The sequence below is a fragment of the Bradyrhizobium sp. F1.13.3 genome (genome assembly GCF_040548265.1).
Taxonomy (GTDB): domain Bacteria; phylum Pseudomonadota; class Alphaproteobacteria; order Rhizobiales; family Xanthobacteraceae; genus Bradyrhizobium.
Genome location: NZ_JBEPRI010000029.1, coordinates 1 through 54,849 on the forward strand (window position 1 = coordinate 1; position 54,849 = coordinate 54,849).

Here is a 54,849-nt window from a genome sequence, read left to right on the forward strand (position 1 = left end):
ACCGGCGTGCGCTCCAACCTGTCGCTGCTCGATCGCCAGCAGGCGTTCGGCTACAGCCAGGAAGACATCACCATCCTGATGACGCCGATGGCCTCCACCGGCGAGGAAGCCGCAGGCTCGATGGGCAACGACACGCCGATCTCGGCGCTGTCGGCCAAGGCCAAGCCGCTGTTCACCTACTTCAAGCAGAACTTCGCACAGGTCACCAACCCGCCGATCGACCCGATCCGCGAGGAGCTGGTGATGAGCCTCGTCTCCATCATCGGACCGCGGCCGAACCTGTTCGACCTGCAAGGCCTTGCCACCACAAAGCGCCTCGAAGCGCGCCAGCCGATCCTGACCGACGCGGACCTCGAAAAAATCCGCTCGATCTCAGACGTCGCTGAGTCGCACTTCAAGTCGCGCACGCTGGACACCACCTTCCACGCCGGCCTCGGCGCGGCCGGCATGGACCAGGTGCTGGACGAGCTCTGCGCGCGCGCCGAGAGCGCGGTGCGCGAGGGCGTCAATATCATCATCCTGTCCGATCGCATGGTCGGCACCGACCGGGTTCCGATCCCGTCGCTGCTGGCGTGCGCCGCCGTGCATCATCATTTGATCCGTACGGGATTGCGCACCTCGGTCGGCCTCGTCGTCGAGTCCGGCGAGCCGCGCGAAGTGCATCACTTCGCCTGCCTGGCCGGCTACGGCGCGGAAGCGATCAATCCCTATCTCGCGTTCGAGACCATCATCGCGATGAAGGACCGCCTGCCCGGCTCGCTCGACGACTACGAGATCGTCAAGCGCTACATCAAGTCGATCGGAAAGGGCCTGCTCAAGGTGATGTCCAAGATGGGCATCTCGACCTACCAGTCCTATTGCGGCGCGCAGATCTTTGACGCCATCGGTCTCAAGGCGGAATTCGTCGGAAAATTCTTCGCCGGCACGCATACCCGCGTCGAGGGCGTCGGTCTTGGCGAGATTGCCGAAGAGGCGGTGCGCCGTCATGCCGACGCGTTCGGCGAGGCTCTCGTTTACAAGACCTCGCTCGATGTCGGCGGCGAATACGCCTATCGCAGCCGCGGCGAGGACCATGCATGGACCGCCGAGTCGGTGGGGCTGCTCCAGCACGCCGCGCGCGGCAATTCGCTGGAACGCTACCGTGCTTTCGCCAAGATCCTCAACGAGCAGTCGGAGCGTCTCCTGACGCTGCGCGGCCTGTTCCGGATCAAGAACGCGGACGAGGAGAAGCGCAAGCCGTTGCCGCTCGACCAGGTCGAGCCGGCCAAGGACATCGTCAAGCGTTTCGCCACCGGCGCGATGAGCTTCGGCTCGATCTCGCGCGAGGCGCACACCACGCTCGCGATTGCCATGAACCGGATCGGCGGCAAGTCGAACACCGGCGAAGGCGGCGAGGAAGCCGACCGCTTCAAGCCGATGCCGAACGGCGACAGCATGCGCTCGGCGATCAAGCAGGTCGCCTCCGGCCGCTTCGGCGTCACCACGGAGTATCTCGTCAACTCCGACATGATGCAGATCAAGATGGCGCAGGGCGCCAAGCCCGGCGAAGGCGGCCAGTTGCCCGGCCACAAGGTGGACGCGACCATCGCAAAGGTCCGGCACTCGACGCCGGGCGTCGGCCTGATCTCGCCGCCGCCGCACCACGACATCTACTCGATCGAGGATCTGGCGCAGCTCATCTACGACCTCAAGAACGTCAACCCGGACGGCGCGGTTTCGGTCAAGCTGGTCTCCGAGATCGGGGTCGGCACGGTTGCCGCGGGCGTCGCCAAGGCGCGCGCCGACCATGTCACCATCGCGGGCTTCGAGGGCGGCACCGGCGCTTCGCCGCTGACCTCGATCAAGCACGCCGGGTCACCGTGGGAGATCGGCCTCGCCGAAACCCACCAGACGCTGGTGCGGGAGCGGCTGCGCAGCCGCATCGTGGTCCAGGTCGACGGCGGCTTCCGCACCGGGCGTGACGTCGTGATCGGAGCGCTGCTCGGCGCCGACGAGTTCGGCTTCGCCACCGCGCCCTTGATCGCGGCCGGCTGCATCATGATGCGCAAGTGCCATCTCAACACCTGCCCGGTCGGCGTCGCGACCCAGGACCCCGTCCTGCGCAAGCGCTTCACCGGCCAGCCCGAGCATGTGATCAACTACTTCTTCTTCGTCGCCGAGGAGGTCCGCGAGATCATGGCCTCGCTCGGCTTCCGCAGCTTCAACGAGATGATCGGCCAGGTGCAGCTGCTCGACCAGACCAAGCTGGTCGCGCACTGGAAGGCCAAGGGGCTCGATTTCTCCAAGCTCTTCGTCAAGCAGAAGGAAGAGAAGGGCCAGAAGATCTATCACTCCGAGCGCCAGAACCATCATCTGGAAGCGGTGCTCGATCGCACGCTGATCGAGCAGGCAACGCCTGCGCTCGACCGCGGTGCGCCGGTGAAGATCGAGGCCAAGATCAACAGCACCAACCGCTCCGCGGGCGCGATGCTGTCGGGTGCGGTCGCCAAGATCTACGGCCATGCCGGCCTGCCGCATGAGACCATCCATGTCAGCCTCAAGGGCACCGCCGGCCAGGCCTTCGGCGCGTGGCTGGCGCAAGGCGTCACCTTCGAGCTCGAAGGCGAAGCCAACGACTATGTCGGCAAGGGTCTCTCGGGCGGCAAGATCATCGTCAAGCCGCCGGCCAACAGCGGCATCGTGCCGGAAGAGAGCATCATCGTCGGCAACACCGTGATGTACGGCGCCATTCAAGGCGAGTGCTACTTCCGCGGCATCGCCGGCGAGCGATTTGCCGTGCGCAATTCCGGCGCGGTGGCGGTGGTCGAGGGCGCGGGCGATCATTGCTGCGAATACATGACCGGCGGCATCGTGGTCGTGCTCGGCAAGACCGGGCGCAACTTCGCGGCCGGCATGTCCGGCGGCATCGCCTATGTGCTGGACGAGACCGGCGACTTCGACAGGCTGTGCAACATGGCGATGGTCGAGCTCGAGCCGGTGCTGTCGGAAGAGCTGATCAACGCCGGCACCTACCACCACTCCGGTGACCTCGAGGCGCACGGCCGGGTTGACGTGTTCAAGGACCTGCTCGCCTCCGACGTCGAGCGGCTCCACGTTCTGATCACGCGCCATGCCAAGGCGACCGGCTCCAGGCGTGCCGCCGACATCCTGGCCAACTGGAAGGACTGGCTGCCCAAATTCCGCAAGGTGATGCCGGTCGAATACCGGCGCGCGCTGCGCGAAATGGCCGCCAACGCGGACGCCGAGCCGAAAATCGCGATCGGGGCGTAAGAAATATCAGCGCCCGTCATTGCGAGCGTAGCGAAGCAATCCAGACTTTCTCCTCGGATGCAGACTGGATTGCTTCGTCGCTTCGCTCCTCGCAATGACGGTGAGAAGGCAACAAACGAATTTAAGCGGCAGGGACTTCGGGTTTAATGGGCAAGATCACGGGTTTTCTCGAAATCGAACGGCATGACCGCAAGTACACCCCGGTCGCCGAGCGCGTGAAGCATTTCCACGAGTTCGTCGTTCCTCTCTCCGAGAAGGAAACGCGCGACCAGGCCGCGCGCTGCATGAACTGCGGCATTCCCTATTGCCACGGCACCGGCTCGGTCTCGCCCGGCACGCCCGGCTGCCCGGTCAACAACCAGATCCCGGACTGGAACGATCTCGTCTATCAGGGCAACTGGGAAGAAGCCTCGCGCAATCTGCACTCGACCAACAATTTCCCGGAGTTCACGGGGCGCATCTGTCCGGCGCCGTGTGAAGCCTCCTGCACGCTCAACATCGACGACAACCCCGTCACCATCAAGACCATCGAATGCGCGATCGTCGACCGCGCCTGGGACAATGGCTGGCTGAAGCCGGAAGTGGCGGCCGTGAAGACCGGCAAGAAGGTCGCGGTGATCGGCTCGGGTCCGGCCGGCATGGCCTGCGCGCAGCAGCTCGCGCGCGCCGGCCACGACGTGCATCTGTTCGAGAAGTTCGCCAAGGCCGGCGGCCTGCTGCGCTACGGCATCCCCGACTTCAAGATGGAAAAGAACGTCATCGACCGCCGCGTCGCGCAGATGGAAGGCGAAGGCGTCACCTTCCACTACAACAGCCATGTCGGCGTCGACGGCAATATCGACCCGCGCGAGATGCTCAACGAGTACGACGCCGTGGCGCTGACCGGCGGCGCCGAAGCCCCGCGCGACCTGCCGATCCCCGGCCGCGACCTTGCCGGCATCCACTACGCCATGGACTTCCTGCCGCAGCAGAACCGCCGCGTGTCCAATGAACCGTTGAACGGCGTCCAGGAGATTTTGGCCGGCGGCAAGCATGTCGTCGTCATCGGCGGCGGCGACACCGGATCCGACTGCATCGGCACCTCGCTGCGCCAGGGCGCGCTCTCGGTGACCCAGCTCGAGATCATGCCCGCACCGCCGGAGCACGAGAACAAGGGACTGACCTGGCCGAACTGGCCGCTGAAGATGCGGACGTCCTCGAGCCAGGCCGAAGGCGCGATCCGCGAATTCGCCGTGTTGACGCAGAAGTTCACGGGCGAGAACGGCAAGGTCAAGAAGCTGCACTGCGTGCGCGTCGACGACAAGTTCAAGGCGATCGCCGGCACCGAGTTCGAGCTCGACGCCGATCTCGTCCTGCTCGCGATGGGCTTCGTCCATCCCGTGCACGAAGGCCTGCTCAAGATGCTCTCGGTCGAGCTCGACCCGCGCGGCAACGTCAAGGCCAACACGCTCGACTACCAGACCTCGCGCCCGAACGTGTTCACGGCAGGCGACATGCGCCGCGGCCAATCACTGGTGGTCTGGGCCATCCGCGAGGGCCGGCTGTGCGCCCGGTCGATCGATACGTTCCTGATGGGAAAGACGGATCTGCCGCGCTGAGTCGGCGCGAGCCGCCCAAGCTCGAAGGCAGACAATAAATCCGCTGTCGTCCTGGCGAAAGCCAGGACCCATACCGCGTGATCCCTCGATCGTTGGCCGGTCGCAATACCAAACGACGAGTCTTCGCCAAACTACTCCCTGGGGTAATGGGTCCTGGCTTTCGCCAGGACGACACCTCGGGCTTGGCTTCGCCAATCGCAACGACCATGCGCGCTAATTCTGCAGCCTCACCCCCAGCATCACCACCGTGCCCTGCGAGCTTGACCCCGGCTGGTTCGAATCCAGGATGTCGTGGCGGAGCGTGCCCTTGATCCAGATGTTGCGGTTGAGCTTGTAGATCAGATTGCTTTCGAACGAGTAGGTCTTGTCGTTGCGATTCTGGCCCTGGTAGTCGTAGGTGCCGTAGGTGAATTTGCCCACTGCCGTTAGCCAGCGACGGAAATCGTGATCGACTTCGGCGGCGTAGGTGTGCACCAGCACGCCGGAGGAGCCGGGGACGGTGGTCTCGGCGATCTGCGTGTCGGTGGCGAATTTCACGGTGGTCAGGCCGCTTGCATTCCAGATCAGTGAGCCCGAGGTCAGGAAGCCCGCGAGCTGGCTGAGGCGCGGATCGACATAGTTGCGCGCGGAGTAGCCGACCGAGACCTCGCCGATGAGAATGCGCGAGAACTCGAAGGACGTGCCGACCTTGGCGTAGCCGCCGTTCGAATCGCGGAAATAGCCGTTGCGGTCGGCGGCCCGGTCGTGCACGCGGGTGTCGCCCTGGATCTCGACGAACGGCTTCAGGCCCGGCTTGAGATCGTAGGAGAACCGTCCGACGCCGCCATACTGGTTGAAGTCGCGATCGTCGTTGCTGAAGGTCGATCCGTCGGTCAGCTTTGAGTTGGTATAGGCAGTGCGGTCCACGGTGGCGCCGGCCGCGACCTGGAAGCGGTTGAAGCTCTGGTCGAAGCCGACGGTCGTGCCATAGGCGGCGTAAACAGGATATTTTTGCAGGCCGGCCTGCACGTTCGGGCTGCCGGGATTGTCCGTGGCGAGCCGCAGGCGCAGCTGCGTGGTCAGCTTGAGATCGCGATTGACGTCGATGCGGCCGTCGACATGGCCGGTGAAGTCGGGGCGGTCAACCTCGACCGGCGAAGGCGAGGCAAAGCCGTCGATCGTCGCCGGCATGTTGTTGGTGTAGCCGGAGAACGAGCCGCGCAGATCCGCGACCAGTGCGTGGCGCTCCCAGTCGGACGCCACGAGCAGATCGGGCGCGACGACATAGGCCGGCGAGCCGACTGGCTTGTTTAGGCGCGCCGGGTTGGTGTCGTAGCCGGTGGAGAGCTCGAGCCCGCCCTTGATCAGGAAGCTGCCGGCATAGTCGCCGACCGCGCCGAACGCATCCTCGTCGAGCTTGAGGCGGCGGCGCAGCGGCTGGCCGGGCACGTTGCCGGCCAGCGCCGGCGGCACCGGCGCTTTGTTTGCGGAGGCGGACGGCGGCGGCGCGATCTTCGGCGGGCCGAGCGTGGATGGCGGCGGCGTTGTAGTCGGTGCCCGCGAGCCGGGACCGGCAGGGCGCTTCGGCTTGGGCTGACCCGGATAGAGCTTCGGCTGCAGCCGCTTTCGGTTCAGCGAGTCGTAGCCGGAGCTGCTCGCACCACTGGCGGCAGGCAGGCCATAGGTCGGGACCTGGCCGGTCGGGTTCTGGTTGGTCGGGTTTTGGCCGGGGCGCGCCGGCGTCTGCTGGCGCTTGCGCAAATCGGAGTTGGGATCGGGCAGCGCCGGCAGCGCATCCGACGGCGCCTGCGGCACGCCCGCGGTGCGGCGCGTCGGCAGCGTGTCGGGCGAGGCGAAGCCACCGCGGTTGGGACTGAACAGGTCGGGGGTGAGGCTCTGGGCCGCCACGGGGGCGCTTCCAAGGACCGTCAGCGCAAAGCACGGCAAAGCCGCGCGCAGGAAATGCGCGCGTTTGCTCCGGCTCGAGCCTGGAGACGACCCCACGATGGAAGAACTCCAACGAAATCAAACACTTTCGCGATTATCCCCACCGATCGGCGGGAACCATCGTTAATGGAGTTAAAACAATTATGGTTAACGACCGGTTGAGGGTCGGGCCGCCCTCGTCGCATGCAAGACCGTGGCGTGCTAAGCAGGCACCAACGGGCGAACGCCCCTCCTCCCTGGACCAGAACATGCCGAGTTCGAAACCGCTGATGACCCAATCATCCGGCCCCATTCCCGACAGCGTCGAATCCGCACTCCGCACGCTGGAAACGGAGAGCGGCGGCATCAACGCGCTCGCTGCCGCCCTGCGCGGCCCGCTTGGCGCGAGCTTCGCCCAGGCGGTCGATCTGATCCGCAACGCGAAGGGCCGCGTCATCGTCACCGGGCTCGGCAAGTCGGGTCATATGGGCCGTAAGATCGCGGCGACGCTGGCCTCGACCGGCACGCCCGCCTTCTTCGTCCACACCGCCGAAGCCGCCCATGGCGATCTCGGCATGATCACCACCGATGACGTCATCATGGCGCTGTCCTGGTCCGGCGAGCAGCCGGAGATGAAGACCCTCGTGAACTATTCCGCAAGGTTCGCCATCCCCATGATTGCGGTGACGTCGAACGCGGCGTCCTCGCTGGGACAAGCGGCCGACATCGTCCTCGAGCTGCCAAAGGCGCGCGAGGCCTGCCCGCACAATCTGGCCCCGACCACCTCGACGATGATGCAGGTCGCGATCGGCGATGCCATCGCGATCGCGCTGCTCGAGGGCCGCGGTTTCACCGCGCTGGAGTTCGCGCATTTCCACCCCGGCGGCAAGCTAGGGGCGATGCTGAAATTCGTCCGCGACTACATGCGCACCGGTGCGGAGATCCCCGTCAAGCCGCTCGGCACCAAGATGTCGGACGCGGTGATGGAGATGTCGGCCAAGGGCCTCGGCTGCGTCTGCATCGTCAACGATGCGGCCGAGGCTGTCGGCATCATCACCGACGGTGACCTGCGCCGCCACATGCGACCGGACCTGCTGACGGCGTCGGTCGACGACGTCATGACCAGGCAACCGAAGACAGTGCCGCCCTCGATGCTCGCCACCGAGATGATCGAGGTGCTCAACACCCGCAAGATCACGACGCTGGTCGTGACCGAGGCGGACAAGGTGGTCGGTATCGTGCATCTGCACGATCTGCTGCGGGCGGGCGTGGCGTAGCGCGTCCCTTTCTCTTTCGTCATTGCGAGCGCAGCGAAGCAATCCAGACTGCCTCTGCGGAAAGATTCTGGATTGCTTCGCTACGCTCGCAATGACGGCGGTTAGAGCGGCGCCGGAAACCGCGCCGCCGTCTCCTCCAGCGGCAATCTCAGCCCGTTCGCCAGGTACGAGACCGTGCGGTAGAAGCCGCACAGCAGCATAATCTCCAGGATCTGCGCCTCGTCGTAATGCGCCGACAGCGCGGCGAACTCGGCGTCGTCAAACGTCGCACGGTGATGCAGCGCGTCGACGGCGGCGATCAGCGCCTGCTCGGCCGGGGACCAGCACGGCGACGTCGCATCGCCCTGCACGGTGGCCCGCACCTCCGGCTCGCTGAGCCCCGCCGGCACGGCAAAGATCGCGACGTGCACGCCCCATTCATATTCGCATTTGTTCAGCGCGCAGGTGCGGTCGATGACGATCTCGCGCTGGCGCAACGACAGCGGGCCGGGATCGAGCAGGCCGGCGGCGCGAAACTTGTTCCAGGCGCGGGTATGGCCCGCCATTACCCGGAACAGCAGCAGCGGCGGCGCACCGCGCATGATGCGGTCGAACTGCGCCTGAATCTCCGGGGGATAAGGCGGGGTGAGCGGGGCAATGCGCGGCGGGGCCTGGGACATTGGCTGTCTCCTTTGCTACATTTATTGTAGCAACACGCTACATTATTTGTAGCAGTGTGCAAGAGGGCCACGATGGCGAAACAGACCTCCCCCAGATCGCGCAACGTCCGTGGCTCGCGCTCCGGGCGACCGATCATGGCGCTGCTCGACATCCTGGGGCGACGCTGGAGCCTGCGAATCCTGTGGGAATTGCGCGACGCCCCCCTCACCTCGCGCGCATTGCGAACCGCCTGCGACGAGGCCTCGCCGACGGTGCTGCAGGCGCGGTTGGACGATTTGCGCGAGGCCGGATTCGTGGAACTCGGCGAAGCCAGCGGTTACGGGCTGACGGCGCTCGGGCGAGAATTGTGCGAGACGTTCATGCCGCTGCACCGGTTTGCGGAGAGGTGGCGCAGCAAGAGCGGCGCGTAAGTCTGGCGATGCCGTCCCGGCAAGCTCGTCTACGCCGCCGCAACCGTCAGATTCGCACCGTCCACCTGCACCACCTTCACACGCGTGCCCGCCGGCGTATCCGGACCGGCGACGCGCCAGACCGTGTCGCCGATACGCATGGTGCCGTTGCCGTCGACGATCGGCTTCTCCAGCGTGAACTCGCGGCCGAGCAGCGCATCCGCGCGCTTGTTGAGGAATGGGCTCGCGCTCGCATCAGACTTCGGACGGGCGAGGCGGCGCCACACCGGCACCGCGGCGGCAGCGAAGATCGCGAACATCACGAGCTGGATCTGCCAGGATATCGCTACTCCGAACGAGATCAGCCCGACCAGCAACGCGGCGAGCCCGAGCCAGAACAGGAAGATTCCCGGCGCCAGCACCTCCAGCGCCATCAGGGCGAAGCCGAAGATCAGCCAGTTCCAGGTGCCGAGCGATACGAACATGTCGGTCATGACACGACCTCTTTGAAATGACGCATGCCCTTGTCGGAAAACCGGTGTCCACTTTTCCGGGGCATGCGCTTTACCCCTGCCGCGGCGGCACCGCCGGCGGCGTCGGACTGGACGACGGCACCGAGCCGCGGCGGGCGGCAGCGGCCGCGGACGCTGCGCTTTCGCCGAACGTCGCCTTGGCGATCTCGCCGATGCCGGCGAGCGAGCCCAGCATGCTCATCGCTTCGACCGGAAGCATGATGACCTTCTGGTTCGGCGACTCAGCCAGTTGCCCGAACGCCTTGATATATTTGTCGGCGATAAAATAGTTCAGCGCCGCGACGTCGCCCTTGGAGATCGCTTCGCTGACCATCTGCGTCGCCTTGGCCTCGGCTTCCGCCGACCGCTCGCGTGCTTCGGCGTCGCGGAAGGCGGCCTCGCGGCGACCTTCCGCCTGGAGAATTTGGCCCTGCTTGGCACCCTCCGCGCGCAGGATCTCGGACTGGCGTGCACCTTCGGCCTGAAGGATGTCGGCGCGTTTGACGCGCTCGGCCTTCATCTGTCGGCCCATGGCTTCGACGAGGTCCGCCGGCGGCACGATATCCTTGATCTCGATACGATTGACCTTGAGGCCCCAGGGCGAGACGGCGGCATCGACCACACGCAGCAGGCGCTCGTTGATTTCGTCACGGTGCGACAACACCTGATCGAGATCCATCGAGCCCATCACCGAACGGATGTTGGTCATGGTCAGAACGGTGACGGCCTGGGTCAGGTTGGAGACTTCGTAGCTCGCCTTGGCGGCGTCGAACACCTGAAAGAAGGCGACGCCGTCGACCGTCACGGTGGCGTTGTCCTTGGTGATCACCTCCTGCTCGGGAATGTCGATCACCTGCTCCATCATGTTGATCTTGCGTCCGACGCGATCGAAATAGGGCACGATCAGATTGAGCCCGGGGCTCAGGGTCTGGGTGTATTTGCCGAACCGCTCGATGGTCCAGTCATAGCCCTGCGGCACCGTTTTCACACCGGCCACCAACGTGACGATGACGAGCAAAACCAGCACAATCGCGAAAATGTCGAAACCGCTCATATTTCCTCCAAGGCGGGAAAGATTGTCGGGAAAAGACCCTTTTCCGCGCTGTCATTGGTCGGGATCACGACCCCAAGGGTTCAGTAAAGCGTTCAGTAAAGGATTCAGTGTTCAGCGGTCGTGGATGATTTCGGCATCGGCAGGATTCTACACAAGACGCCGGGATAAGGAATGGTCGCGATTATGTATTTGCGACGCGCTCTTGAAAGCGTGCCGGCGCAGACCTAGCGACAACGTTAACGAATCCGTCCATGCCGGCGGTCGCAGCCAAATCCTACTCGATGACCTCGTTCGCGGTTGCGAGCAGGCTTGGCGGAAGCGTGACGCCGATCGCCTTGGCCGTCTTCAAGTTGATCGCCAGCTCGAACGTGGTCGGATTCTGGACCGGCAAGTCGGCCGCCCGCGCACCCTTCAGAATGCGATCGATATAGGAGGCGGCGCGGCGGAGCTGCTCGGCGCTGTCGGTGCTGTAGGACATCAAGCCACCCTCGTCGACGAAGGTGCGGCTCCAGAACACTGCCGGCACACGCGCTTCGTTGATGGCCGCCAGGAGAAGCGCACGGTTGGACATGGTGAAGAAGTCCGGCAGCACCAGCAGGCCGCCGTCTTTCCGCGAAGCCAGGGCGACGATCGAGGCCGTGTCATGCACCGGCGCGGACTCCACCGTCACATCGAGCGCGCGGCCAGCGTCCTCAATCGTACCCAGCATCAGGGGCGCGAACGGCGCGGTGGCGGGATTGTAGACCACGAACACACGGGACGGTCTTGGCGTGACCTGCGTCAGCATCTCCAGCCATTTGCCGGCCAGCGGGCCGTCGTAATCGGTGAAGCCGGTGACATTGCCGCCGGGATGAGCGAGATTCTGGACAAAGCCCTGGCTGACAGGATCGGTGACGACGGCGAAAACGATCGGGATCGTCGTCGTGCGCCGGCGCAGCTCTTCCACCGAGGGCGTGCCGACCGCGAGCAGGATGTCGGGCTTGAGAGCGATCAGCTCATCGGCGAATTGCGCGATCCGTGCGCGGTCGCCGCCGCCGTTGCGCCAATCGATCTTGAGGTTGTCGCGCTCCTTCCAGCCATGACCGGCAAGCGCTTGGACCAGGACCGCGCTACGGGTCTGCCCGATCGCATCGTCGGCCGCAGTGACCGAGAGCACGCCGAGCCGGCGCGTCGCATTCGTTTGCGCCAGCACCGAGGCCGGCAGCGCCGCGGTCACCCCAAGAAGCGCCAGAACCTCGCGGCGGTTCATGGGGCGCTCCTCGGATCCAGGCTCACTATATCCAGCCCCGGAGCTCGCGAAGCACCAGCGTTCGGATCACGTTCATGCCGGGGTCGCTGTCGTTGAGGCAGGGGATCGCGGAAAACTGCTCGCCGCCATTGTGCTCGAAGATCTCGGCATTCTCCTGCGCGATCTCCTCCAGCGTCTCAAGGCAATCGGCGGAAAACCCCGGCGTGATCACCGCGATGCGGCGCACGCCCTCTTTCGCCAGACGCTCCATGGTCTTGTCGGTGTAGGGCTGCAGCCACTCGTCGAATCCGAAGCGCGACTGGAAGGTCAGCAGCAGTTTCGTCTCGTCCATGCCGAGCCGGCGCCGCAGCGCCTCGGTGGTCGCGACGCACTGGCTCTGATACGGGTCCCCCTTGTCGACGTAGGCCTTCGGCATGCCGTGGAAGGAGGCGACGATCAGCTCCGGCTTGAACGGCAGGCTCGCCAGATGCGTCTCGATCGAGGTGGCGAGCGCCTCGATATAGGCTTCGTCCTCGTAATAAGGCGGCGTCACCCGCAGCGTCGGCTGCGCGCGCAGCCGCGCAAACACGCGAAACACCTCGTCGCAGACGGTGGCCGACGTCGCGGCGGAATATTGCGGATAGAGGGGTACGGCAAGGATGCGATCGCAGCCCTTCGCAATCAGGGCATCGATGCCCGACTTGATCGATGGATTGCCGTAGCGCATCGCCCACTCCACCGTGACCTGGTCGCGGTCCGACAGCATGGCTCCGAGCTTGTCGCTCTGCGAGCGCGTGATGGTCTTGAGCGGCGACTCGTTCTTCTCGGTGTTCCAGATCTTGAGATAGTCGCGCGCCTTGGCGCGGGGGCGGGTGCGCAGGATGATGCCGTTCAGCACCACCTTCCAGATCAAGCCCTGATTCTCGATGACGCGGGCGTCCGAGAGGAATTCCTTTAAATAGACCCGCACGCCGCGCGCGTCGGCGGTATCGGGCGTGCCGAGATTGACCAGGAGCACGCCGACGCGCGAGGGGGCGGGCTGCGTGGCCGGCATCGCGATCTGGGTGGGGGCGATTGTCATCATGATCCGTTGCGTCGCGCGTTGTTCCGAACTTGTCAAGATTGGGCCGGTTTCGCTAGGGTCCGTGCGCAGGGGGAAGAACCATGACGCTGGCGGAATGGTGCGTTTTCGGGGCGCTGCTGCTCTATCTCTTAACGATCGTCTCGATCAAATGGATCAGATTTCGCGGCTTCGACAATTCGCGGCCGCGCGATCCCGCCTTCTTCGAGGACGCCATCGCGCAGCGCGCGCTCGGCGCGCACCAGAACGGCATCGAGACCTTTCCGTTCTTCGCCTTCGCGGTGCTACTCGCCGAATACAGGGAGTCGCCGCAGCGCCTGATCGACGAGCTCGCGGTGCTGTTCCTGATCGTACGGATCGCCTATGTGCTGACCTATCTCGGCAACCGCCCGACGTTGCGCTCGATCCTCTGGAGCATCGGCTTTGCGATCAATCTCGGGATCTTCTTCATGCCCGCGTTGAAGCAGTTCTTGCCGGTGTGAGTTCGTGAAACCGTAGCCCGGATGGAGCGAAGCGTAATCCGGGGTCCCCTCCGCGGCGGCACTGTCCCGGATTGCGCTTTGCTCCATCCGGCTACAACGCCTGCCGCTCAAAAACACGTCGTCCGTTCGGCCGCGATGTAACCCAGCAACAGGCCTGCACCGAGCAGCAGCACGAGGCCGGCGGCGGCGAATTCGATGCCGCGCATGAACAGTGCGCCGCTGCCGTCGCGTCCGGCGCTCAGGCGGGCGGCGATGTCCTTTGCGGAGACGGCAATCACCGCGATGGCTGCGACCGTGATCGCGGTGCCAAGCCCCATCAGCAAGGTCGCGGCGATGCCGGCCCAGAACAGGCCTTGGGCCAGCGCAAACACCAGCACCAGGATCGCGCCCGAACAGGGACGGATGCCGACGGTGAGGATCGCGGCAAAGCCGCGTCCCCAGCCACCGGGGCCGGCGAGTTCGCTCGGCGTGGGGCCGTGGGAATGGCCGCAATGCTCGTCATGGACATGGTCATGCTGGTGGTGATGATGGGCGTGCGCATGATCGTGACCATGATGATCGTGCGTATCGTGATGGTGCTGACCTTGATCATGATGGTCATGCGGCACGCCCGCGATCGCCGGCACCGGCTGAACCGCCTGGAGGGCACGGATGAAAGTGCGGCCCTTGACCCAGACTAGGCGCAGGCCGAACAGCGCGATCAGGGCGTAGCTGGCGATCTCGATCGCGCCTTCCGCCTTGCACATGGTCTTGGCGGTCGCATTCAGCACCCAGGCCGAGATGCCGACGATCAGGATCGCCACCAGCGACTGCATCAGCGCGGAGGCAAACGACAGCACGATGCCGCGCCGGGCGGTCTCGCGATTGGCGACGAGATAGGAGGCGATCACCGCCTTGCCATGGCCGGGGCCGGCCGCGTGGAAGATGCCATAGGCGAACGAGATGAAGAGCAGCGTCCACACCGCCGAGCCGTCGGACTTCGCGGCGCGGATCGTCGCCGACATCTGGCGATAGAATTCCGATTGCTTGGCCAGCACCCAGCCGATGATGCCGCTGGCCTCGGGCTGGGCGGCTTGTGGCGAACGCGGCGCGCCGAACGGATTTTGCGCGAGGAGATCGTGGAGCGCCGCGTCGGCCACGGCCACAACGAGAAGAACGCCCGCGCAGACGGCGAGCCCGCGCCCGAGAGGCGTGAGTTTCGGCTTCAAGGACAATCCACCGTGATCTTGTTGGCGAACATCATGCCGAAATTCGAATTCTCGCCGTTCATGAAGGTCTGCTCGTTGAGCTTCTGGGCACTCGCGGTGCCGTCGCTCGGCCGGTCAAGTTTCATCTGGCAGCCGGCGGGCGCGCCAACCAGCTTGACCGGGTTGTCCTTGGCCATCTGGAAGTCGATGAAGAAGGAGCGGTCGAACACTTCGAGCATCAATTGCCTGGGCTTGACCGGGTTCTTAAGCGGCAGCGTGAAGTGCAGGGTCAGGACCGTATCCTTGTAGTCGAGGAAATAGTCGACCGGCTCCTGGAATCGCTCCTTCTTGCCGTCGGCTCGCGCGAAGGTGAAATAGGCATATTCCTTCAGCGACTCGACATTGGTCTGCGCCAGCGGCCCGAGCTCCTCGCGCGAATAGGTTCCCTTGGTCTTGCTCTCGAGCCCCTGCACCGCATAGGCGGAGAACATGTCGTCGAAGGTCCATGCATGGCGCACGCCGGTGATGGTGCCGTCGGGAGCGTAAAGCAGCTCGCTGGTCGCGGTGATCCAGACATGCGGATGCGCCCGCGCCGCGCCTGCCGCGAGCGACAGAGCGACGGCGAGCAGCAGTCCGAGAAGGGCGCGCATGCCCATCAGGCCGCCTTCGGGGTGTCGAGCAGGCCGCGGCGGCGCAAGAGCGCGTCGGGCTCCGGCGGCCGGCCGCGGAACGCCTCATAGGCGGCTTCCGGATCGACCGATCCGCCACTCGAGTAGATGTCGTCGTGCAAGCGCTTTGCGACGGCGGGATCGAAGATGTCGCCGGCTTCCTCGAACGCGCCGAAGGCGTCGGCATCCATCACCTCCGACCACATGTAGCTGTAATAGCCGGCCGCATAATGATCGCCGGTGAAGATGTGACCGAATTGCGTGGGACGGTGACGCAGCGATATCTCCTCGGGCATGCCGATCTTCTCCAGCTCGCGTCTCTCGAAGGCGCGGACATCCTGCGCGGCGGAGGCCGGCTGGGTGTGGAATTCGAGATCGATCAGCGCCGAGGAGACGAACTCGACGGTGGCAAAACCCTGGTTGAATTTTCGCGCAGCCAGGAACCGTTGCAGCAGATCGTCCGGCAGCGGCTCGCCGGTCTGATAATGGCGCGCGAACTGCTGCAGCACCTCCGGCCGCTCCTGCCAATGCTCGTAGAGCTGCGAGGGCAATTCGACGAAGTCGGTGAACACGGAGGTGCCCGACAGCGAGGGATAGGTCACGTTGGAAAGCATGCCGTGCAGGCCGTGGCCGAACTCGTGGAACAGGGTGCGGGCGTCGTCGGGCGACAGCAGCGAGGGTTCCCCATCCGCGCCCTTGGAGAAGTTGCAGATGTTGAGGATCAGCGGCGCGACCTCGCCGTCGAGCTTCTGCTGGTCGCGCAGCGAGGTCATCCAGGCGCCGGAGCGCTTCGACGGCCTGGCGAAGTAGTCGCCATAGAACAGCGCCTTGTGCTTGCCGTCCCGCCCCTTCATCTCCCAGACCCGGACGTCGGGATGCCAGACCGGCACATCCTTGCGCTCTTCGAAGGTGACGCCGAACAGGCGCGTGGCGCAGTCGAAGGCGGCGGCGATCATGTGGTCGAGCGCGAGATACGGTTTGATCGCGGCGTCGTCGAAATTGGCGCGCTGAAGGCGCAGCTTTTCGGCATAAAAGCGCCAGTCCCAGGGGGCCAGCTTGAAATTGCCGCCCTCCTCCGTGATCAGCGTCTGCATGTCGTCGCGGTCGGCGAGCGCCCGCGCCCGGGCGGGCTTCCAGACCCGCTCCAGAAGGCCGCGCACAGCTTCCGGCGTCTTGGCCATGGAATCCTCGAGCCGGTAGGCCGCGAAGGTCGGGTAGCCCAGGAGATTGGCGCTCTCTTCGCGCAGCTTCAGGACCTCGACGATGGTCGCGTTGTTGTCGTTGGCATTGCCGTTGTCGCCGCGCGCGGTGAAAGCCTTGTAGACCTTCTCGCGGAGGTCACGCCGGGCCGAGCTCTTCAGGAACTGTTCGACCGAGGAGCGCGACAGCGTGACGATGGCCTTGCCGGCCATGCCGCGTTCTTCCGCCGCAGCCTTGGCGCTGGCGACAAAACTCTCCGGCAGGCCCTGGCGGTCGGCTTCGCCGAGCTCCATGAACCATTCCTGCTCGTCGCCGAGCAGATGATGACTGAAGCTGGTGCCGAGCTGGGCGAGCCTCTCGTTGATCTCCGCCATCCGCGTCTTGGCCTCTTCGGAGAGGCCCGCGCCGGAGCGGTGGAAGCGGGTGTAGGTACGCTCGAGCAGGCGGAGCTGTTCCGGTGTCAGACCGAGATTGGCGCGGTTCTCGTGCAGCTGGGCGATGCGGCCAAACAGCACGGCGTTCATCATGATCGGATTCCAGTGCCGCGCCATCCGCAAGGAAACCTCCTTGTCGATCTCCAGGATGGCCGGGTTGGAATGCGCCGAGACGAGGTCGTAAAAGACTGACGCGACCTTGCTGAGCAGCTTGCCCGAGCGCTCCAGCGCCGTGATGGTGTTGGCGAAGTCGGCCGCGGTCGGGTCGTTGGTGATCGCGGCGATCTCGGCAGAGTGGTCCGCGAAGGCCTGCTCGAAGGCCGGCAGGAAGTGCTCCGGCTTGATCTCGTCGAAGGGCGGGGTCGCAAATGGCGTCACCCACGCCTTCAGCAGCGGGTTGGTCTCGGAGTCCGTAGTTTGGCGGGGTTCTGACATTACAAGTCCCGATTTGTGGCTCGATTGTTGCGGCCAGCTATAGCACGCGATGGGGCTTTTTTGGGCCATTTGCCCTTGCTCCCGGCTGCCTTTTCGGGGAGATTGCGGCCCTTCAAGCCTAGGACCCCTGAGCTCATGAACGCGACTTCCTCCTCTTCTCGTCGGATCGTCTGGCCGAGCGTCATCACCGTCATCAGCGCCGCCATCCTGATCGGCGCCGAGGTGTTCGGCGCGGCGTTTGCCGGCGGCTGGGCGCTCGCGATCCTGTTCGGGCTGGGCGAGCAGGGCACGCACATCCTTCAGGCCGCGCTGTTCGCGCTCGGCGTGCTCGTGATGACTGCCTTCATCCGCGCCGCTCAGCGCGTCGAGCCGTTCACGAAGCGCGGCTGAAGCGCGTACGCGCGCGAGAGACACGCGCGCTGAAAACTTAACGCGCGTTCATCTTCCGGGTCGCTCGCGCAACACTGCGCAAGCAGATGTTAGGCAATTCTGTTCGCAGTCTAAAAAATCTCTTGCGAAGCAGAGTCAAAACACTTATGTGCGGATTGCCCAATTTCGCACGTGCCTGTGGTCGTGTGTCAGTCGGTAGGTATCCGGACAAGAGGCCGGACAGCCGCCAAGGGGTGAAGAAGCCGAGGGGCTCTTCGGAAGTGTGGAAGTCGGAAGGCTCATAGCCGGAAGACGAAAGCAAACCCGGAGTGTCCAGCATCTCTCTCAAAGGGATGCCTTGTCGAAGGTGACTTTGCTCTTTGCAACCGTGACTGGCAGCCGGAGGCGAACCGGCGCACCCCGCTCTCAACGGGGGACGCGACTTAAAGCAACGACGGATCGGGCTTTTTTGGTCTCTACCGGCAGTCCAACGCCGGCGCGGGCTACTGAAAAGGCTTGTCCTTCATTGCCAGGTGTGCGGGCGGGAACATTCCCAACCAATCCACGGCAGCACTGTCTGATCTGAGTCTTTGGCTCGTCGCGCCTCCATCGCGTGATCTGGCCGGAGCGCTCTTATCCGACGTCATTTTTTGAACGGATCCCCGTCGCTGGGCCGTTTGGGAGAGTGCTATGACTGACCGTATCCAGGAATTCCTGCGCAACCGCCGCAGCGAGGGCCTCGACACCGAACCGTGCCTCGTCGTCGACCTCGAAGTCGTGCGCGACAATTACCAGACCTTTGCCAAGGCGCTGCCCGACAGCCGCGTGTTCTATGCCGTCAAGGCGAACCCGGCGCCGGAAGTGCTGGCTTTGCTCGCCTCCATGGGCTCCTGCTTCGACACCGCGACGGTCGCCGAGATCGAGATGGCGCTGGCCGCCGGTGCGACGCCCGACCGCATCTCCTTCGGCAACACGATCAAGAAGGAGCGCGATATCGCGCGCGCCTTCGCGCTCGGCATTCGGCTGTTCGCGGTCGATTGCGCCGCGGAAGTCGAGAAGGTCGCCCGTGCCGCTCCCGGCGCAAAGGTGTTCTGCCGCATCCTCTATGACTGCGCTGGCGCCGAATGGCCGCTGTCGCGCAAGTTCGGCTGCGATCCGGAGATGGCCGTCGACGTGCTCGACGTTGCCAAGCGTCTGGGCTTGGAGCCGTGCGGCATCTCCTTCCATGTCGGGTCGCAGCAGCGCAAGGTGAAGGCGTGGGACCGTGCGTTGGCGATGGCCTCGCAGGTGTTCCGCGACTGCGCCGAGCGCGGCATCAACCTGACCATGGTCAACATGGGCGGCGGTTTCCCGACCAAGTACCTGAAGGACGTGCCGCCGGTGGTGACCTACGGGCGCTCGATCTTCCGCGCGCTGCGCAAGCACTTCGGCAACCAGATTCCGGAGACCATCATCGAGCCGGGCCGCGGCATGGTGGGCAACGCCGGCATCATCGAATCCGAGGTCGTGCTCATCTCGAAGAAGAGCGACGAGGACGAGGTGCGCTGGGTCTATCTGGACATCGGCAAGTTCGGCGGTCTCGCCGAGACCATGGACGAGTCGATTCGCTACGCCATCCGCACCCCGCATGACGGTGCGGACATGACGCCGTGCGTGCTCGCTGGGCCAACCTGCGACAGCGCCGACGTGCTGTACGAGAAGAACCCGTATCCGCTTCCGGTGACGCTCGAGATCGGCGACAAGCTGCTGATCGAAGGCACCGGGGCCTATACGTCGACCTACTCGGCGGTGGCGTTCAACGGCATCCCGCCGCTGAAGACCTACCACATCTGATCGCCTCTCTTTCCGAGGCCTGACGAACCCGGGAGCCGGCTTGCCGGCTCCCTCCCTGACATTTCGATTTCTGACGACGCCTTGGACCGGCGTGCTTTGCGCACGTCGGTTTCAAGCGGGGACTGACGCGCCATGACTGCTCTTCGGAAGACACAGGTTGAACCCACCTCGAAAGCCGCTCCGTTCGCGATCCGTGCGGAGCGTGCTGGCGACGTTGCGATGCGTGAAGCGCTGCTCGATGCGTCCTTTGGCGAGAACCGCCATGGCCGCACCTGTCAGCGCCTGCGCGACGGACGCGCACCCGCCGCCGGCCTTGCGCTGGCCGCGATGCGCGAGGGGAAGCTCGTGGGAACCGTGCGGCTGTGGCACGTCAGCGCCGGAGGCAGGCCCGCTCTGGTCCTCGGACCGCTGGCGGTGGACCCTGCCTGCCGCGAGCTCGGGATCGGCGCCGCGCTGATGCAACAAGCGCTGGCTGCCGCCCGGGCGCGCGGGCATGCCGCCCTGATCCTGCTCGGTGATGCCCCTTATTACGCCCGCTTCGGCTTCTCGCCTGAGAAGACCGGCGAGCTGTCGCTGCCCGGCCCGTTCGAGCGCGACCGCCTGCTGGCGATCGAATTCCATGCCGGCGCACTGGATGACGCCGCCGGGATGATTGTCCCGACCGGCGCAGCCTTGCCCAACGGAGGGTAGTTCGCGCCCTCCAGGCGCACGCGGCGTAAGAGATCGCCATGATGGCGACGACCGAGCCGCGTTAAGCGGCAACGCCCGGCTGGGCCTGCGTTAAGCTCCATTCCTTTGGGGTTGCGCAGGCCGGCAAATTGCCCGTAAACCCCACGAATTCCTCTTCAGTCGAGGCCACGACCATGTCCCGCCGCCTGATTTCCACCGGCTCCCCGTTCGAGAAGACCGCCGGCTACAGCCGCGCCGTGATCGACGGCGAGTTCGCCTTCGTCGCGGGCACCACCGGCTACGACTACACCACGATGACGATGCCGGCCGATGTCACGAGCCAGTCACGCAACTGCTTCAAGACCATCGAAGCTGCCCTGAAGGAGGGCGGTTTCGAGATGGCCGATATCGTCCGTGCGACCTACTACGTCACCGACGCCAGCACCATCGATGCCCATTTCGCCGTCTGCGGCGAGGTTCTCGGCAACATCAGGCCGGCCGCGACCTTGCTGGTCGTCAGCGCCCTCGCCAAGCCCGAGATGAAGGTCGAGATCGAAGTCACCGCCAAGCGCCGCAGCGCCTGATCCACCCACCCTTTGCCGCCAGCACGTTCCGGAGAAACCATCCCATGAGCCCCGCCTCGCAGATCTACGCGAAGATTACCGGTCCCATCGTCATGGTCGGCTTCGGCTCCATCGGCAAAGGCACGTTGCCGCTGATCGAGCGGCATCTCGACTACGACAAGTCGCGGATCACCGTGATCGATCCCAAGGACGGGGGTCGCAAGGCGCATTGCGAGAAGCACAATGTGCGCTTCATCCAGAAGGCAGTGACCAGGGACAATTATCGGGAGCTGCTGACCCCGCTGCTCACCGAAGGCGGCGGCCAGGGCTTTTGCGTCAATCTCTCGGTCGATACCGGCTCCACCGACATCATGGAGCTCTGCAACGAGCTCGGCGCTCTCTATATCGACACCGTCAACGAGCCCTGGCTCGGCTTCTATTTCGATTCGTCGAAGGGCCCGGAAGCCCGCTCCAACTACGCTCTTCGCGAAGCGACGCTGGCCGCCAAGAAGGCGCGCCCCGCGGGCTCGACGACGGCCGTCTCCTGCTGCGGCGCCAATCCCGGCATGGTCTCGTTTTTCGTCAAGCAGGCGCTGCTCAACGTCGCCGCCGACCTGAAGCTCAATGCCCCCAAGCCGAAGACCAAAGCCGAATGGGCGGACTTGATGCGACAGGCCGGCATCAAGGGCATCCACATCGCTGAACGCGACACCCAGCGCTCCAAGAAGCCGAAAGAGCCGGATGTCTTCGTCAACACCTGGTCGGTGGAAGGTTTCCTGTCGGAAGGCGTGCAGCCATCAGAACTCGGCTGGGGCACCCACGAAAAATGGATGCCCGAGAATGCGCGGACTCACGAAGCCGGCTGCGGCGCTGCCATCTATCTGATGCAGCCCGGCGCCAACACGCGCGTGCGCACCTGGTGCCCGACCCGCGGCGCGCAGTATGGCTTCCTCGTCACCCACAACGAGTCGATCTCGATCGCCGATTACTTCACGGTGCGCGATGCATCGGGCACCGCGGTCTACCGGCCGACCTGCCACTACGCCTATCATCCCGCTGATGACGCCGTGCTGTCGCTGCATGAAATGTTCGGCCGCGCCGCGAAGATGCAGGAGAAGCATCACATCCTCGACGAGAACGAGATCGTCGACGGCATCGACGAACTCGGCGTGCTGCTGTTCGGCCATGACAACAATGCCTACTGGTACGGCTCGCAGCTCTCCATCGAAGAGACCCGCAAGCTCGCGCCCTATCAGAACGCCACCGGCCTGCAGGTGACCTCCGCCGTGCTCGGCGGCATGGTGTGGGCACTGGAAAACCCGAACGAAGGCATTGTCGAAGCCGACGAGATGGATTTCGATCGCCTGCTGGAGATCCAGCTGCCCTATCTCGGCCCGGTGAAGGGTTTTTACACCGACTGGACGCCGCTGACGGATCGTCCGGGGCTGTTTCCGGAGGATATCGACACGAGCGATCCCTGGCAGTTCCGGAACGTTCTGGTGCGTTGAGAGCCGTCACCCAACTCTCCGCTCGTCATTCCGGGGCGCGCCACTTGGCGCTAGCCCGGAATCCATCAGGCGACAGAATCCGCTGACAAATGGATGCCGGGGTCGCGCTACGCGCGCCCCGGAATGACAGGGGACCTACTTCCTCTCGATCGGCGGCGCGATCTTCTCGGCTGGCGCTGGCGGCAATGCTGGTTTTGCCGCGCCGGCGGCGCCTTGCGTCTGCGGATCGGGCCGCGCCGGCTCTGGGGCCGGCGTGGTCGGCCGGTCGCCGCCGGGCTTGGCTTCCGCGGGCTTGTTCTGATCGTCGGACGGCGTGCCCTGAAGCGGTTGCGTCGCCTGGGCCGTCTGCATCCGGGTCTCGGCGCGGATTTGCGCCAGCGACAGGCCTGACACCACGACGCCGGCTGCGAACAGCGTGCAGGCAACCATCAGGTCGAGCTTCAGTCTGCGCTTGTCATATTGGCCGGGCATGTCGATCACCGCCTTTGTCCGCGAGATCAACGAAATCGCCCGGCTACGGTTCCCTGCCTGCGACGTTGGGAACCCGACACCTGCGCGCCAATCGCCACGCTCAATCCGTGGTGCTGACTTCCCAGGTGGCGTGGCGGACGCCGGGCAGATGCTGGAGATCAGTCGCCACTGCATTCAGCTCATTCGGATCGACGGCGGTCGCGACCAGCTTTGCCACGATCTCGATCAGATCGTCCCCAGTTTCGACCATTTCGATGTCGGCCACCAGATATTTTGCGCTCTCAAGCTTCTCGACCAGCCGGTCACGCATGTCGGGCAAGGCGTCCGGTGCGACCGCGAGCTTGAAGTAGTAGGTCGCCTCGGAGGTCTTCTCGTTCAGCGGAATGCGGTTGATGGCGTTGACCAGCGGCCGCAGCATGGTGTTGCCGGCAATCACGAACACCGTCAGCGCCGCGGCCTGCGCGACCATGTCTGCGCCGGCGCAGGAGCCGACCGCGGCCGAAGCCCACAGCGTCGCCGCGGTATTGAGCCCGCGCACGTCCATGCCCTGCTTCATGATGACGCCGGCGCCGAGAAAGCCGATGCCCGAGACGACGTAGGAGATCACCCGCACCGCGCCGTCGGCGCCGGCCAGGTGCATGGCGAGATCGACGAAAGCGGCGGCGCCGACCGCGACCAGCACGTTGGTACGCAGGCCCGCGGTGCGCTGACGATATTGCCGCTCAGCGCCGATCAGCGTGCCCAGCACGAAGGCCGTGAACAGGCTGACCAGCGTGTCCGCAAAATCAGCGATCTGGAAGGTCGTCAGAAACCGCATGGCCCCATCTACGGTCGGAACGATGACAGATTAAAGCTCCAGCAGGCCGCCGTCCCCATTTTCGTCGGCGAACGCCAGCAGCGTCCCCTTGGCGTTCCAGGCGAGCGCGGCCACCGGCGGGGTGCCATTGCGGCGGACAAGGATCTCGGCACCGTCCTCCAGACGCACCATCAGGACGGTGCCGTCGCTATAGCCGGCGGCGGAGATGTCGTTCCTGGGATGGCAGGCAACGACCGACACGCGCGCCTGGAGCGGCGCAAGCATCGCGGGCTCCTTGCCCATCGGGCCGTCCTTGCTGGCGAACGGCCACAGGATGACCGTGTCGGCGCCCGAGGTCGCCAGCGCCTTGCCGCCCGCGCTCCACGACATCGAGCGAACGCGGCCGGGATAGCCGGTCATGCGCATGTGCCTGTTGTCGGCAAGCCGCCAGCCGTGCAGCGCCGATTCGTGCATCGTGGTGACCAGGAATTTGTTGTCCGGGCTGAAGGTGACGCCGAGATGCGAGCCGGCCCAAGGCAGGAATTCGGCCGATCCCGCCATGTTGGGAAACCACAGCGTCGCGCCGTTGTAATGGGCGATCGCGAGACGCTGGCCCTTCGGCGCAAACGCGAGGCCGCCGACGGTCGAGGGCACATCGAGCGACTTCTCCTCGCTCTTGCCGCTCTTGAAGAAGGCGGTCTTGCCGGCCGACCAGGCGTAGGCCCCATCCGGATGCAGCGCCACCGCATCGATCCAACGCCGCTTCGGGTCAGTCGCAAGCAGCGTCACTTCGCCCTTGGCGTCGAGCGACACGACTTTTCCATCGTCGCCGCCCATCACGAGGCGCTTGCCGTCGGAGGCCGCCGACAGAATGCCGCCGCTGTGCACGGCGACCTTGCTGATCTCGCCCTGGCCATCCACGAACGCGACATTCTCCTCGCCGCCGACGAAGGCGGCGCGGCTGCCAAGGAAATGCACGGAGGTCACAACCATCCCGAGCGCGAGCGGCTTGACGCGCTCGGTGACGGAGACGATCGAGGCGGAATCGGGGTCCGGCGTAAACTCTTTCATCACGAGACGATGCAGCTCTCGAAGCCCTGGCGAATGAGCTCTTGCGGCAATTCGCGGCCGATGAAGACGAGGCGGCTCTCGCGCGGCTCGCCGTCCTTCCACTTTCGCTGGTGGTTGCCCTCCAGCATCATGTGCACGCCCTGAAAGACGTAGCGGTCATCATCGTCGTGGAAGGCGAGAATGCCCTTGGAGCGCAGGATCTTGCCGCCCTCCACCTGCACCAGATTCTGGAGCCAGGGCATGAACACGTTCGGATCGAGCGGCTTGTCGGTTTTGAGCGACAGCGACTGCATGTCCTCGTCGTGATAGTGCTTCAGGCCGTGGCCGTGATCATGATCGTGGTGATGGTCGTGGCCATGATGGTGATGATCGTGGTCGTGGACATGATCGTCGGCATTCAGGAAGTCCGGCTCGATGTCGAGGATGCGGTCGAGGTCGAAGGCGCCGCGGTCGAGCACGTCGGCCAAAGCCACCGAGCAGCGCTCGGTGCGGTGCAGCTTCGCATAGGGGTTGATAGCGCGGATGCGGGCCTCGACCTCGGCAAGCTCACCCTTGGTGACGAGATCGGTCTTGTTCAGCACGATGACGTCGGCAAAGGCGATCTGGTTCTTGGCCTCGGGCGCGTCCTTGAGGCGATCGGACAGCCATTTGGCGTCCGCAACCGTGACCACCGCGTCGAGGCGCGCGTTCTTCTGCACGTCCTCGTCGACGAAGAAGGTCTGGGCGACCGGTGCCGGATCGGCAAGACCGGTAGTCTCGACGATGATGGCGTCGAACTTGCCCTTGCGCTTCATCAGGCCTTCCATGATACGCACGAGATCGCCGCGCACGGTGCAGCAGATGCAGCCGTTGTTCATCTCGAACACTTCCTCATCGGCCCCGATGATGAGGTCGTTGTCGATGCCGATCTCGCCGAATTCGTTGACGATGACGGCGTACTTCTTGCCATGGTTTTCCGACAGGATGCGGTTCAACAGCGTGGTCTTGCCGGCGCCGAGATAGCCGGTCAGGACGGTCACGGGAATTTTTGGGGCGGTCACTTCAGACATAACAACTCCGGACTTCGGGCTTTTCGCGCGACGCGAGGCGGGGTGGCCCCTGCCCTAATGGTCAAGCGCGCTGGTCAGGGTCTTTATATTGTGCCTGACCATATCAATGTAAGTGGGTGCAGGCCCCTTTTCGCCGGTCAAACCGTCCGAAATCAGGGTCCCGCCGACTTTTGAGCCGGTCTCCGCCGCGATCCGCCGGATCAGCCGGTCGTCGCTGATATTTTCCAGGAACACGGCTGGGATTTTCTGGGCCTTGATCTGGCCGATGATGGTGGCGATGTCCCGCGCGCTGGGCTCGGTTTCCGTGGAGACGCCCAAGGGCGCGATGAACTGGACGCCGTATTCAGCGGCGAAATAGCCGAAGGCGTCATGGGTCGAGATTACCTTGCGCCGCTCCTGCGGGATTTTGGCCACGGCTTCGCGGACCTCGCGGTCGAGCGTTTCGAGCTTTTCCAGATAGACCTTGGCCTGGGCGCGGAAGAACTTCGCGTCGTCAGGGTCGGCCGCGGCCAGCGCATTCGCGATGTCGGTGACGTAGACCTTCGCGTTGAGGACGGACTGCCAGCCATGCGGGTCGGCGGCAGAGCCGAGCTTGAGCGGTGCGATGCCGGCGCTCGCGGTGACCACATGCGCCTTGCTGCCCGAGGACTGCACGAGGCGCGGCAGCCAACCCTCGAGACCAAGTCCGTTCACAACGACGAGCTTTGCGTCCGCGATCCGCTTCGCATCGCTGGGCGCGGGCGTGTAGACGTGGACGTCGCTGTCGGCCCCGACCAGCGTCGTCAGATTGATCCGGTCGCCGCCGACATTGCGGACGAAGTCGGCGAGGATCGAGAAACTCGCGACGACCTTCAGCTGCTCCGCGGCGTGCAAGGGCGAGGCGATGAGCAAGAGCACACAAAGCAGGATGCGCCGCATCGCTGTCACGCTTCCAGATGCCGGCCGGGAAACAGCTGCCTGACGACGCCGCCGACCCGGCCGAACAGGACGGAGACGGTGTAGAGCGCGCTCGCCACCAGAATGATCGCAGGGCCCGACGGCACACGGGTCTGGAACGACAGCACGAGACCTGCATAGCCGGAGACGGCGGCAGCGACGACCGCGATGCAGATCATGACGGTAAGATCGCGCGACCAGAACCGCGCGATGCCGGCCGGCAGGATCATCAGGCCGACCGCGAGCAGCGTGCCGAGCGCCTGAAAGCCGTTGACGAGGTTGATCACGACCAGCGCGAGGAAAGCGAGATGCGCAGGCCCGCCAGCCCGGCTCACGGTGCGCAAGAACAAGGGATCGACGCTCTCGATCACCAGCGGACGGTAGATCACTGCGAGCACCAGCAGCGTCACCGTGGCGTTGAAAGCGACGACCAGCAGCGTCTGGTCGTCCATCGCCAGAATATTGCCGAACAGCACGTGCAGCAGGTCGATATTGGTGCCCTTGATCGAGACGATGGTCACCCCCAGCGCCAGCGATGCCAGATAGAAGGTCGCGAGCGAGGCGTCCTCCTTCAGCCCGGTCGAGCGCGCGACGAGGCCTGCGAGGATTGCGACGGCAAAACCTGCGATTAGGCCGCCGGCCGTCATCGCGAACAGATTGAGACCGGAAAGCAGGAAACCGACAGCGGCGCCGGGAAGGATTGCATGCGCCATGGCGTCGCCGACCAGGCTCATCCGTCGCAACATCAGGAACACGCCGATCGGCGCACCCGCGAGCGAGAGCGCGATCACGGCCGCCAGCGCACGTCGCATGAACTCGAATTCGGTGAACGGGCCGATCAGCGCGTCATAGAGCATCGGATATCAAGCCGCCCGTGAGCGGGCATCATCGGCCGAGCAGGCGGCGGCGCTGTCGTCGAAGGCTTCGCACATCCGCATCGCGACCATCAGGTTTTCCGGCGTCAGCACTTCCGCCGTCGGGCCCCACGCCACAGGGCCGCGCGCCAGCACCAGCGTCTCGCTGAAATGGGTGCGCACCATCTCCATGTCGTGCAGTGCGGCCAGCACGGTGCGGCCTTCGCCGTGCCAGTGCTTCACCAGCGCCAGCAGATCGGCAGTGGTCTTGCTGTCGATGGCGTTGAAGGGCTCGTCCAGCACGATCAGCCGCGCGTCCTGGAGCAGCACGCGCGCAAACAGCACGCGCTGCATCTGGCCGCCCGAGAGTGTGCCGATCGGACGGTTTTCGAAGCCGTTGAGGCCGACGGAAGCGATCGCGCGGAGGATGTTTTCGCGCGCCGCCTTGCCGATGCCGCCGAACAGGCCGGTCCCACGCCACAGCCCGGTGGCAACGAAGTCCAGCACCGAGATCGGGAAGCTGCGGTCGATCTCCGCACTCTGCGGCAGATAGGCGATATCGCGGCTGTCGAGCCCGCCGAGATGGATGCTGCCGTCGAGCGGCTTGAGGATGCCGACGATGCCACGCAGCAGCGTCGACTTGCCTGCGCCGTTCGGGCCGATCACGGCCAACAACGCCCCCGGCGCGACCTCCCCGTTGAGGTGGTGCACGGCGGGATGGCGGTCGTAGCCGAGCGTGACGTTGTGAAAATGCAGCGCCGCCATGGTCACCTCATCGCCAGGAAGACCACGCCCCAGAGCACGGCGCAGACCGCGAGCGCGGCCGCGAGGCGGGCGGCCATCGTCATGCGCAGGATCGACCAGTGCGCCGCCTGAGCCGGATGTGGAGAGGCCGCACCGTGGACGTGTGCGTGGGTGTGATCGTGTCCATGCGAATGCCCGTGGTCATTGAAATGGCCATGGGAATGGCCATGAGCGTGGTCGTGATGATGGGCTTGGGACGCGGCGGGAACCATGCCGGAACGTTATATTATAACATTACCTCTGTCCACGCCGGGCTCAGGGCTTGCCGATCACCATGGCGATAGCGGCGGCGACGAACGGGAACGGCACCGAAACCGCACAGCGGAACCAGACGAAACGGGCCGGCATGAACGGAATTTCCCATAAAATCACCCGTTGGAAGGCAAACAGCGCCCAGGCGACGACATAGGCGACCACTTGAGGCACCCCGCCGCCCGATTTCAGCGCCACCGTACCGATGGAGAACCCGATCACCGGGCCGCCGGGCGTCGCGGCACCCGCGACCACGGCAGTCGCGACCCCGAGCCAGCCGCTGCCCGGCCCCAGCCAGCCGCTGATCACCTCCTGCGGGATGATGGCGGCGATGTAGCCGGAGCCGATCACCCCCAGCGCGATCCGCGGCACGATGTTGATGAAATCCATCGAGCCTTCGCGCAGCGAGGCCTTGAACACCGATGGGCCGCGGCGAAAGGCGATCAGGCCGACGCCGAATACCGAGCCCCACAACAGGATATCGATCAGAAGCGCGGCGCTCAATTCTCGTCGTCCTTCAGGACCGGCTTCGGATAAAGCCGGACATAGACGAAGCGACCGAGCGCGCCTGCGAGCACCGGCAGCGGCAGCGAGATGACGATGCGCCACAGCGTGAAGTCGGTGCCCATGATCGGGATTTCCCAAGCCACCGCCCGGCCATAGCCGATCAAGGTCCAGCTCACGACCACGGCGATGGTGGCACCGAAATCGGCGCCGACCGCCAGCAGCGCACTCGCCACGGGATAGGCGGTGAAGGGACCGCCGGGCAGGATCGCGCCGAAGGCGGTGCCGATCAGAAGGCCTTTCAGGCCCGAATTCGGCCCGAGCGCGCGCGAGACTTTCTCGTGCGGCAGGATCTCGGAGATGAACGCTCCGAGCAGGCAGCCGGCCAGCACGCGCGGCAGGATGCCGCCGAACAGCGAGAGATCGTGGGTCAGTATTTCGAGAACACCGTCGGTGCCGTCACGCCGCCAGACCAGACCCGCGCTCACCGCCACCAGCGCTGCGATGATGATGGTGGACCAGCCGATCGGCTTGCGCACGCGGCCGGGCCGCGGTTCGGAGTCCGCGTCCTCGGCGGGCGCGGTGTCTTTCGGGAAGGGTTCTGACAACGGGCGCGTTCGGCTCGAGGGTGATGCCCATCCTGATTAACGGCGCCGCAGATGCGATGCAAACGGTACGATGACGTGAGCGATGCGCACCTCGCGCAGGGCCATGCGAGCCGAAATGCGAATTCCGCACAGCAAAAAAGGCGGCCGCGCCTGCGACCGCCTTTTCGTTTATGTCATTCCGGAGCGGCAAAGCCGAACCCGGAATCTCGAGATTCTCTGGTGCGGGAGCCCGCACCATAGTTCGATGCTGCGCATCGCCCCGGAATGACGGAGTGAAGCCTCAGGCCTTGTCGAACAGGGACTCGACGTATTCCCAGTTCACGAGGTTCTCGACAAACGCCTTCAGATAGTCGGGACGGCGGTTGCGATAGTCGATGTAGTAGGAGTGCTCCCAGACGTCGCAGCCGAGGATCGGGGTGGCGCCGTGCACCAGCGGATTCTCGCCGTTCGGGGTCTTGGAAATCTCGAGCTTGCCGTTCTTGACCTGGAGCCAGCACCAGCCGGAGCCGAACTGGCCGACGCCGGCCGCCTGGAAGTCCGTCTTGAACTTCTCGAAGCCGCCGAGGTCCTCGTTGATCTTCTTCTCGATCTTGCCCGGCAGCTTGGTGCCGCCGCCATTGGGCTTCATCCAGCTCCAGAAATGGATGTGGTTGTAGTGCTGGCCGGCATTGTTGAACACCGCGGGGTTCTTGCCGAACGAGCCCTTGACGATCTCCTCAAGGGACTTGCCTTCCCATTCGGTGCCCTTGAGCGCGTTATTGCCGTTGGTGACATAGGCCTGATGATGCTTGTCGTGGTGGAATTCGAGCGTTTCCTTCGACATGAATTGCCCGAGGGCGTCATAGGCGTAGGGGAGTGGGGGCAGCGTAAAGGTCATGGGTGTTGTCCGCGACTGATGGGGGAACGAGACTTAACGGTCACCCCTTATAGAAGGTTCCGTGGCTGTTAAATACCGCGAATTTCCCAAAAGGCGCGGTACGGCGGCTTGGCCCGATTGCATAAAATCGTCGCAAGGATGTGGGGCGTTTCAACCGGGCCGCAAAATATCATTGCCTTTGAGGTGCTTATGGCAGAACGAAACGCACCGACGGCGCGGAGATGCGAAAGAGCAAGCGATGAGCATCGAGATCGACATTTTGAACGGCGACGCCTCGTGGCGGATGGCGGAGCCGCTGCATCAGGCGGTCTTCGGACCTGATATCGTCGGGAAGCAGCCCTGGGCTCACGTCAAATGGGCCAATGCCGATTTGCGCGTGCTGATCGAGACGCCCGAGGATGGTCTCGTCTGCCATGTCGGCATCTACTTCCGCACCGTCACCTGGAACGGGCAGAAGGTTCACATCGGCGGCATCGGCGGCGTCTGCACGCGGGAGGACCGGCGCGGCCGCGGCTATGCGACGATGGCGATCGATGCCGCGGTGCATACCATGCGCGCCAACGAGGCGGTCCGCTTCGCGCTGCTGTTCTGCGAGCCGCACAATGTGGCGTTCTACCAGGCCCGCAGCTGGCTCCCCTTCAAGGGCGAGGTCTATTGCGAGCAGCCGGAGGGGCGGATCCGCTTCACCTACATGGCGCCCTATGTCTGCAATATCGTCAGCGCGCCGACGCTGGGCACCATCGACCTCTGCGGCCTGCCCTGGTGAGCCCTGCGTGAAGCGAGGCTGGTGCCGGCGCTCCACGCTATATAGTATGTCGAGCATCATCCAATATTCCGCGCGGTGACACATGACGATCGACGCCTCCATAGACGCCGTGCCGCCGCCTGCCCCGGTCACCTCCCCCATCGCCAGCTTGCTGACGGCACCGATCCTGCCGACGCTGCTGCGGCTCGCGATCCCCAACATGATCGCGATGGTCGGCAGCACGCTGGTTGCGATCGCCGAGACCTCCTATATCGGCCGGCTCGGCACCATCCCGCTGGCAGCGATCGCGCTGGTGTTTCCGTTCGCCATGCTGAACCAGATGATGAGCGCTGGCGCGATGGGCGGTGGCGTCTCGTCTGCGATCAGCCGTGCGCTCGGCGCAGGCGACCGGAACCGTGCGGCGACGCTGGCGCTGCATGCCGCCATCATCGGCCTCTGCGGCGGGCTTTTCTTCACGGTGACGATGCTCGTCTTCGGCCGCTCGTTCTTCACGCTGCTGGGCGGGCGCGAGCGCGTGCTCGAGGAAGCCAGCGGCTATTCGCAAATGCTGTTCTCCGGCGCGGTCGCGATCTGGCTCGTCAACACGCTGGCCTCGGTGATCCGCGGCACGGGCGACATGCGTCTGCCCTCGATGGCGCTGATCGGGACGAGCGTGCTCCAGATCGCGCTCGGCGGCACGCTGGGGCTCGGCCTGTTCGGTGTGCCGCAATTCGGCATGCCAGGTGTCGCTGCCGGGCAATTGATCGCGTTCACCTGTGCTGCGATCTTTTTCCTCTGGTATCTCTGGTCCGGCCGCAGCCGGCTGCCGCTGGATTTCCGCGCCTTCCATTTCGATCGCGCGTTGTTCTTCGACATCCTCAAGGTCGGCGCGGTCGCCTGCCTGTCGCCGCTCCAGACCGTGCTTACCATTTTGATCTTCACCAAGATCCTGGCGACCTTCGGCACCGAGATGCTGGCCGGCTACGGCATCGGCTCGCGGCTGGAATTCTTGCTGATCCCGATCACCTTCGCCTTCGGTATCGCATCGGTGCCGATGGTCGGCATGGCGATGGGCGCCGGACAGGTGAAACGCGCGCGTCGCGTGGCCTGGACCGCGGCCGCGGCCTCGGGAATCACAGTCGGCCTGATCGGGCTCGTCATCGCGCTCGATCCGTCACTGTGGGTCTCGCTCTTCACCAGGGATCCCGGCGTTGCTGCCGCCGCGCACAGCTATTTCCACTGGGCAGGCCCGACCTTCGTGTTCTTCGGCATGGGCGTGTCGCTGTATTTCTCCTCGCAAGGCGCGGCGCGCGTCGGCGGTCCCGTGCTCGCCTCCACCGCGCGGCTACTGATCGTCGCCATCGGCGGAGGCACCCTCATGATGGCACAGGCTCCAGCCTGGACCCTGTTCGCGCTGGTCGGCGGCGCCATGGCGGTGTTCGGGCTTTCGACCGCAGGCTCGGTCGCCTTGGTGCGCTGGGGCAAATGAGCGCAGGTTACACGCAGGCAAATAAACGCAGGAATGTGATTCCATCCAGCGTTGCACTATCCTGCTGGGCTGCTATGGAGGCGCTCCATTTCGGGGCTCTCTCCATGACTTCAAGATTCGCTGCTCTCATCGTCCTTCTGGCTGCGCTCCTTGGAGCGACTGCCGCCCATGCGCAGAGCGTCGACGGGACCTGGCTGACCCAGGCCGGCGATGCCCGCGTCAAGATCAGCAAATGCGGCGGCGACATCTGCGGCAACGTCGTCTGGCTGCGTGAACCCCACGACACCGCGACCGGCCTGCCTGCCACCGACAGCAAGAATCCCAATCCCGCCCTCGCCAGGCGCCCGATGATCGGCTTGCCATTGTTCAGCGGCATGCAGCCTTCAGGGCCGAACAAATGGTCGGGCCAGATCTACAATGCCGACGACGGCAGCACCTATGCGAGCAGCGTGACGGTGACATCAGCGGATTCGCTGCGGGTCGAAGGCTGCGTTGGCGCGCTCTGCGGCGGCGAGACCTGGACGCGCGCGGGGCGCTAGCGCTTCACGCCATCATCGCCTTCAGCGCCGTCGCAGCCGAGGCGTAGCCACCCCGCGCGCCGTCGATGAAATGGACGTGGTCGCTGCGCAGCGGCGATGGGGTAAAGCAGGTCATCATCGCGGCGTCCTGCTGGTGGAGACCGTAGCGCACGATGCCGTCGCGCGCGGCAGTCGCGAGACGATCGCTGAGGGCGCGCTCGAGCTCCGGCGTACAGTCGAGGATCATGCGCAGGCCGTCGTCATATTTTCGGAAGTCGGAGTTCTCCACGACCTGCCGCGTATAGAGCTTCGGCACGAAGCCGCCGACCTTGAGATCGAAGCGCATGATCAGATAGACGAAAAGCGTGTAGGCCAGCACCCGGGCGCGGCGTGCGAGCAGCGGACCCCCGCGCATGGTGCGCGCCTCATATTCCAGTCCCTGCGGCGGCCATGTCAGCGGCGGCCCTTGCGGCGGCACGGGCCGACCGGCGTCCGGGCTGCGCTCGACGAGATGGATGACGTCCTCGATCACCTTGCGGAAGACCCGCGGGTCGGCGCCCAGAGCCGGCATCACCAGCACCGACAAGATGAGGCCGCGCGCGGCCGGCATCACTTCGAAACGGCAGGACAGGCCGGAGAGATCGGGCTGCGTGCCCGCGGGCGCTTCCGCGACCGCGAACTCACCGCGCTTCATCGCCGCATCAGCCCAAGCGAGCCCGCCACCGGAGAACATCGCATAGGACAAATTGGCCGATGGACCGAAGCGCGCGACGCGCACGTCGAGGCCCTGAGCGCGGATAGCCCTGACCGGCACCAGCGCGACACGCATCGTCAGATCGAGATCCTCCCGCACCCAGGTCGCGGTCGCGGCCAGCGCTTCGTGCGCGCGGTTGAGATCACCCGGCGCGACCGCGAAACTCGCGCCGTCGCCGCCGAACACGAAGGGAAATTCGCGTCCCTCCAATGCGTTCGTCACCGCCGCGATCACGGCGGCACCGGCCATGTTCACCGCCTTGTAGCGCTGCGCCGCGATAGCCTTGGTGGAATCTACGATGTCGGCAACGCCGACGCTCCAGTCGTCGGGCAGCGGCGAATACAAAGCGGGGTCCATCAGGCTGGTGAAGCCGCGAAAGACCGGAATGCCGCTATAGAACGCTGATGTCATCGGATGATACCGGATCTTGGACGCACGTCCAAAGAGACATACGTAGAAGAATCGATTCGGGTTCGCCGGGGCGCGCCCTTGCAACCCTTGGCCGAAATAGACCCGGACAACAAGATGAGGGCGCGCTGCAATGCCACACAAGGTCATTGATCGGCATCAAACAGCTGCGCGCAAATGGCGTCTAGTCTCGATGATCTGACATGGTAGCGCGGGAACATCGACGTGTCCGACTCCGACAGGAAGGACCCCATCGCTCCGGTAAGCCGGCGCACCGGGCGTGATCCGATCAGCGCGGTGAAGATGCCGGAAAGCCTGACCGCGGCCGTCGATCATTGGGCCGAAACCCATCACCTGTCGCGCTCAGATGCCATCCGCACGCTGGTCGAGCTGGGCCTGAAGGTCGCGCCCCCGGCACTCCCGCCAGGGCACCCGCTCGCTTCGGATGCCACCAGGATCGAAGAGCTTGCGGTGCATGAACTCGAGGGACTGCTCGATCCTGCCCTGTCTGAAGACGAACGCGAGCGCCGGATCCGGCGCCTGACCGACGGCCCGCCGGAGTTCTCACACGAACGGATTGACCTGCCGAAGCACCGGACCTGAATGTCTAGTGCAGCTTCTCGTCCTGACGCTTGCGCAGCGCAGATGAGGGTACGTCGTGGCAGCCGACCAGACGCACGAATTTCTGCGGATACATTTCGTAACCGTGATCACCGGAATTCTGATGAGACATCGGCTCGCAGTGAACGGGCTGGCCGTGAACGTCGCTTGGCTGTGCGCGCTTTGCCGACGCCTTGCCCGGGTTCGAAGCGGTCATGGACTGCTCCCTATCGATTAGGGCAGATCGATTGACGTAAGCCAATCGATTGCGCGGCATCTTACGACCAAATCCGGATGATGTCATTGCGCCGGATCAATGCAATTGTGGCGATGGAGTTCCGCCTACGCCGTGTTGCCCGCGTCGACCGTGAACACGGTACCCGTCACATTGCGGCCGCCCTCTCCCAGCAGATATTCCACCATGCGCGCGACGTCGTCGGTCTCCGGCAGGCGGCGCAGCGCGCTGCGGCCGGCGATGCGCTTGCGGCTATCGTCGGAGAGATTGTGCGTCAGCTCGGTGTCGATGAAACCGGGCGCGATCGCGTTCACGGTGATGCCGAGCTTGCCGACCTCGCGCGCGAGCGAGCGGGTGAAGCCGGTGGCAGCGGACTTGGTCGCACCATAAACGGAGAGGCCGTTATAGCCTGTCGTCGCGATGATCGAGGAGATGTTGATGATGCGGCCGGCCCCATCGGCCATCATCTGGCGCACAACATATTTGGTGAGAATGATCGGCGACAGCACGTTGAGCTGCACCAGCGCCTCGATCTCGGAATTGTGCATGGTCGCGAGCAGGCCTTCGGTGCCGAGGCCGGCATTGTTGACGAGGCCGTAGATCGGGCCGAATTCGTCGCGCACGAGCTTTGCATAAGCGGGGATCGCGTCGATGACGGCTAGGTCGCAGGCGCGGAAATGCAGGCGCCCCCCCGACCCGGCAATCGCCGCCTTGAGCTCGTCGCTCTCGCGCCGCGCCGCCGCGATCACGTTATATCCGCCATCAACAAGCCGCTGCCCGATTGCAAGGCCAATGCCGCGGCTGCCGCCGGTGACGAGGACATTATGCATCGGTGCGCGCCAGTTTGCCGGCCGGGGTGACGTCGAGCGCTTCGACGAAGCGGATCACCGCCGGCACCTTGTGGGACGCGAGCTGCGCGCGGCACTGATCCAGGATCTGGTCGCGGATCTCTTTCGCGCGCGCCGGATCGGTGCCGTCAGCAAGGATCACGTCAGCAACGACGATGCCGCCGGTGATCGGGCTCTTGCGTGACTTCGCCCGGGACATCCGCACGTCGGGATGGCGGTTGATCACCGCCTCGATCTCTTCGGGGTGAACCTTCAGCCCACCGATATTGATGATGCCGCCGCGGCGGCCGACGAAATAGTAGCGGTCGCCGCGCAATTCGACGATGTCGCCGCTGTCGACATACCCGTCTGCATCGGTGAGCGCAGCCGCGTCGCGGCCGATATAGGCGTGCGCCGTGCGGGTCGAACGGATGCGGAGCGAACCGTCGACGACCTTCATCTCGACGCCGTTACGGTTGCCGAGATAGTCGGCCGGAAAGCCTTCCAGCCCGTCATTGACGGCAAAACCGACGCCGGCCTCGGTCGATGCATAGGCATGGCCGACGGAGGAACTCGGGAACGCCGCCTTCAGGCCGTCCAGCACCGCCTGGTCGGCGATCTCGCCGGAGAGGCGGACATAGCGCGGCGCGAACTGCGCGGCCGAGCCGCTCATCAACAGCTTGCGCCAGTGCGAGGGCGTGCCGGAGATGTGGGAGACGCCGCGCGCGTTCAGCCGCGTGACGTGATCGCCGAGCGCCTCATGCGGATCGGACAGCACCATCGAACCGCCCGACAGGACGGCGCGGAGGAATATCTGCAGGCCGCCATAGCGGCGGATGTCGTAGAACGTCGCCCATACCGGCGCGGGTCCGCGCGCCGGACCCTCGGCGACGATGGCGCCGGTGAGTGCTTCCAGCGTATGGCCAGCGATTTTCGGCACGCCCGACGTGCCCGAAGTGAGCATCAGCCATTCCGTGGCGCGTTCGGTCCTGGCCGGCGCAGTGGCTTGAAGCGGCAGCTGTGCGGTGACAACCAGCGGCACGCCGGTCTCGGGCCAGCGATCGGGCTCGTCGGTGACGACGGCATCGATCCCGGCATCCGCCATCAGCGCATCGAGATGCGCGGGGTTGAGATCGGGCGGACATAGCAGCATGCGACGGGCAATACCGTCGAGCTCGATCATGGCAAGGCCCGATCGGAGCTGGTCGGACAATTTCAGCAGCACCGCGCGGCCGGACAGCTCGCGCAGGCGGCCACCCAGGACCGTCTGCGACAGGATATCCGTCAGCGACACGACATCGTGCGCGTCCGACAGCGTGCGGCCCGTCAGCTCCGCGCCGAGATGATCGCGCAGCGCAAAGATCTCACGCGGGGACATTTTCGTAGGCCCGCACGAAATCGCCCACGGTGGCGGGGAACGCTGCGTCCTCGGAAATAGTGAAGGGGTCGACGCCGGTCTCGTCCTCGAGGCGCGCCACCAGGATGGCGAAGGCGAGCGAGTCGAAGCCCGTCTCGTGCAGGGACAGGTCGTCCGAGAGCGCGGGAAGCGCGACGTGCTGCTCCTTGGCGATCTGCTGGATCGCTTCAATGACCTTAGACCGTACCGACATGGCTGGCTCGCTTCTGTTGTCGTTCGTGTTGCGGCGGTTCTTGATGACCGCCTCCCTTGGCCGCTTGTTTACCCGACAGAAGTAAATGGCTTCTTGGACAATTCGGATAAAATTGGACCTATCTCCAATTTTCGCGCGGCTAGAGCCGGATCGTACCCTCGTTGATTCGCGTATAGGCCTCCGCGTCCAGCGCGACATAGGTGCCGGCCTTCGGGTCCAGCATGAACAGAGGATCGGAGACCGCGCGGGGATCAAATCCCTCGCGCGCGAGCTCGGCCTTCTTCTGCTTGAACGTCTCGGTCGCATCGAGCTCGCGCGAGATGCGTATGAAGACAGGGTGAGCATAGGCCGGCAGGCGCTGTGCGAGATGGGCGGGCAACCCCTCGAGGACGAAGCCCTCGTTGACCACGATCGCGCTCATGCCGGCGCGGCCGTCGGTGCCGGGGATGCTGACGCCGTAGGTGGTGGCGTCGATCACGCCGGTGAAATCGCGCACGGCGTCATTGACCTCCGAGGTCGCGACGTTCTCGCCCTTCCAGCGAAAAGTGTCCCCGATGCGGTCGACGAAGTGGAAGAAGCCCTTCTCGTCGAGCCGCATCAGATCGCCGGTTCTGAACCAGGAATCGCCCTTGGCAAAGACATCGCGCAGGATCTTCTTTTCGGTCTCGCTCGCCTCGGTGTAACCCTCGAAGCGACCGCCGCCCTCATCCGCCGTGCCGATACGGCCTATGGCTTCGCCAGCCTCGCCGCGCGCGCAGGCGATACAAAACCCATCGGCATTGCGCAGCGGCACGCCGCTATCGGAATCAAGCTTGACGAGACCGGCGGGGAAACGATGCGCGAGCAGCGGCGGAACGCGGCCGATCGCGCCGGGCTGGCCTTCGACGTTGAAGAGCGAGAAATTACCTTCCGTCGCCGCGTAGAATTCGAGGATGCGCGGAATGGCGAAACGCGCCTGAAAATCGTCCCAGATGTCACCGCGAAGTCCGTTGCCGCATACGAGCCGCAAGCGATGCCGGTTCTCGTATTCCGACGGAGGGGCCTTGAGCAGATAGCGGCAGAGCTCGCCGATATACTGAAACAACGTGCAGTCGTGGCGCACGATGTCCGGCCAGAAATTCGACGCCGAGAATTTATCCGCGATCACCACCGAACCGCCGGCGGCGAGCATGCTGCATGGCGCGACGATGCCGCCGACCGAGTGGAACAGCGGCAGGCAATCGTAGAGCCGATCCTGCGGCGTCGCGCCCGTGAGGCCGGCAAACCAAAAGCCCCAGTTGAGGATGCGGCGGTGGCTGATGCTGGCGGCTTTCGGCAGGCCGGTCGTCCCGGACGTGTAAATCAGCAGCGCCCGGTCGTCGATGGTGACGCCGCCACGCTCGTCCGGCGAAAGCGGCCCGTCATCGAGGGCGGCAAGCGCGACATCGATCGGACGCTCGCCGCGGGCATCGCCATGGGTCCAGACCTTCGCTTCCGTCTTCAGGTGCGGCGACGCGCCGTCCAGCGCCTCCGCAAGCTCGTGCGCGACAATGATGTGAGCGGGCTTTGCCACTCCGATGCAATGCGCGAGCGATTGGCCTACGAGCTTGGTGTTGACGAGCGCGACCACGCCGCCGACCCGGCTGATGCCGAGCCAGGCCGCGACATAGTCGATGCCGTTCGGCATGATCAGCGCGACAGTGTCGCCCTTGGCCACACCGGCCGAACGCGCCCACCGCGCATAGCGATTGATGCGTTTCGAAAGCCCCTCATAGTCGAGGCTCACGTCCTCGATGGCCAGCGCAATGCGATCGGGCTGGCGCTGCGCCCAATCATCGACGACGTCTGCGAACAGCCGGCCCGGCAACGTCTCGATCCGTGCGGTGAGTTCGATCGCCTTCAGCCAGGTTTTCGAAGCCGAAGGTGCACGCGCGGCTTTCGGTTGCTCGATGACGCCGGTTGTCATGCCGTTCATTCTTTCGAAACGTGTCTGCTGGTTCCCGGCAGCTTAGCTCGCCCGCCCTGCCCAGGTGTTAAGAGACGAGGTAAAACCGGGTTAGCGCGCGATTAACTCTAGCGATCCTTTACCAAATCGGTGGGATCGGCGTGCGCGGGCACGCTCACCGGCTACGAGACGAGTTCGTTCTACGGTGTCGGCGCTCCGCACGACACGCCGCGCGAGATCGTCGATCTGCTCAAGCGCGAAATCGACGCCGCGCTGTCGACGCGGAGATCAAGTCCCGCATCGCCGGGCTCGGCGCAATTCCGCTGCACGGCAATGCAGGCGAGTTCGGCGGCATGCTGACGGCGAGGAACCGACCGCTGGCTGAAGGTGGTGGAGTTGTCGGGCATCCGGAAGGAGTAGCGACCGCACCTGCACGCGACGCGGAAGCGCTGAATCCGCGCATCGCTAGCCGCCTCGCTGATGGCGCGAGCGCTGCGGCGGTGCGTTGAACGGATAATACGGATTGAGATCGCAGGTGGCGGAGCGGCCCGAAGCGGTGGCGCGGCACTGCGGCAGCGAGGTGAAGGAGCAATCGTACCACTCCCCGCCCCCGCTGTTCGCACCGGAATAAACGTGCATGCAGATGGGATAGTGCGGATCGAAGGTCTGTGCACGCGACGGCGCGGCCGTGAGCAGGGCACCGACGGTCACGATCAGGCCGAATGAGCGACGCATTAAAATTCCCCTGAAAGCCGCATTGCGGAACGCTAGTGCACCTTCTTAGGGCGCCGGCGCGGCGGCGGCGGTTCATCGAAAGCATAGTAGGGATTGACGTCGCAGCTTGCCGAGCGGCCCGAGGCCGTGGCGCGGCACTGCGGCAGCGAGGTGAAGGAGCAGTCGAAATAGTCGCCGCCGCCACCGCCGAAGCCGCCGGGCATGTAGACGTGCATGCACACCGGATAACGTGGATCGTAGGTCTGAGCGCTGGCATCTGCCGCCACGAACAGCGTGGCAATCGCGGTGAGGGTCAGGATCGGCAAACGCATGGAGAAATCCTCGAATCGTTCATGTCGGCAGCCCGGATGCCAGCCACCTCGTATGGCATAACACCACGGCAGAGGCGACCGTTCCTCAGCGCAGATGACGCCAAGGTGAGTGTGGTCCGACCGCTACCCGCCGAGCCCCTGCAACACCAGCCGATTCAGCCTGGCCGCAAACGCGGCAGGGTCTTCCGGCAGTTCGCCATCCAGGATCTGCGCCTGTTCGAGCAGGAGCAGGCTGAGGTCGTCGACCGCCTTCGAGCCGGCCTGAGCCTTGGTGATCGCGGTGACCAGCGGATGGCGCAGGTTGATCTCGAGGATCGGCTTGGTGCGCATGCCACGGTTCTGCTGGGCCAGGATGCGCTCGAGCTCGCGGCTCGGTCCCTGGCTGTCGGCGACGAGGCAGGAGGCGGAGCTGGTGAGACGCGTCGATGCCTTGACGTCGCTGACGCGCTCGCCGAGCGCGGCCTTGATCACCGCGATGGTGGCGGCCTCGTCGGCGGCCGGCTCGTCCTTCTTCGCCTCGTCCGCCTCGTCGACGCGCGGGATCAGGTCGAGGTTGAGGTCACCCTGGCTCAGCGACTTCAGCGGCTTGCCGTCGAACTCCGATGGCATCGAGGTCCAGAAGGCATCGACGGGATCGGACAGCAGCAGCACTTCGATGCCGCGCGCAGTCGCCGCCTCGAGCCTGGGGTTCGACTTCAGCCGCTCGATGCTGTCGCCGACGAGATAATAGATCTCTGTCTGGTTCGGCTTGAAATCGGCGATGACGTCCTTGAGCGAGCGCTTCTCGCCCGCAGTCGTGGTGAAACGCGACAGCGCGAGCAGCTTTTCGCGGCGTTCGAAATCCTCGTAGATGCCTTCCTTCAGCACCGCACCGAATGCCTCCCAGATCTTCGCGAAGTTCTCCGGATCCTTCTCGGCAAGGCTTTCGAGCTCGGACAAGACGCGGGTCGCCACGGCCTTGCGGATCTGCGCGAGCTGCGGATTGTTCTGAAGCATCTCGCGGGAGATATTGAGCGGGAGATCCTCGCTGTCGACGACGCCGCGGATGAAGCGGAGGTATCCCGGCAGCAGATCGGCATCGTCGGTGATGAAGACGCGGCGGACATACAGCTTGACGCGCCCCTTTCGGTTCGGCTCGAACAGGTCGAACGGCTTGGTCGAAGGCGCGAACAGCAGCACGGCGTAGGAGTAACGCCCCTCCGCGCGATAATGCAGCGTCATCGCGGGATCGTCGAAGGCGGAAGCGATCTGCTGATAGGCCTTCTTGTAGTCTTCCGGCGTGAGCTCGGATTTCGAACGCTGCCACAGCGCGCTTGCAGAATTGATCTGACGCGGTTCGCCCTCTTCGGGCACGAGTTCGATGGGGAAGAGGATGTTGTCAGAATAAGCGCCGACGATACGTTCGATCTCGTAAGCTTCGAGGTATTTCTTCGCATCGTCCTTGAGATGCAGAACGATCTCAGTGCCGCGCTGCACGCGGGCCGCATCCTCCTCGCTGGCACGCGCGATCTCGAAGCCCGAGCCGCCCGAGGACGTCCAGGTCCAGACGTCGCTCTCGCCGGCGCGGCGGCTGACCACGACGATCTTGTCGGCGACCATGAAGGCGGAATAGAAGCCGACGCCGAACTGGCCGATCAGGCCGAGACCATCCTTGGCCTCCTTGAGCTTCGACACGAAAGCCTTGGTGCCGGAGCGGGCGATGGTGCCGAGGTGGTCGATCAGTTCCTGCCGCTCCATGCCGATTCCGTTGTCGGCGATCGCAAGCGTTCCGGCCGTCTTGTTCGGAATGATCCGGATCTTGAGCGCGTCGCCCTCGCCCAGCAGCGCCGGATTCGCGATCGCCTCATAGCGCAGCTTGTCGCAGGCGTCCGAAGCGTTGGAGACGAGTTCGCGCAGGAAGATATCGGTCTCGGAATAGACGGAGTGCACCATCAGGTGCAGAAGCTCGGAAACCTCGGCCTGGAAGGGCTGCGTATGCACAGCCGTGTCTGACGTCGTCATGCGTTTACCCGGTCAATCGAAAGGGGAAGAAACCCGGGATATAACGCGACGTGGCAGGGGATCAAGTAGATGTCAGTCATCGCCCTCCGGGCGGAGGGCGACTTGTCCGTGGCAAACGCCGATCAGGTCACACAGCGGCCGGGCTGGAGCAGTTTTGCGACCTCGGTCAGGGAGCTGACCATCGGCTCGCAGGCGATCGTCGGCTTTTTGCGGCTCTGCTTCTGGTCCGGGAGCAGCACCGGCGGCGGCTTGGCGTTGCCGGTCTCGATCACCGCGGGGACCCGCAGCAGCACCGACGTGTCGGCCAGATCGTTCAGCCGCATCGACACGGTGCGGGTCGGAACCTCCGCCTGCTTGATGTCGGCGAGCCGGTCGGCTTTGCTGGAGCGATTGACGTTATGGCCCGGCTTGTCAGCGACCGCCTGCCAGCGGTCGGCCAGATCATGGCCCGAGGCGAGCTGCACGGCGCCGACCTGGACGGCGCCGACTTGGACGGCGCCAAGCGTCGCGGCGATCGCGACGGCTCCTAAAAATACCTTTTGAATCTGTGACATGGCTGTCGGTCCCTCGCCCCATGGCGATCGCGGGAACAACGCGAGGAGAGGACCCAGAGTTCTCAGTCGTTAAGATCACTTAACCGTGTGCGAAAAGGGCACGGTCCGCGCGAAAAATTTCGCAACCGCCTGGAACGACTTTCGCGGACGGGAGTCGTCTCAACAGCCGGCTATTCCCCCCTGCCCCATAAGCCGGCGACGTAGGGCGCGACTGTGGTGATGCCAGTCGCGCCTTACTTTTGTCTGGAGTTCAGTTCGCCTTCCCCGCGAGCCACTCCCGCCCCTCCCCATAGAGCTTCTCGACCTCAGGCCCGGTCAGGCCCGGCATGTCGCGCTTGACCTTGTAGCCGATCAGCTCCTGCATGTAGGCGAGGTGGCGGTAGCCTTCGGGCAGCGCGGCAAGGGCTTTCTGGTCGAGCTGAAGTGTCGCGGCCGGGTCGACCGGGTCGATCCGGTCCTTCTCGTAGATCGGCTGGCGGCGGACGATGCCCCATTTTCCCTGCCGCTTCTCCAGGAAATCGTAAAAGCGCCCGGTGCAGACGACGTCGCAGGGCACGTCGTGCACCGGCGCGCGCTGCGAGATGGTCATCTTGGTCTGCGCGATGGCGCGCACCCCCTCGAGATCGATACTGCAGCCGCCGAGGAAATGCAGGATGCGCACGCCCTTGGCGAACCCCTCCTGGCTGACCCTCATGAAATCCCGCGCCGGCCCCTGAAACCAGGTGGCGGACATCCAGCCTTCCTCGTGCCAGACGGTGGCAAAGCGCTCCCAATCGCCGGCGTCGCGCCACACCGCCCAGTTCTCGACGAGGTCGCGGATGGCGAGGCGGTCGAGGAGTTGCTGGTCCATGAACACGTCTCCGATGGCGCTGCGGCTGCAACGCGGCCGCTGCGCGAGGTATGAGCGGTGAATTCGATGGCCGTCAAGCGTGGCAACCTGATCAACGAAAATCCGGCGCACCTTGCAGCACGCCGGATCGGGATTCGTCACATGCCGGGCGTAGGCGCTTCCTTACGCCGCCGGCACTTTCGGCGCGCGGTTGCGGGAGTTGCGCTGGAAGAACAGCGCCTGGCTCGCCACCGCCGACACCATCGCCGGCTGGAATGGTTTCGAGATCAGGAACGCCGGCTCGGGGCGCTCGCCGGTAAGGAAGCGCTCGGGGTACGCGGTGATGAACACCACCGGCACCTCGAAGGTGCGGAGCAGCTCGTTGACGGCGTCGAGGCCCGACGAGCCGTCGGCGAGCTGGATGTCGGCGAGGATCAGGCCGGGCCGCTTGTTCTTTGCCAGCGCGACCGCATCGGCGTGGGTGCGGGCTACGCCGACGACATTGTGGCCGAGGTTCTTCACCAGGCTTTCGAGATCCATGGCGATGAAGGTCTCATCCTCGATGATCAGCACGTCGGTGGCGATCTCGGCGGCCATCTCGCGCCCTGCGGCATCTGCAAGCCGGCGCGTCTCGCCGACGTCGGTGCCGAGGATATAGCCGACCTCTTCTTCCGAAAATCCCTCGAGCGAGAGCAGCAAGAAGGCTTGCCGCGGCAACGGCGTGATGTTCGACAGCCGTCGCTCCGGCGGCATCGGCAGGTTCGTCACCTCGGAATCGTCGTTGACAGACACGGAATTCCAGATCTGGGTGAACAGCCGGAACAGGCCGGCGCGCGGCCCGTGGCTCTCGTCGAGCACCGACGGATCTCCCAGCATGGCTTCCAACATGGCTGCGACATAGGCGTCACCGGAGGACTGGCTGCCCGTCAGGGCGCGTGCGTACCGGCGCAACAACGGCAAGTGTTCAGCAACAAGCTGTGAACGGGACATCCCCACTCCATATCATCTTCGGGCCGACCTTGACGTGCAGGCGTTAGGCGGGGGGCCCGGGTTCCCCTGCTGGGCTGATTACGCCTCAGATCAAGAAAAGTTCCGCATGGGGGCGGAACTTTTTCTCGCAGCTCGCATTGAGCCTATCCAGGGAACGGCTCCCGGTTGAGAGAACTTCTCGATTTTACAGTTACTTAACTCGGGGAAACGTGGAACAGGTCATGAAAGATCTCAAGTCTCAAGCCAGCAAAAGCACGACCCCCGGTAAGGGAGGGCTCACTCCGGAGATCCAGTCCCGGATCGGGCACCAGCTGCGCGCCATGTACGACGACGTGGTGCGGCAGGGGGTTCCGGACCGGTTCGCGGAACTGATCAAGAAACTTGATGCGCCGGGAGCGACACCCCAAGTGGAAAATGGTGGCGGTTCTAACGACAACAACAATGGGAGGGATTGATGCCTCTCACGGACTCCCTGCGTAACGACATCCTGGCGGCCGTGCCCAGTCTGCGCGCGTTCGCCATCTCGCTCAGCGGCAATGCCGATCGCGCCGACGATCTGGTCCAAGAGACGCTGTTGCGCGCGCTCGCCAACATCGACTCGTTCCAGCCCGGCTCCAATCTGCCGGCGTGGCTGTTCACGATCCTGCGCAACCTGTTCCGCTCCGACTATCGCAAGCGGCGGCGGGAAGTCGAGGATGCCGAAGGCAATTATGCCAAGACGCTGAAGACGCAGCCCTCGCAGAACGCCCATCTCGAGTTCGAGGAATTCCGCACGGCACTCGACAAGCTTCCGCAGGACCAGCGTGAAGCGCTGATCCTCGTCGGCGCCTCCGGCTTCTCCTATGAGGATGCGGCCTCGATCTGCGGCTGCGCAGTCGGCACGATCAAGAGCCGCGTCAACCGCGCGCGCTCGAAGCTCGCGGCGCTGCTCTATGTCGACGGCGCCGAGGATTTCGGACCCGACGAGACCATTCGCGCCGTGATCGGCGGCAGCGGCGGCTGACGGCCGGCCTCAATCGGACTGAGACCGCGATGAAGGCGGCCGCTTCCAGCGGCCGCCTTCGCACGTCTGACGTGATCACGTCTGAAACGTGATGCGGCGGAGCCTGCGTCGCGTCGATCACTCGTCCACGAAGGTCACTGTCTCGGCCACGCTCGCACGCGACGTGCGGTAGCTGTTGACCTTGTGGGCGTTGTCGGCATAGCCGAACGAGATACCGCAGACGATGCGGCGGTCAGCAGGCAGATTGAAATGGCGGCGGATCAGGCCGGAGTGGCGCGCAAGCGCTGCCTGCGGAATCGTGCCGAGCCCGAGCGCCTGCGCGGCCAGCATGAAGTTCGAGACATAGGCGCCGCAATCGATCGCACCGTAGATGCCGAGCGGCTCGTCGGTGTGGATGATGGCCACATGCGGCGCACCGAAGAAATTGTAGTTCTCCAGCGCCTGCTTGGCATAAGCCATCTTGTCTCCGCGCGCGATGCCGAGCGTGTTGTAGAGCTGAAACCCGCTCTCGCGGCGGCGTTCGAGATAGGCGCCGAGATATTCGCGCGGCGGCGTGAAATCATAGTCGTCCCCGAGACCGCCCGAAGCCTCCTTGTAGATCAGCTTGCGGAAACGCTCCTTGGCCTCGCCGCTGGCGATGACGACCTGCCAGGGCTGGCTGTTGCACCAGGACGCCGTGCGCTGTGCGGTGGTCAGCAAATGTTCGATCGTCGCGCGATCGACTTCCTTGGCCAGGAAGGCGCGCACCGAATAGCGCTCGTTGAGCAGCTCTTCGAGTACGCCGATGCGGTTGTTCTGATTGACTGCAGCGTCCATGGATCAGCTCGCACTTTTCTCGTAGGGTGGGCGAAGGCGCATAGCGCCGTGCCCACCGACAGACTTACCTCGGCGCATCTGCATATGGTGGGCACGCTTCGCTTTGCCCACCCTACGAGATGCAGCGAGAGGCTAGATCACCGTCCCTTGGTCGGTATCTTGTTATACGGCACGTCCTTGTCGACGCGGATGTCGCCCGGCAATCCCAGCACGCGCTCTGCGATGATGTTGCGCAAGATCTCGTCGGTGCCGCCTGCGATGCGCATCGAAGGCGAGGACAGCAGCATCTGCTGGAACTGGCCCTGCACGGTCTCCTCGTCCGCGCCGGTGAGAACGCCGGCCGCGCCCTGGAGGTCCATGGCATAGGTCGCGATGTCCTGCAGCATCATGCCCGAGACGAGCTTGCCGATCGAATTCTCCGGCCCCGGCCGCTCGCCCTTGGACAGCGCCGAGATCGCGCGGTAGCTCGTGTATTTCAACCCGCTCGACTTCACCGCCCAGCTCGCAAGTTTTGAGCGCACGGCGGGATCGTCGATGGCGAGACCATCCTCCAGCATCAGATTCGAGCAGAACTCGAACATCTCGGGGACGCCGGTCGCAAGCCGCGAACCGATCGACATGCGCTCGTTCATCAGCGTGGTCAGCGACACGCTCCAGCCCTCGCCGATGGCGCCGAGGCGCTGGCTGTCGGGAATGACGACGTCGGTGAAATAGACCTCGTTGAACTCTTGCATGCCGTTGGCCTGCTTGATCGGGCGCACCTCGACGCCGGGGCTCTTCATGTCCAGGAAGAACATGGTGAGGCCCTTGTGCTTGGGCATATTGGGATCAGTGCGCGCGATCAAAAGTCCGTAGTCGGAATAGTGCGCGCCGGAGGTCCAGATCTTCTGGCCATTAACGACCCAATCGTCGCCCTTCTTCTCCGCGCGTGTGCGCAAGCCGGCGACGTCAGACCCGGCCGACGGTTCGGAGAACAGCTGGCACCAGATCTCCTCGCCCGCGGCCAGTTTCGGCAAATGGCGCCGCTTGGCGTCCTCGCTGCCAAAAGCCATCACGGTTGGGCCGCACATGCCCTCGCCGATCTGAAACGGCTGCGTCAGCTTGCCGTAGACGCCTTCCTCCTGCTGCCAGATCACACGCTCGATCGGCGTCGCACCGCGGCCGCCATATTCCTCGGGCCAATGCAGGCAGGCCCAATTGCCTTCGGCCTTCTTCTTCTGCCAGGCTTTGCCGACATCGACGATGTCGTGGTTGGCCAGCCGGATGCGGCCGAGCGAGGATTTTGACAGCTCGGTCAAGAACTCCTTCGGCGCATTGGCTTCGATCCATTTGCGCGCGGTCTCGCGGAATGCGGCTTCCTGCGGGGTGTCGTCGAAATTCATGGCGGACCTCTTCGTTCTTGCTCTGTCTTAGTCCCTCATGGTGAGGAGACGCGCAGCGCCGTCTCGAACCACGAGGCCCCAGTCGGGCCTGCATCCTTCGAGACGCCGCGTTCCGCGGCTCCTCAGGATGAGGATCATCAACCTCTTCCCTTCGTAGGGATCTTGTTGAACGGCACGTCCTTGTCCACCCGGATGTCGCCGGGCAGGCCCAACACCCGCTCGGCGATGATGTTGCGCATGATCTCGTCGGTGCCGCCTTCGACGCGGGTACCCGGCGCCCGCAGCAGCATCGCCTGGAAGCGGCCGGCGAGTTCGGAATCTTCAGGACCGCTGATCACACCTGCGGCGCCTTGCAGATCCAGCGCATAGGTCGCGACATCCTGGATCATGGAGCCCGCCACCAGCTTGCCGATGGAATTTTCCGGTCCCGGGCGCTCGCCCTTCGACAGTGCCGAGATCGCGCGCATGCTGGTGTATTTCAGCCCGCTCGCCTTCACCGCCCAGTTGGCAAGCTTCGAGCGCACTGCGCGGTCCTCGATTGCCGGGCCGTCGTCCAGCATCAGGCTCGAACAATAGTCGAACAGCTCGGGGAAGCCGGTCGAGACGGCCGCGCCGATCGCGCTGCGCTCGTTCATCAGCGTCGTCAGCGAGACGTTCCAGCCGTCACCGACCTCGCCGAGGCGCTGATGATCGGGAATGCGGACGTTGGTGAAATAGACCTCATTGAAGTCCGACGCACCGCTCGCCTGCTTGATCGGCCGCACCTCGACGCCAGGGCTCTTCATGTCCAGGAAGAACATGGTGAGGCCCTTGTGCTTGGGCACGGTCGGATCGGAGCGGGTCAAGAGGATGCCGTAATCGGAATAGTGCGCGCCCGACGTCCAGATCTTCTGGCCGTTGATCACCCAGTCATCGCCATCCTTCTCGGCGCGCGTGCGCAGGCCCGCGACGTCGGAGCCGCCGGCGGGCTCGGAGAACAGCTGGCACCAGACCTTTTCGCCGGAGGCGAGTGGCGGCAGATAGGCGCGCTTATGCTCCTCGCGCGCGAACGCCATCATGGTCGGCCCGCACATGCCGTGGCCGATGATGAACATGCGGGATAGCTGTCCAAACGGCCCCTCTTCCTGCTGCCAGATCACACGCTCGATCGGCGACGAACCGCGGCCGCCATACTCCTTCGGCCAGTGCAGACAGGCCCACCCCGCATCTGCCTTCTTCTTCTGCCAGGCCTTTGCCACTTCCAGAATATTGGCGTTCTTCAACTGCGTGCGGCCGAGCGAGGACTTGCGAAGCTCTTCCTCATACTGCTTCGGTGCATTGGCCGCGATCCAGGCGCGAGCAGTGGCGCGAAATTCAGCTTCCTGCGGGGTATCGTCGAAGTTCATGACGTTGCCTTTGCCTACGCCGCGTTCTTCTTGCGCATGCGGTCGATCAACTGGTCTTCCCAATAGGACAGGCTGCCGAGCCCGAGCGCCATGGCGTTGGCGCGGCGGTAGTACATGTGACAGTCGAACTCCCAGGTGAATCCCATGCCGCCGTGGACCTGGATGTTGTTCTTGGCGCAGTGCTGGAACGCCTGCGTCGCGCTGATGCGGGCCGCGGCAGCGGCTTCCGGCAGCTCCGCGGCGTTGGTCGAGAGCGCCCAGGCGCCGTAATAGCTATTGGAGCGCGCCAGCGTCGCCGACACATACATGTCCGCCAGCATGTGCTTGACGGCCTGGAACGAACCGATCTGTCGGCCGAAGGCGATGCGGTCGAGCGCGTAGTCGCGGCCCATCTCCAGCGCACGGTCGGAGCCGCCGACCTGCTCGAACGCGCAGAGCACCGCGGCGCGGTCGAGCACTTGAGTCAAGATGCTCCAGCCTTCGCCGGCCGCGCCCAGCGGCTCGGCCTTGCAATCCCTGAAAGTGATCTCGGCCTGCCCGCGGGTCGGATCGAGATTGGTCAGGCTTTTCACCTCGACGCCGCCGTCCTTGAGATCGACAACGAACAAGGAGATATCGCCGTCGCGTCCGCTCGATCCCGTCCGTGCCGCGACCACCGCGAAGTCGGCGATCGCGCCATCCGCGACCGGCTTCTTGACGCCATTGAGTACGCCATTCGCAGCCGTGAGCTTGACGTTCTTCGGTGACGGATTGCCTTTTCCCTCGAACAGCGCCAGCGTGCCGATCGCCTCGCCCGAGGCAATCGCCGGCAACCATTTCTTCTTCTGCGCGTCACTGCCTGCAATCAGCAGCGCTTCGGCAGCGAGATACACCGTGGAGGAAAACGGTACCGGTGCGTTCGCCCGGCCCATCTCTTCAGCGATCACGCAAAGTTCGAGATGACCGGCGCCCGCGCCACCAAAATCCTCGGGAATGGCGACACCGAGAAAACCCATCTCGGCGAGGCCCTTCCAGAGCTCCTTGTCGTAGGGCGCCTTGCCGTCGAGGACTGCGCGCACCGCCTTGGGCGGGCACTTCTCGGTGAGGAATTTGCGCGCCTGATCGCGGAGCTGCTTCTGGTCGTCGGAAAAATCGAAATTCATGGCGCGTATCCGTGTTGATGATGTCGATTACATGAGAATGATGACGTCCCGCTCAGGCTTGTCGGCATAAAGCCGCTCGACCAGCGGGGCACGGCGCTCGAGGCCGGCGCGCTGGTTGATGTAGCCCTTGTCAGTGAGCTCGTTACCGTCGATCGAGGGCGGCTCGGCCATCAGCATGGCGCGCGCGATGATGCGGCTGCTGGCGCCTTCGCACTCCTTGTTGTGAGCCTCCAGTCCGCGCCTGAAGCAAGCGATCACCTCGGGATGCTTCACTGCATCATCGAAGCTGAGATCGGGGTTGCCGACGAGTTGGCGGCAGGCATGCAGGTTCGGCCAGGCCAGCAGGCCGATGAAGGCGCGATCCTGCCCCGCGACCAGCGCATCATGCACGACGGGCGTCGCGGCCGCGATGGCATCGGTGCGCAGCGAGCCGACATGGACGAAGGTGCCGGTGGTCAGCTTGAAATCTTCCACCACGCGCCCGGCAAAGATGATGCCTTTCACCGGATCGGTGTCGTCGACGAAGATTCCGGCGTCACCGATGCAATAAAAACCTTCCTCGTCGAACATCTTCTTCGTCAGATCAGGCTGGCCGAAATATCCCGGCGTGACGTTGACGCCGCGCAGACGCAACTCGTATTTCGCTCCGCACGGCACCATCTTCAACTCGACGCCGGGGAACGGCAGGCCGATCAGGCCGACGCGCTCGGTGTCCCAATAGGTGCCGGTCGAGGTCGGCGCGGTCTCGGTCGAGCCCCAGCCGGTGTAGAACACGATGCGCTCGCCGGTGGTCTTCACGGCGAGAGCCTGCATGCGGTCGTAGAGATCATCCGGCAGCCGCGCGCCGCCATAGGCCATGATCGAGAGGTTCTTGAAGAAGGAACGGCACAGCGCGTCGTCCTTCTCCATGGCGGCGGCGAGCGCGGCATAGCCGGCGGGCACGTTGGCGTAGTAAGTCGGCGAGATCTCGCGCAGATTGCGCAGCGTCTCATCGAATTGGCCCGGCATCGGCCGGCCGTCATCGATATAGAGTGTGCCGCCATCGACCAGGATCGGGTGGAACGCCGCGTTGCCGCCCATGGTGTGGTTCCAGGGCATCCAATCCAGCATGGTCGAGATCGGATCGCTGGGATCGCGCGGCCGCACCTGCATCATCATCGCCGCATTGGCGCACATCATCGCTTGCGTGTTGATGACGGCCTTGGGCATGCCGGTCGAGCCTGACGTGAACAGCAGCTTGCCGACGGTCTCAGGCGTGATCTTCGCGATCGACGATTCGACATCGGCAGTCACGGCCGTCGCCGCGAGCTCGGCAAAGCTGACGCTCGCGATACCCCCGCATGGCCGCAAGACGTGAACGACGGTGACGCCTGTGAGATCGAGCGCTTTCAGCGCCTTCTCGAAGGTCGGGCCGTCCTGCACCATCACCACGCCCGGCTTAATCAGGTCGAACAGATATTTCAGCTTGACGTGATCATGGCTCATCAAGGAGTAGGCCGGCGAGACAGGCGCGGCCGGGACGCGCACCTGCATCGCCGCCTGCGTCATCAGCGCGTGCTCGATCGAATTGCCGGAGAGGATCGTGACCGGGCGGCCGTCGAGCGCGAGATTGAGCAGGCCTTGCGTCAACGCATCCACGGTGCGCTTGGCCTCCCCATAGGACACCTTACGCCATTCGCGGTTAGGGCCGCCGCGCTGGGCAAGCCAGATCCGCTCGGGCGCTTCCTTCGCCCATTTTGCCAGCGAAGCCGGGATATGCTTCTCGTAGGTCTGCAGCGGGATGCGCGACTTCAGCACCACCGTGCCGTCGTCGCGGCGCTCGACATCGATGTCGCGCGCAAGCCACTCGACCTTGCGAAAGGCGGGCTTCGTCATCACCGCCGCCGCGCTTCCACTCATTTTGCGTCTCCCGGAATTTCTCGTCCTTTGCGGATCTTCATTGTCAGCGCCTGATATAGACAGGCTTTCGCTTCTCAAGGAAGGCCCTGATGCCTTCCGAAAATTCCTCGGAGCGGCTGCACAGGACCTGGTTGCGATCCTCCATCGCGATCACGGCTTCCAGCGATCCGGCATCGACGCTCATGTTGAGACATTCCTTGGACAGGCGCAGACCCACGGGCGACGCCGTGATGAGCGCGTCGACATAGGGTTCGGCGGCGGCGTCGAGCTTGTCTTCGTCAACGACCTCGGAGACCAGCCCGACCGCGAGTGCGCGTTCGGCGCCGATGAAGCGTCCTGTGAGGATCAGCTCCGAGGCCACGGAGACACCGACCAGGCGTGGCAGGAAATAGCTGGTGCCGATGTCGCAGCCGCCAAGGCCGAGCTTGATGAAGGCGCAGTTCATCCGCGCCGATCTCGTCGCGATGCGGATGTCGGAGGCGAGCGCAAGTGCAAAGCCGCCGCCGGCGGCCGCGCCCTGTACCAGCGCGAGGATCGGCTGCGGACAGCGCCGCATCAGCATCACGATATCGGCGATGCGCCGCTGTGAGTCGAGCGACTCGGTCACATCAGGCGACTCCTGCTGCCCGGCACGGCGCGCCATCGCAGCCTTGAGATCGAGGCCCGCACAGAAATTCTTGCCGGCGCCCTTCAGCACCACAACGCGCGTATCGCGGTTGCGCTGGAGGCCCTGGAAATAGGCGTTGAGCGCGTCGATCAGCGCAGGATCGAGTGCGTTGAGGTGTTCGGGACGATTGAGCGTCACGGTGTCGACGCCGTCGTTGTGCTCGATCAGCAGCGGTTGGGACATGAGGCGCCTCGTGCTTGCCGCCGTTCGCGGTGCCGATTGCTGCGCCCTCTCCCCTTGTGGGAGAGGGCATGTACGCTGCGAACCCGGAATTCGCTTGGGTGAGGGGTCTGTCTCCGCGGATAGAGACCCCTCATCCGGCGCGCTACGCGCGCCACCTTCTCCCACAAGGGGAGAAGGAAAAAGAGTCCTACCGCGGCGCCATGCGGATCGCGCCGTCGAGGCGAATGGTCTCGCCATTGAGCATCGGGTTCTCGACGATGTGCACGGCCAGCGAGCCGTATTCGTTGGCGTCGCCGAGACGCGCGGGATGCGGCACCTGGGCCCCTAAGCTCTTGCGGGCCTCTTCGTTCAAGCCCATCAGCAGCGGCGTCAGGAACAGGCCGGGGGCGATGGTGTTGACGCGGATCTTCTGGCTCGCGAGGTCGCGCGCGGCAGGCAGCGTGAGACCGACGACGCCACCCTTCGACGCCGCATAAGCGATCTGCCCGATCTGGCCTTCGTAAGCCGCCACCGAAGCGGTGTTGACAATGACGCCGCGCTCTTCACCGACCGGCTCGATCGTGACGAGGCGCTCGGCGAACAGACGCAGGCAGTTGAAGGTGCCGATCAAATTGACGTTGATGATGCGCGCGAACTTTTCCAGCGGGTAGACGCCGTCGCGGCCGACGATGCGCTGCGAACCGCCGATGCCGGCGCAGTTCATCAGCACGCGCGCGACGCCGTGCGCGGCTTCCGCCTTGGCGATCGCCGCCTTGATCTGCTCCTCGCTGGTGACGTCGGCGTGAAGCGCGATGCCCTTCACTTCGGCGGCAACCTTCTCGGCGTTTTCCTTGCTCTGGTCGATCACGCCGATCCTGGCGCCCTTGGCGGCCATGGCGCGGGCGGTCGCGGCGCCAAGGCCCGACCCGCCGCCGGTGATGAGAACGGCTACGTCTTTCAACTGCATCGCTTGTACCTTTCCTTGGGCGTTTCTTCTCTAGACTTCTGCGTTCTGGCCGGAACATCCGGCCGCGGCAGCTTCCTCGATATTCGTGAGGATGCCGCCGCAGATCAGCGTTTCCATGTGCTTGATGTATTGCCGGCAGACGTCGTCGGTGACCGGGCCGACGCCGGTCGCGCGTGACATCGCGTGCCGGCCGAAGAACAAATGATCGCAGGCGCCGATCAGGCTGGTGTAGAACAGCACCGGATCAGTGGCGCGGAATTCGCCCTGACTGACGCCTTCGGCGAGCAGGCGGCGATGGAAATCCAGCAGCGGTGCGACGAAGAATTTCGAGACTTCGTCCGCGGAGCCCGCG

General features: G+C 64.6%; 57 protein-coding genes (1 of these 57 only partly in view). 17 read left to right on the forward strand and 40 right to left on the reverse strand.

What is annotated here, in order from left to right; genetic code table 11:
* Together gltB and ABIB66_RS40645 are read left to right on the forward strand one after the other, a co-directional pair.
* A partial coding sequence (gltB, locus tag ABIB66_RS40640; protein WP_354259435.1) for a glutamate synthase large subunit occupies positions 1–3,270 on the forward strand: 3,270 nt, incomplete at its 5' end.
* Positions 3,271–3,416: 146 nt separating this feature from the next.
* A complete protein-coding gene (locus tag ABIB66_RS40645) occupies positions 3,417–4,868 on the forward strand; it encodes a glutamate synthase subunit beta (RefSeq protein ID WP_354208319.1) in 1,452 nt (483 codons plus the stop codon).
* Between the two features lie 213 nt (positions 4,869–5,081).
* On the opposite strand, the gene ABIB66_RS40650 is transcribed toward ABIB66_RS40645, so the two are convergent.
* Entirely contained in the window at positions 5,082–6,851 is a 1,770-nt protein-coding gene (locus tag ABIB66_RS40650; protein WP_354208320.1) for an outer membrane beta-barrel protein, read from the reverse strand.
* 191 nt (positions 6,852–7,042) lie between these two features.
* On the opposite strand from ABIB66_RS40650, the gene ABIB66_RS40655 reads away from it, so the two are divergent.
* Positions 7,043–8,050, forward strand: a complete 1,008-nt coding sequence (locus ABIB66_RS40655) for a KpsF/GutQ family sugar-phosphate isomerase (RefSeq protein WP_275171005.1) — start codon at positions 7,043–7,045, stop codon at positions 8,048–8,050.
* Between the two features lie 101 nt (positions 8,051–8,151).
* On the opposite strand, the gene ABIB66_RS40660 is transcribed toward ABIB66_RS40655, so the two are convergent.
* Positions 8,152–8,709, reverse strand: a complete 558-nt coding sequence (locus ABIB66_RS40660; RefSeq protein ID WP_354208321.1) for a carboxymuconolactone decarboxylase family protein — start codon at positions 8,707–8,709, stop codon at positions 8,152–8,154.
* A 72-nt stretch (positions 8,710–8,781) separates the two neighbouring features.
* Here ABIB66_RS40660 and ABIB66_RS40665 point away from each other — a divergent pair, with 72 nt between their 5' ends.
* Entirely contained in the window at positions 8,782–9,120 is a 339-nt protein-coding gene (locus ABIB66_RS40665) for a winged helix-turn-helix transcriptional regulator (protein ID WP_354061287.1), read from the forward strand.
* Between the two features lie 29 nt (positions 9,121–9,149).
* On the opposite strand, the gene ABIB66_RS40670 is transcribed toward ABIB66_RS40665, so the two are convergent.
* From ABIB66_RS40670 to hemH, 4 genes are all read right to left on the reverse strand, one after another.
* Positions 9,150–9,593: an NfeD family protein gene (locus ABIB66_RS40670; protein ID WP_354208322.1), complete on the reverse strand. Its 444-nt coding sequence runs from the start codon at positions 9,591–9,593 to the stop codon at positions 9,150–9,152.
* A gap of 70 nt (positions 9,594–9,663) precedes the next feature.
* Positions 9,664–10,665: an SPFH domain-containing protein gene (locus tag ABIB66_RS40675; protein ID WP_354061283.1), complete on the reverse strand. Its 1,002-nt coding sequence runs from the start codon at positions 10,663–10,665 to the stop codon at positions 9,664–9,666.
* Positions 10,666–10,939: 274 nt separating this feature from the next.
* Positions 10,940–11,914: an ABC transporter substrate-binding protein gene (locus tag ABIB66_RS40680; protein WP_354208323.1), complete on the reverse strand. Its 975-nt coding sequence runs from the start codon at positions 11,912–11,914 to the stop codon at positions 10,940–10,942.
* Positions 11,915–11,939: 25 nt separating this feature from the next.
* The gene (hemH, locus tag ABIB66_RS40685) at positions 11,940–12,974 is read right to left on the reverse strand and encodes a ferrochelatase (protein ID WP_473318713.1); all 1,035 of its coding nucleotides are present in this window, start codon (positions 12,972–12,974) and stop codon (positions 11,940–11,942) included.
* Between the two features lie 83 nt (positions 12,975–13,057).
* Between hemH and ABIB66_RS40690 the strand changes: the two genes are divergently transcribed.
* Entirely contained in the window at positions 13,058–13,456 is a 399-nt protein-coding gene (locus tag ABIB66_RS40690; protein WP_275170997.1) for an MAPEG family protein, read from the forward strand.
* Between the two features lie 107 nt (positions 13,457–13,563).
* Here ABIB66_RS40690 and ABIB66_RS40695 read toward each other — a convergent pair whose 3' ends face one another.
* The 3 genes from ABIB66_RS40695 to ABIB66_RS40705 are packed head-to-tail and all read right to left on the reverse strand — an operon-like array spanning position 13,564 to position 17,380.
* Positions 13,564–14,664 carry a nickel/cobalt transporter gene (locus ABIB66_RS40695; RefSeq protein ID WP_354208325.1) on the reverse strand — a complete coding sequence of 367 codons (1,101 nt, stop codon included), beginning with the start codon at positions 14,662–14,664 and terminating at the stop codon, positions 13,564–13,566.
* Positions 14,661–15,299 carry a DUF1007 family protein gene (locus ABIB66_RS40700; protein ID WP_354208326.1) on the reverse strand — a complete coding sequence of 213 codons (639 nt, stop codon included), beginning with the start codon at positions 15,297–15,299 and terminating at the stop codon, positions 14,661–14,663. The genes ABIB66_RS40695 and ABIB66_RS40700 overlap by 4 nt, the downstream gene beginning before the upstream one ends.
* Entirely contained in the window at positions 15,299–17,380 is a 2,082-nt protein-coding gene (locus ABIB66_RS40705) for a M3 family metallopeptidase (RefSeq protein ID WP_354208327.1), read from the reverse strand. Before ABIB66_RS40705 ends, ABIB66_RS40700 begins: the two co-directional genes overlap by 1 nt.
* Positions 17,381–17,515: 135 nt before the next feature.
* Here ABIB66_RS40705 and ABIB66_RS40710 point away from each other — a divergent pair, with 135 nt between their 5' ends.
* From ABIB66_RS40710 to ABIB66_RS40730, 5 genes are all read left to right on the forward strand, one after another.
* Positions 17,516–17,770, forward strand: coding sequence for a hypothetical protein (locus ABIB66_RS40710; RefSeq protein ID WP_007597166.1), 255 nt, complete (start codon positions 17,516–17,518; stop codon positions 17,768–17,770).
* Positions 17,771–18,439: 669 nt separating this feature from the next.
* Positions 18,440–19,582, forward strand: a complete 1,143-nt coding sequence (locus ABIB66_RS40715) for a type III PLP-dependent enzyme (RefSeq protein WP_018453321.1) — start codon at positions 18,440–18,442, stop codon at positions 19,580–19,582.
* Between the two features lie 132 nt (positions 19,583–19,714).
* Complete coding sequence (locus tag ABIB66_RS40720) at positions 19,715–20,272, forward strand: GNAT family N-acetyltransferase (RefSeq protein ID WP_354259438.1); 558 nt, start codon at positions 19,715–19,717, stop codon at positions 20,270–20,272.
* 173 nt (positions 20,273–20,445) lie between these two features.
* Complete coding sequence (locus ABIB66_RS40725; protein WP_354208329.1) at positions 20,446–20,835, forward strand: RidA family protein; 390 nt, start codon at positions 20,446–20,448, stop codon at positions 20,833–20,835.
* A 44-nt stretch (positions 20,836–20,879) separates the two neighbouring features.
* Entirely contained in the window at positions 20,880–22,322 is a 1,443-nt protein-coding gene (locus ABIB66_RS40730) for a homospermidine synthase (protein WP_354259441.1), read from the forward strand.
* A gap of 135 nt (positions 22,323–22,457) precedes the next feature.
* On the opposite strand, the gene ABIB66_RS40735 is transcribed toward ABIB66_RS40730, so the two are convergent.
* The 11 genes from ABIB66_RS40735 to ABIB66_RS40785 all read right to left on the reverse strand — a co-directional run bounded on the left by ABIB66_RS40735 (position 22,458) and on the right by ABIB66_RS40785 (position 30,544).
* Positions 22,458–22,793: a hypothetical protein gene (locus tag ABIB66_RS40735; protein WP_354062005.1), complete on the reverse strand. Its 336-nt coding sequence runs from the start codon at positions 22,791–22,793 to the stop codon at positions 22,458–22,460.
* 100 nt (positions 22,794–22,893) lie between these two features.
* Complete coding sequence (locus ABIB66_RS40740) at positions 22,894–23,610, reverse strand: MgtC/SapB family protein (RefSeq protein ID WP_275170990.1); 717 nt, start codon at positions 23,608–23,610, stop codon at positions 22,894–22,896.
* Positions 23,611–23,640: 30 nt separating this feature from the next.
* On the reverse strand, positions 23,641–24,660 hold the full coding sequence (locus ABIB66_RS40745; RefSeq protein ID WP_354208367.1) for a WD40 repeat domain-containing protein: 1,020 nt from the start codon (positions 24,658–24,660) through the stop codon (positions 23,641–23,643).
* Complete coding sequence (locus ABIB66_RS40750; protein ID WP_354208331.1) at positions 24,660–25,709, reverse strand: CobW family GTP-binding protein; 1,050 nt, start codon at positions 25,707–25,709, stop codon at positions 24,660–24,662. The genes ABIB66_RS40745 and ABIB66_RS40750 overlap by 1 nt, the downstream gene beginning before the upstream one ends.
* A gap of 54 nt (positions 25,710–25,763) precedes the next feature.
* The gene (locus ABIB66_RS40755; protein ID WP_354208332.1) at positions 25,764–26,627 is read right to left on the reverse strand and encodes a metal ABC transporter solute-binding protein, Zn/Mn family; all 864 of its coding nucleotides are present in this window, start codon (positions 26,625–26,627) and stop codon (positions 25,764–25,766) included.
* 5 nt (positions 26,628–26,632) lie between these two features.
* Positions 26,633–27,502 (reverse strand): metal ABC transporter permease, encoded by an 870-nt coding sequence (locus tag ABIB66_RS40760; RefSeq protein ID WP_007597190.1) that lies wholly within the window; start codon positions 27,500–27,502, stop codon positions 26,633–26,635.
* Between the two features lie 6 nt (positions 27,503–27,508).
* Positions 27,509–28,264, reverse strand: a complete 756-nt coding sequence (locus tag ABIB66_RS40765; RefSeq protein ID WP_354208333.1) for a metal ABC transporter ATP-binding protein — start codon at positions 28,262–28,264, stop codon at positions 27,509–27,511.
* Positions 28,265–28,266: 2 nt separating this feature from the next.
* Entirely contained in the window at positions 28,267–28,515 is a 249-nt protein-coding gene (locus tag ABIB66_RS40770) for a hypothetical protein (protein WP_354101217.1), read from the reverse strand.
* 43 nt (positions 28,516–28,558) lie between these two features.
* Positions 28,559–29,059, reverse strand: coding sequence for a hypothetical protein (locus ABIB66_RS40775; protein ID WP_354208334.1), 501 nt, complete (start codon positions 29,057–29,059; stop codon positions 28,559–28,561).
* Positions 29,056–29,667 carry a permease gene (locus ABIB66_RS40780; RefSeq protein WP_354208335.1) on the reverse strand — a complete coding sequence of 204 codons (612 nt, stop codon included), beginning with the start codon at positions 29,665–29,667 and terminating at the stop codon, positions 29,056–29,058. Before ABIB66_RS40780 ends, ABIB66_RS40775 begins: the two co-directional genes overlap by 4 nt.
* Before the next feature lie 280 nt (positions 29,668–29,947).
* Positions 29,948–30,544 (reverse strand): superoxide dismutase, encoded by a 597-nt coding sequence (locus ABIB66_RS40785; protein WP_007597204.1) that lies wholly within the window; start codon positions 30,542–30,544, stop codon positions 29,948–29,950.
* Positions 30,545–30,782: 238 nt separating this feature from the next.
* Here ABIB66_RS40785 and ABIB66_RS40790 point away from each other — a divergent pair, with 238 nt between their 5' ends.
* From ABIB66_RS40790 to ABIB66_RS40800, 3 genes are all read left to right on the forward strand, one after another.
* Positions 30,783–31,310 (forward strand): GNAT family N-acetyltransferase, encoded by a 528-nt coding sequence (locus ABIB66_RS40790; protein ID WP_275170983.1) that lies wholly within the window; start codon positions 30,783–30,785, stop codon positions 31,308–31,310.
* A gap of 82 nt (positions 31,311–31,392) precedes the next feature.
* The gene (locus ABIB66_RS40795; RefSeq protein ID WP_354208336.1) at positions 31,393–32,778 is read left to right on the forward strand and encodes an MATE family efflux transporter; all 1,386 of its coding nucleotides are present in this window, start codon (positions 31,393–31,395) and stop codon (positions 32,776–32,778) included.
* 104 nt (positions 32,779–32,882) lie between these two features.
* On the forward strand, positions 32,883–33,317 hold the full coding sequence (locus ABIB66_RS40800; protein WP_354061249.1) for a DUF2147 domain-containing protein: 435 nt from the start codon (positions 32,883–32,885) through the stop codon (positions 33,315–33,317).
* A gap of 4 nt (positions 33,318–33,321) precedes the next feature.
* Here the strand turns inward: ABIB66_RS40800 and ABIB66_RS40805 are convergent, their stop codons facing one another.
* Positions 33,322–34,461 (reverse strand): DUF3095 domain-containing protein, encoded by a 1,140-nt coding sequence (locus ABIB66_RS40805; protein ID WP_354061247.1) that lies wholly within the window; start codon positions 34,459–34,461, stop codon positions 33,322–33,324.
* A 222-nt stretch (positions 34,462–34,683) separates the two neighbouring features.
* On the opposite strand from ABIB66_RS40805, the gene ABIB66_RS40810 reads away from it, so the two are divergent.
* Positions 34,684–35,061 (forward strand): ribbon-helix-helix domain-containing protein, encoded by a 378-nt coding sequence (locus ABIB66_RS40810; protein ID WP_275170979.1) that lies wholly within the window; start codon positions 34,684–34,686, stop codon positions 35,059–35,061.
* 4 nt (positions 35,062–35,065) lie between these two features.
* Here the strand turns inward: ABIB66_RS40810 and ABIB66_RS40815 are convergent, their stop codons facing one another.
* From ABIB66_RS40815 to ABIB66_RS40835, 5 genes are all read right to left on the reverse strand, one after another.
* Positions 35,066–35,275 (reverse strand): hypothetical protein, encoded by a 210-nt coding sequence (locus tag ABIB66_RS40815; RefSeq protein WP_354208337.1) that lies wholly within the window; start codon positions 35,273–35,275, stop codon positions 35,066–35,068.
* Between the two features lie 125 nt (positions 35,276–35,400).
* Positions 35,401–36,123, reverse strand: a complete 723-nt coding sequence (locus ABIB66_RS40820) for an SDR family NAD(P)-dependent oxidoreductase (protein ID WP_354208338.1) — start codon at positions 36,121–36,123, stop codon at positions 35,401–35,403.
* Positions 36,116–37,498: a class I adenylate-forming enzyme family protein gene (locus ABIB66_RS40825; RefSeq protein ID WP_354208339.1), complete on the reverse strand. Its 1,383-nt coding sequence runs from the start codon at positions 37,496–37,498 to the stop codon at positions 36,116–36,118. The genes ABIB66_RS40820 and ABIB66_RS40825 overlap by 8 nt, the downstream gene beginning before the upstream one ends.
* On the reverse strand, positions 37,485–37,730 hold the full coding sequence (locus ABIB66_RS40830; RefSeq protein WP_007597226.1) for an acyl carrier protein: 246 nt from the start codon (positions 37,728–37,730) through the stop codon (positions 37,485–37,487). The genes ABIB66_RS40825 and ABIB66_RS40830 overlap by 14 nt, the downstream gene beginning before the upstream one ends.
* A gap of 139 nt (positions 37,731–37,869) precedes the next feature.
* Complete coding sequence (locus ABIB66_RS40835; RefSeq protein WP_354208340.1) at positions 37,870–39,684, reverse strand: long-chain-acyl-CoA synthetase; 1,815 nt, start codon at positions 39,682–39,684, stop codon at positions 37,870–37,872.
* Between the two features lie 120 nt (positions 39,685–39,804).
* Between ABIB66_RS40835 and ABIB66_RS40840 the strand changes: the two genes are divergently transcribed.
* Positions 39,805–40,014, forward strand: a complete 210-nt coding sequence (locus tag ABIB66_RS40840) for a hypothetical protein (RefSeq protein WP_354208341.1) — start codon at positions 39,805–39,807, stop codon at positions 40,012–40,014.
* Between the two features lie 105 nt (positions 40,015–40,119).
* Here ABIB66_RS40840 and ABIB66_RS40845 read toward each other — a convergent pair whose 3' ends face one another.
* From ABIB66_RS40845 to ABIB66_RS40870, 6 genes are all read right to left on the reverse strand, one after another.
* A complete protein-coding gene (locus tag ABIB66_RS40845) occupies positions 40,120–40,389 on the reverse strand; it encodes a DUF3551 domain-containing protein (protein WP_354208342.1) in 270 nt (89 codons plus the stop codon).
* A gap of 32 nt (positions 40,390–40,421) precedes the next feature.
* Complete coding sequence (locus ABIB66_RS40850; RefSeq protein ID WP_354208343.1) at positions 40,422–40,700, reverse strand: DUF3551 domain-containing protein; 279 nt, start codon at positions 40,698–40,700, stop codon at positions 40,422–40,424.
* 123 nt (positions 40,701–40,823) lie between these two features.
* On the reverse strand, positions 40,824–42,701 hold the full coding sequence (gene htpG / locus ABIB66_RS40855; protein WP_354061229.1) for a molecular chaperone HtpG: 1,878 nt from the start codon (positions 42,699–42,701) through the stop codon (positions 40,824–40,826).
* 122 nt (positions 42,702–42,823) lie between these two features.
* The gene (locus ABIB66_RS40860) at positions 42,824–43,255 is read right to left on the reverse strand and encodes a hypothetical protein (RefSeq protein WP_354208344.1); all 432 of its coding nucleotides are present in this window, start codon (positions 43,253–43,255) and stop codon (positions 42,824–42,826) included.
* 250 nt (positions 43,256–43,505) lie between these two features.
* Entirely contained in the window at positions 43,506–44,105 is a 600-nt protein-coding gene (locus ABIB66_RS40865; protein ID WP_354211674.1) for a nuclear transport factor 2 family protein, read from the reverse strand.
* 162 nt (positions 44,106–44,267) lie between these two features.
* A complete protein-coding gene (locus ABIB66_RS40870; protein ID WP_007597237.1) occupies positions 44,268–45,074 on the reverse strand; it encodes a response regulator in 807 nt (268 codons plus the stop codon).
* Positions 45,075–45,295: 221 nt separating this feature from the next.
* On the opposite strand from ABIB66_RS40870, the gene ABIB66_RS40875 reads away from it, so the two are divergent.
* Positions 45,296–45,529, forward strand: coding sequence for a NepR family anti-sigma factor (locus ABIB66_RS40875; RefSeq protein ID WP_007597239.1), 234 nt, complete (start codon positions 45,296–45,298; stop codon positions 45,527–45,529).
* The gene (locus ABIB66_RS40880; protein WP_007597240.1) at positions 45,529–46,077 is read left to right on the forward strand and encodes a sigma-70 family RNA polymerase sigma factor; all 549 of its coding nucleotides are present in this window, start codon (positions 45,529–45,531) and stop codon (positions 46,075–46,077) included. Before ABIB66_RS40875 ends, ABIB66_RS40880 begins: the two co-directional genes overlap by 1 nt.
* Before the next feature lie 117 nt (positions 46,078–46,194).
* Here ABIB66_RS40880 and ABIB66_RS40885 read toward each other — a convergent pair whose 3' ends face one another.
* The 8 genes from ABIB66_RS40885 to ABIB66_RS40920 form a co-directional block, all read right to left on the reverse strand.
* The gene (locus ABIB66_RS40885) at positions 46,195–46,893 is read right to left on the reverse strand and encodes a nitroreductase (protein WP_354061222.1); all 699 of its coding nucleotides are present in this window, start codon (positions 46,891–46,893) and stop codon (positions 46,195–46,197) included.
* Between the two features lie 137 nt (positions 46,894–47,030).
* Entirely contained in the window at positions 47,031–48,275 is a 1,245-nt protein-coding gene (locus tag ABIB66_RS40890) for an acyl-CoA dehydrogenase (RefSeq protein WP_354259444.1), read from the reverse strand.
* 137 nt (positions 48,276–48,412) lie between these two features.
* The gene (locus ABIB66_RS40895) at positions 48,413–49,660 is read right to left on the reverse strand and encodes an acyl-CoA dehydrogenase (RefSeq protein ID WP_354211670.1); all 1,248 of its coding nucleotides are present in this window, start codon (positions 49,658–49,660) and stop codon (positions 48,413–48,415) included.
* A 14-nt stretch (positions 49,661–49,674) separates the two neighbouring features.
* Entirely contained in the window at positions 49,675–50,802 is a 1,128-nt protein-coding gene (locus tag ABIB66_RS40900; protein ID WP_354211668.1) for an acyl-CoA dehydrogenase family protein, read from the reverse strand.
* Positions 50,803–50,829: 27 nt separating this feature from the next.
* Positions 50,830–52,701, reverse strand: coding sequence for an AMP-binding protein (locus ABIB66_RS40905; RefSeq protein ID WP_354259447.1), 1,872 nt, complete (start codon positions 52,699–52,701; stop codon positions 50,830–50,832).
* Between the two features lie 43 nt (positions 52,702–52,744).
* Positions 52,745–53,551, reverse strand: coding sequence for an enoyl-CoA hydratase/isomerase family protein (locus ABIB66_RS40910; RefSeq protein WP_354211664.1), 807 nt, complete (start codon positions 53,549–53,551; stop codon positions 52,745–52,747).
* A gap of 187 nt (positions 53,552–53,738) precedes the next feature.
* Positions 53,739–54,497: an SDR family NAD(P)-dependent oxidoreductase gene (locus ABIB66_RS40915; RefSeq protein ID WP_007597254.1), complete on the reverse strand. Its 759-nt coding sequence runs from the start codon at positions 54,495–54,497 to the stop codon at positions 53,739–53,741.
* Between the two features lie 30 nt (positions 54,498–54,527).
* A protein-coding gene (locus tag ABIB66_RS40920; protein WP_354218078.1) for a TetR family transcriptional regulator crosses the window boundary here: on the reverse strand, positions 54,528–54,849 show its end. 407 nt of this gene lie beyond the right edge of the window; 322 of the gene's 729 nt are visible here — the last part of the coding sequence; its start codon lies beyond the right edge, outside the window; the stop codon is at positions 54,528–54,530.

What these genes read in the sequence shown, in the direction of transcription:
- ABIB66_RS40645 (WP_354208319.1), top strand. Translation starts at nt 3,417, where the DNA reads ATGGGCAAGATCACGGGTTTTCTCGAAATCGAACGGCATGACCGCAAG.
- ABIB66_RS40655 (WP_275171005.1), top strand. Translation starts at nt 7,043, where the DNA reads ATGCCGAGTTCGAAACCGCTGATGACCCAATCATCCGGCCCCATTCCC.
- ABIB66_RS40660 (WP_354208321.1), bottom strand. Translation starts at nt 8,709, where the DNA reads ATGTCCCAGGCCCCGCCGCGCATTGCCCCGCTCACCCCGCCTTATCCC.
- ABIB66_RS40665 (WP_354061287.1), top strand. Translation starts at nt 8,782, where the DNA reads ATGGCGAAACAGACCTCCCCCAGATCGCGCAACGTCCGTGGCTCGCGC.
- ABIB66_RS40670 (WP_354208322.1), bottom strand. Translation starts at nt 9,593, where the DNA reads ATGACCGACATGTTCGTATCGCTCGGCACCTGGAACTGGCTGATCTTC.
- ABIB66_RS40675 (WP_354061283.1), bottom strand. Translation starts at nt 10,665, where the DNA reads ATGAGCGGTTTCGACATTTTCGCGATTGTGCTGGTTTTGCTCGTCATC.
- ABIB66_RS40680 (WP_354208323.1), bottom strand. Translation starts at nt 11,914, where the DNA reads ATGAACCGCCGCGAGGTTCTGGCGCTTCTTGGGGTGACCGCGGCGCTG.
- hemH (WP_473318713.1), bottom strand. Translation starts at nt 12,974, where the DNA reads ATGACAATCGCCCCCACCCAGATCGCGATGCCGGCCACGCAGCCCGCC.
- ABIB66_RS40690 (WP_275170997.1), top strand. Translation starts at nt 13,058, where the DNA reads ATGACGCTGGCGGAATGGTGCGTTTTCGGGGCGCTGCTGCTCTATCTC.
- ABIB66_RS40700 (WP_354208326.1), bottom strand. Translation starts at nt 15,299, where the DNA reads ATGGGCATGCGCGCCCTTCTCGGACTGCTGCTCGCCGTCGCTCTGTCG.
- ABIB66_RS40705 (WP_354208327.1), bottom strand. Translation starts at nt 17,380, where the DNA reads ATGTCAGAACCCCGCCAAACTACGGACTCCGAGACCAACCCGCTGCTG.
- ABIB66_RS40710 (WP_007597166.1), top strand. Translation starts at nt 17,516, where the DNA reads ATGAACGCGACTTCCTCCTCTTCTCGTCGGATCGTCTGGCCGAGCGTC.
- ABIB66_RS40715 (WP_018453321.1), top strand. Translation starts at nt 18,440, where the DNA reads ATGACTGACCGTATCCAGGAATTCCTGCGCAACCGCCGCAGCGAGGGC.
- ABIB66_RS40720 (WP_354259438.1), top strand. Translation starts at nt 19,715, where the DNA reads ATGACTGCTCTTCGGAAGACACAGGTTGAACCCACCTCGAAAGCCGCT.
- ABIB66_RS40725 (WP_354208329.1), top strand. Translation starts at nt 20,446, where the DNA reads ATGTCCCGCCGCCTGATTTCCACCGGCTCCCCGTTCGAGAAGACCGCC.
- ABIB66_RS40730 (WP_354259441.1), top strand. Translation starts at nt 20,880, where the DNA reads ATGAGCCCCGCCTCGCAGATCTACGCGAAGATTACCGGTCCCATCGTC.
- ABIB66_RS40735 (WP_354062005.1), bottom strand. Translation starts at nt 22,793, where the DNA reads ATGCCCGGCCAATATGACAAGCGCAGACTGAAGCTCGACCTGATGGTT.
- ABIB66_RS40740 (WP_275170990.1), bottom strand. Translation starts at nt 23,610, where the DNA reads ATGCGGTTTCTGACGACCTTCCAGATCGCTGATTTTGCGGACACGCTG.
- ABIB66_RS40745 (WP_354208367.1), bottom strand. Translation starts at nt 24,660, where the DNA reads ATGAAAGAGTTTACGCCGGACCCCGATTCCGCCTCGATCGTCTCCGTC.
- ABIB66_RS40750 (WP_354208331.1), bottom strand. Translation starts at nt 25,709, where the DNA reads ATGTCTGAAGTGACCGCCCCAAAAATTCCCGTGACCGTCCTGACCGGC.
- ABIB66_RS40755 (WP_354208332.1), bottom strand. Translation starts at nt 26,627, where the DNA reads ATGCGGCGCATCCTGCTTTGTGTGCTCTTGCTCATCGCCTCGCCCTTG.
- ABIB66_RS40760 (WP_007597190.1), bottom strand. Translation starts at nt 27,502, where the DNA reads ATGCTCTATGACGCGCTGATCGGCCCGTTCACCGAATTCGAGTTCATG.
- ABIB66_RS40765 (WP_354208333.1), bottom strand. Translation starts at nt 28,264, where the DNA reads ATGGCGGCGCTGCATTTTCACAACGTCACGCTCGGCTACGACCGCCAT.
- ABIB66_RS40770 (WP_354101217.1), bottom strand. Translation starts at nt 28,515, where the DNA reads ATGGTTCCCGCCGCGTCCCAAGCCCATCATCACGACCACGCTCATGGC.
- ABIB66_RS40785 (WP_007597204.1), bottom strand. Translation starts at nt 30,544, where the DNA reads ATGACCTTTACGCTGCCCCCACTCCCCTACGCCTATGACGCCCTCGGG.
- ABIB66_RS40790 (WP_275170983.1), top strand. Translation starts at nt 30,783, where the DNA reads ATGAGCATCGAGATCGACATTTTGAACGGCGACGCCTCGTGGCGGATG.
- ABIB66_RS40795 (WP_354208336.1), top strand. Translation starts at nt 31,393, where the DNA reads ATGACGATCGACGCCTCCATAGACGCCGTGCCGCCGCCTGCCCCGGTC.
- ABIB66_RS40800 (WP_354061249.1), top strand. Translation starts at nt 32,883, where the DNA reads ATGACTTCAAGATTCGCTGCTCTCATCGTCCTTCTGGCTGCGCTCCTT.
- ABIB66_RS40805 (WP_354061247.1), bottom strand. Translation starts at nt 34,461, where the DNA reads ATGACATCAGCGTTCTATAGCGGCATTCCGGTCTTTCGCGGCTTCACC.
- ABIB66_RS40815 (WP_354208337.1), bottom strand. Translation starts at nt 35,275, where the DNA reads ATGACCGCTTCGAACCCGGGCAAGGCGTCGGCAAAGCGCGCACAGCCA.
- ABIB66_RS40820 (WP_354208338.1), bottom strand. Translation starts at nt 36,123, where the DNA reads ATGCATAATGTCCTCGTCACCGGCGGCAGCCGCGGCATTGGCCTTGCA.
- ABIB66_RS40825 (WP_354208339.1), bottom strand. Translation starts at nt 37,498, where the DNA reads ATGTCCCCGCGTGAGATCTTTGCGCTGCGCGATCATCTCGGCGCGGAG.
- ABIB66_RS40830 (WP_007597226.1), bottom strand. Translation starts at nt 37,730, where the DNA reads ATGTCGGTACGGTCTAAGGTCATTGAAGCGATCCAGCAGATCGCCAAG.
- ABIB66_RS40835 (WP_354208340.1), bottom strand. Translation starts at nt 39,684, where the DNA reads ATGAACGGCATGACAACCGGCGTCATCGAGCAACCGAAAGCCGCGCGT.
- ABIB66_RS40845 (WP_354208342.1), bottom strand. Translation starts at nt 40,389, where the DNA reads ATGCGTCGCTCATTCGGCCTGATCGTGACCGTCGGTGCCCTGCTCACG.
- ABIB66_RS40850 (WP_354208343.1), bottom strand. Translation starts at nt 40,700, where the DNA reads ATGCGTTTGCCGATCCTGACCCTCACCGCGATTGCCACGCTGTTCGTG.
- htpG (WP_354061229.1), bottom strand. Translation starts at nt 42,701, where the DNA reads ATGACGACGTCAGACACGGCTGTGCATACGCAGCCCTTCCAGGCCGAG.
- ABIB66_RS40860 (WP_354208344.1), bottom strand. Translation starts at nt 43,255, where the DNA reads ATGTCACAGATTCAAAAGGTATTTTTAGGAGCCGTCGCGATCGCCGCG.
- ABIB66_RS40865 (WP_354211674.1), bottom strand. Translation starts at nt 44,105, where the DNA reads ATGGACCAGCAACTCCTCGACCGCCTCGCCATCCGCGACCTCGTCGAG.
- ABIB66_RS40870 (WP_007597237.1), bottom strand. Translation starts at nt 45,074, where the DNA reads ATGTCCCGTTCACAGCTTGTTGCTGAACACTTGCCGTTGTTGCGCCGG.
- ABIB66_RS40875 (WP_007597239.1), top strand. Translation starts at nt 45,296, where the DNA reads ATGAAAGATCTCAAGTCTCAAGCCAGCAAAAGCACGACCCCCGGTAAG.
- ABIB66_RS40880 (WP_007597240.1), top strand. Translation starts at nt 45,529, where the DNA reads ATGCCTCTCACGGACTCCCTGCGTAACGACATCCTGGCGGCCGTGCCC.
- ABIB66_RS40885 (WP_354061222.1), bottom strand. Translation starts at nt 46,893, where the DNA reads ATGGACGCTGCAGTCAATCAGAACAACCGCATCGGCGTACTCGAAGAG.
- ABIB66_RS40890 (WP_354259444.1), bottom strand. Translation starts at nt 48,275, where the DNA reads ATGAATTTCGACGACACCCCGCAGGAAGCCGCATTCCGCGAGACCGCG.
- ABIB66_RS40895 (WP_354211670.1), bottom strand. Translation starts at nt 49,660, where the DNA reads ATGAACTTCGACGATACCCCGCAGGAAGCTGAATTTCGCGCCACTGCT.
- ABIB66_RS40900 (WP_354211668.1), bottom strand. Translation starts at nt 50,802, where the DNA reads ATGAATTTCGATTTTTCCGACGACCAGAAGCAGCTCCGCGATCAGGCG.
- ABIB66_RS40905 (WP_354259447.1), bottom strand. Translation starts at nt 52,701, where the DNA reads ATGAGTGGAAGCGCGGCGGCGGTGATGACGAAGCCCGCCTTTCGCAAG.
- ABIB66_RS40910 (WP_354211664.1), bottom strand. Translation starts at nt 53,551, where the DNA reads ATGTCCCAACCGCTGCTGATCGAGCACAACGACGGCGTCGACACCGTG.
- ABIB66_RS40915 (WP_007597254.1), bottom strand. Translation starts at nt 54,497, where the DNA reads ATGCAGTTGAAAGACGTAGCCGTTCTCATCACCGGCGGCGGGTCGGGC.